35 protein-coding genes, 1 tRNA gene and 1 riboswitch are annotated in these 57,671 nt (G+C 68.9%); of the genes, 22 read left to right on the top strand and 14 right to left on the bottom strand.

Annotated elements, in window-relative coordinates; genetic code table 11:
* The first annotated feature begins 69 nt into the window (after positions 1-69).
* Positions 70-2,121 (top strand): LamG domain-containing protein, encoded by a 2,052-nt coding sequence (locus R5W23_RS18770; protein WP_320687608.1) that lies wholly within the window; start codon positions 70-72, stop codon positions 2,119-2,121.
* Between the two features lie 313 nt (positions 2,122-2,434).
* Here R5W23_RS18770 and R5W23_RS18765 read toward each other — a convergent pair whose 3' ends face one another.
* Complete coding sequence (locus tag R5W23_RS18765; protein ID WP_320687607.1) at positions 2,435-3,619, bottom strand: hypothetical protein; 1,185 nt, start codon at positions 3,617-3,619, stop codon at positions 2,435-2,437.
* Positions 3,620-3,788: 169 nt separating this feature from the next.
* Between R5W23_RS18765 and R5W23_RS18760 the strand changes: the two genes are divergently transcribed.
* The 4 genes from R5W23_RS18760 (at position 3,789) to R5W23_RS18745 (ending at position 10,194) form a co-directional block, all read left to right on the top strand.
* A complete protein-coding gene (locus tag R5W23_RS18760) occupies positions 3,789-4,415 on the top strand; it encodes an RNA polymerase sigma factor (RefSeq protein ID WP_261188149.1) in 627 nt (208 codons plus the stop codon).
* A 97-nt stretch (positions 4,416-4,512) separates the two neighbouring features.
* Positions 4,513-8,049, top strand: coding sequence for a WD40 repeat domain-containing serine/threonine protein kinase (locus tag R5W23_RS18755; protein ID WP_320687606.1), 3,537 nt, complete (start codon positions 4,513-4,515; stop codon positions 8,047-8,049).
* Positions 8,050-8,363: 314 nt separating this feature from the next.
* On the top strand, positions 8,364-8,756 hold the full coding sequence (locus R5W23_RS18750) for an RNA recognition motif domain-containing protein (RefSeq protein ID WP_261188151.1): 393 nt from the start codon (positions 8,364-8,366) through the stop codon (positions 8,754-8,756).
* A 391-nt stretch (positions 8,757-9,147) separates the two neighbouring features.
* Positions 9,148-10,194 (top strand): MBL fold metallo-hydrolase, encoded by a 1,047-nt coding sequence (locus tag R5W23_RS18745; protein ID WP_320687605.1) that lies wholly within the window; start codon positions 9,148-9,150, stop codon positions 10,192-10,194.
* Positions 10,195-10,558: 364 nt separating this feature from the next.
* Here R5W23_RS18745 and R5W23_RS18740 read toward each other — a convergent pair whose 3' ends face one another.
* Positions 10,559-11,026: a hypothetical protein gene (locus tag R5W23_RS18740; RefSeq protein ID WP_320687604.1), complete on the bottom strand. Its 468-nt coding sequence runs from the start codon at positions 11,024-11,026 to the stop codon at positions 10,559-10,561.
* A 139-nt stretch (positions 11,027-11,165) separates the two neighbouring features.
* On the opposite strand from R5W23_RS18740, the gene purE reads away from it, so the two are divergent.
* From purE to R5W23_RS18710, 6 genes are all read left to right on the top strand, one after another.
* Positions 11,166-11,711, top strand: a complete 546-nt coding sequence (gene purE / locus R5W23_RS18735) for a 5-(carboxyamino)imidazole ribonucleotide mutase (RefSeq protein WP_010052236.1) — start codon at positions 11,166-11,168, stop codon at positions 11,709-11,711.
* A gap of 25 nt (positions 11,712-11,736) precedes the next feature.
* A complete protein-coding gene (locus R5W23_RS18730) occupies positions 11,737-12,837 on the top strand; it encodes a 5-(carboxyamino)imidazole ribonucleotide synthase (protein ID WP_320687603.1) in 1,101 nt (366 codons plus the stop codon).
* A gap of 239 nt (positions 12,838-13,076) precedes the next feature.
* On the top strand, positions 13,077-13,535 hold the full coding sequence (locus tag R5W23_RS18725) for a hypothetical protein (RefSeq protein WP_320687602.1): 459 nt from the start codon (positions 13,077-13,079) through the stop codon (positions 13,533-13,535).
* Positions 13,536-13,664: 129 nt separating this feature from the next.
* Entirely contained in the window at positions 13,665-15,431 is a 1,767-nt protein-coding gene (locus R5W23_RS18720) for a redoxin family protein (RefSeq protein ID WP_320687601.1), read from the top strand.
* Positions 15,432-15,496: 65 nt separating this feature from the next.
* Positions 15,497-15,982, top strand: a complete 486-nt coding sequence (locus R5W23_RS18715) for a macro domain-containing protein (RefSeq protein WP_320687600.1) — start codon at positions 15,497-15,499, stop codon at positions 15,980-15,982.
* A gap of 131 nt (positions 15,983-16,113) precedes the next feature.
* Positions 16,114-16,497, top strand: a complete 384-nt coding sequence (locus R5W23_RS18710) for a hypothetical protein (protein WP_320687599.1) — start codon at positions 16,114-16,116, stop codon at positions 16,495-16,497.
* Positions 16,498-16,570: 73 nt separating this feature from the next.
* Here the strand turns inward: R5W23_RS18710 and R5W23_RS18705 are convergent, their stop codons facing one another.
* Both R5W23_RS18705 and R5W23_RS18700 read right to left on the bottom strand, forming a co-directional pair.
* On the bottom strand, positions 16,571-18,106 hold the full coding sequence (locus tag R5W23_RS18705) for a xylulokinase (RefSeq protein WP_320687598.1): 1,536 nt from the start codon (positions 18,104-18,106) through the stop codon (positions 16,571-16,573).
* A 153-nt stretch (positions 18,107-18,259) separates the two neighbouring features.
* The gene (locus R5W23_RS18700) at positions 18,260-18,604 is read right to left on the bottom strand and encodes a hypothetical protein (protein WP_320687597.1); all 345 of its coding nucleotides are present in this window, start codon (positions 18,602-18,604) and stop codon (positions 18,260-18,262) included.
* Positions 18,605-18,911: 307 nt separating this feature from the next.
* On the opposite strand from R5W23_RS18700, the gene R5W23_RS18695 reads away from it, so the two are divergent.
* Positions 18,912-19,700 (top strand): hypothetical protein, encoded by a 789-nt coding sequence (locus R5W23_RS18695; RefSeq protein ID WP_320687596.1) that lies wholly within the window; start codon positions 18,912-18,914, stop codon positions 19,698-19,700.
* A 383-nt stretch (positions 19,701-20,083) separates the two neighbouring features.
* Here the strand turns inward: R5W23_RS18695 and R5W23_RS18690 are convergent, their stop codons facing one another.
* Positions 20,084-28,969: a VIT domain-containing protein gene (locus R5W23_RS18690; protein ID WP_320687595.1), complete on the bottom strand. Its 8,886-nt coding sequence runs from the start codon at positions 28,967-28,969 to the stop codon at positions 20,084-20,086.
* Entirely contained in the window at positions 28,966-29,589 is a 624-nt protein-coding gene (locus R5W23_RS18685) for an RNA polymerase sigma factor (RefSeq protein ID WP_320687594.1), read from the bottom strand. Before R5W23_RS18685 ends, R5W23_RS18690 begins: the two co-directional genes overlap by 4 nt.
* Positions 29,590-29,766: 177 nt before the next feature.
* On the opposite strand from R5W23_RS18685, the gene R5W23_RS18680 reads away from it, so the two are divergent.
* The gene (locus R5W23_RS18680) at positions 29,767-30,561 is read left to right on the top strand and encodes a 2-keto-4-pentenoate hydratase (RefSeq protein WP_320687593.1); all 795 of its coding nucleotides are present in this window, start codon (positions 29,767-29,769) and stop codon (positions 30,559-30,561) included.
* Positions 30,562-30,909: 348 nt separating this feature from the next.
* On the opposite strand, the gene R5W23_RS18675 is transcribed toward R5W23_RS18680, so the two are convergent.
* Positions 30,910-32,529: an ABC transporter permease gene (locus tag R5W23_RS18675; protein WP_320687592.1), complete on the bottom strand. Its 1,620-nt coding sequence runs from the start codon at positions 32,527-32,529 to the stop codon at positions 30,910-30,912.
* A gap of 3 nt (positions 32,530-32,532) precedes the next feature.
* Entirely contained in the window at positions 32,533-33,666 is a 1,134-nt protein-coding gene (locus R5W23_RS18670; RefSeq protein ID WP_320687591.1) for an ABC transporter ATP-binding protein, read from the bottom strand.
* Positions 33,667-33,766: 100 nt separating this feature from the next.
* Here R5W23_RS18670 and R5W23_RS18665 point away from each other — a divergent pair, with 100 nt between their 5' ends.
* Both R5W23_RS18665 and ahcY read left to right on the top strand, forming a co-directional pair.
* The gene (locus tag R5W23_RS18665; protein ID WP_320687590.1) at positions 33,767-35,341 is read left to right on the top strand and encodes a deoxyribodipyrimidine photolyase; all 1,575 of its coding nucleotides are present in this window, start codon (positions 33,767-33,769) and stop codon (positions 35,339-35,341) included.
* Positions 35,342-35,499: 158 nt separating this feature from the next.
* Positions 35,500-35,589: riboswitch (S-adenosyl-L-homocysteine riboswitch) on the top strand.
* Positions 35,590-35,607: 18 nt separating this feature from the next.
* A complete protein-coding gene (gene ahcY, locus R5W23_RS18660) occupies positions 35,608-37,029 on the top strand; it encodes an adenosylhomocysteinase (protein WP_320687589.1) in 1,422 nt (473 codons plus the stop codon).
* Positions 37,030-37,365: 336 nt separating this feature from the next.
* On the opposite strand, the gene R5W23_RS18655 is transcribed toward ahcY, so the two are convergent.
* Positions 37,366-38,466 (bottom strand): hypothetical protein, encoded by a 1,101-nt coding sequence (locus tag R5W23_RS18655; RefSeq protein ID WP_320687588.1) that lies wholly within the window; start codon positions 38,464-38,466, stop codon positions 37,366-37,368.
* 10 nt (positions 38,467-38,476) lie between these two features.
* Positions 38,477-40,552: a protein kinase domain-containing protein gene (locus tag R5W23_RS18650; protein ID WP_320687587.1), complete on the bottom strand. Its 2,076-nt coding sequence runs from the start codon at positions 40,550-40,552 to the stop codon at positions 38,477-38,479.
* A 532-nt stretch (positions 40,553-41,084) separates the two neighbouring features.
* Here R5W23_RS18650 and R5W23_RS18645 point away from each other — a divergent pair.
* From R5W23_RS18645 to R5W23_RS18635, 3 genes are all read left to right on the top strand, one after another.
* Entirely contained in the window at positions 41,085-43,484 is a 2,400-nt protein-coding gene (locus tag R5W23_RS18645; RefSeq protein WP_320687586.1) for a PSD1 and planctomycete cytochrome C domain-containing protein, read from the top strand.
* Between the two features lie 34 nt (positions 43,485-43,518).
* Entirely contained in the window at positions 43,519-44,934 is a 1,416-nt protein-coding gene (locus R5W23_RS18640; protein ID WP_320687585.1) for a DUF1501 domain-containing protein, read from the top strand.
* Positions 44,935-45,026: 92 nt separating this feature from the next.
* Complete coding sequence (locus R5W23_RS18635; protein WP_320687584.1) at positions 45,027-45,785, top strand: MBL fold metallo-hydrolase; 759 nt, start codon at positions 45,027-45,029, stop codon at positions 45,783-45,785.
* Positions 45,786-45,999: 214 nt separating this feature from the next.
* Here R5W23_RS18635 and R5W23_RS18630 read toward each other — a convergent pair whose 3' ends face one another.
* The 3 genes from R5W23_RS18630 to R5W23_RS18620 all read right to left on the bottom strand — a co-directional run bounded on the left by R5W23_RS18630 (position 46,000) and on the right by R5W23_RS18620 (position 49,527).
* Positions 46,000-47,052, bottom strand: a complete 1,053-nt coding sequence (locus R5W23_RS18630; RefSeq protein ID WP_320687583.1) for a DUF1559 domain-containing protein — start codon at positions 47,050-47,052, stop codon at positions 46,000-46,002.
* Positions 47,053-47,138: 86 nt separating this feature from the next.
* A complete protein-coding gene (locus tag R5W23_RS18625; protein WP_320687582.1) occupies positions 47,139-48,413 on the bottom strand; it encodes a PQQ-dependent sugar dehydrogenase in 1,275 nt (424 codons plus the stop codon).
* A 517-nt stretch (positions 48,414-48,930) separates the two neighbouring features.
* Positions 48,931-49,527 (bottom strand): hypothetical protein, encoded by a 597-nt coding sequence (locus R5W23_RS18620; RefSeq protein WP_320687581.1) that lies wholly within the window; start codon positions 49,525-49,527, stop codon positions 48,931-48,933.
* A gap of 230 nt (positions 49,528-49,757) precedes the next feature.
* Between R5W23_RS18620 and R5W23_RS18615 the strand changes: the two genes are divergently transcribed.
* From R5W23_RS18615 to R5W23_RS18605, 3 genes are all read left to right on the top strand, one after another.
* Positions 49,758-50,504: a hypothetical protein gene (locus R5W23_RS18615; RefSeq protein ID WP_320687580.1), complete on the top strand. Its 747-nt coding sequence runs from the start codon at positions 49,758-49,760 to the stop codon at positions 50,502-50,504.
* Positions 50,505-50,616: 112 nt separating this feature from the next.
* Positions 50,617-51,597, top strand: a complete 981-nt coding sequence (locus R5W23_RS18610; RefSeq protein WP_320687579.1) for an alpha/beta hydrolase — start codon at positions 50,617-50,619, stop codon at positions 51,595-51,597.
* A gap of 1,509 nt (positions 51,598-53,106) precedes the next feature.
* Positions 53,107-56,820: a PVC-type heme-binding CxxCH protein gene (locus R5W23_RS18605; RefSeq protein ID WP_320687578.1), complete on the top strand. Its 3,714-nt coding sequence runs from the start codon at positions 53,107-53,109 to the stop codon at positions 56,818-56,820.
* 77 nt (positions 56,821-56,897) lie between these two features.
* Here the strand turns inward: R5W23_RS18605 and R5W23_RS18600 are convergent, their stop codons facing one another.
* On the bottom strand, positions 56,898-57,134 hold the full coding sequence (locus R5W23_RS18600) for a hypothetical protein (protein WP_010037339.1): 237 nt from the start codon (positions 57,132-57,134) through the stop codon (positions 56,898-56,900).
* Between the two features lie 229 nt (positions 57,135-57,363).
* On the opposite strand from R5W23_RS18600, the gene R5W23_RS18595 reads away from it, so the two are divergent.
* Positions 57,364-57,436: transfer RNA gene (locus R5W23_RS18595), tRNA-Met, on the top strand.
* Positions 57,437-57,671 lie beyond the last annotated feature (235 nt).

Raw genomic sequence — 57,671 nt, 5'->3', positions numbered from 1 at the left:
GGTGGCCCGTCGCCCGTGCCAAACGGTAAGATGTAACCTGTCCGCGCGCCACCGCACGAGGTCCCATCGATGTCGATCGAGTTCGCCTGCCCGACCTGTAGCGGTACGCTGCGCGTGGACGACGACTCCGCCGGCCGGTTGATCCGGTGCGGCGAGTGCTTGACCACGCTTCGGGTGCCCGACGCGGCAGCCGCGAACGCGGCGGCGGACGGGTTCCCGGAGCCCTCTGCGGCGGCCCCGAGTCCGGACGACCCGTTCGGGGGCACTCCGGCGCCGCTGGCGGCGGCTGTGCCGGTGTCCCGCCCCCGCCCCCGCGCCCGCGTTCGTACTGACAGCGACCGTGAACCGGATCGGGACCCCGACCGCCCGCGCCGTCGGCGCCGGCCGCCGCCCCCGCCCGGGCGCGGCCCGCTGTTCTGGTTGGCCCTCGTGGGCGGGTTGGGTGCGTTACTGGTTTGCCTGTGCTGCGGCGGGCTGTACGTGGCGGTCCCGGGGGCGAAGTGGCGCGACCACCGGTCCGAAAACGGCGGGTTCAAGGTGGAACTGCCGGCCGCGCCCCGCAAGGACATGGACCAGATCGCCGGGAACAACCCCGATCCGAACATGACCACGGAGGGCACCATCCTGTTCCGGGCGCTCGAGGAGTACGCGATCGTTTACGGCAACATCTCCCCGCAAGAGCGCCAACTGCTGAGCGACAAGGATCGCATCGACGCGGCGGTTCAGGCGATGAAGACCAGCGGCGAGGTGCGGTCGATCGTGAGCCAGAAAGACATCACGGTGAACGGGTTCCCGGGCCGCGAGGTGGAGTTCAGTGGCCAGGGCGGCGGGCACTACGGGGTGCGCGTCGTCGTCGCCGAGGGCCGGGTGTACGTGCTGGTGGCCGGGGGCAAGTTCACTCAACCGGGCAACGCCAACGTGCGCCGGTTCCTGGACTCGTTCGAGATCACCGACCCGGCGCTGAAAGCGGCGGGGCAGAAGCGGATCGACGCCGAGCAGGCGCGTGTGGCCGCCGCCGAGCGCGCGGCCCGGGCGCGTGAGCTGGAGGAGGCACGGGACGGGAGCTTGGCGGCGGTGCGCGAAACGTTCGCCGCGGCCGAGGGCGAGCGGCGCGAGGTGTTCCGCGCGATCGAGGCCGCCGCTCGTCGGCAGCGCGACATCGGCGCCGCTGGCGAACTGAGTACCGAAACCACCATCGACCTGGGAGAGGTGGCCCAGCGGGCTGCGACCGAGACCCTCAAGGCCGTGCGGACCGGGGCCGAAGGGGCCGCGGCGGCGGCCCTTGCGATCGGGGAGCGCGAGAGGCGGTTCGCGACGTTCGTGTCCGGCCCGGGGCGGTACACCGGGCGCCCGCCGGAACTGCCCGCCGAGCCGGCGCTGCGGCTCACGTTCGACGGCACCGCCGAGCAGCGCGTCACCGCGGCGCCGGACGGCAAGCGGTTCCCCGTGCCGGCCGGCGCCGTCTTCGCCGAAGGGCCGAGCGGCACCGCCCTCTACCTGCCGCCCGGCACCCGAGCGGATCTGATCGCGCTGCCACCGGTCGGGACGCTCACGCGCGGGTCGGCGCTCACCGTTTCGGCGTGGGTGAAGACCACGGCCCCGGACATTGAGGTGTTCCGGTTCGGGTGCCAGGGTAAAGTGCGCTGGGACACGCTCTCGGTGCGCGTTACCGGGACGCTGACGTATGTGCAAGAGATCGATAACCTGCCGGAGCGGTTCGCCAAACTCTCCGCGCCCTCGATCGCGGACGGCCGCTGGCACCACGTCGCGGTCACGCGCGAGGAGGTCGCGGCGCCCCGGCGCGGCGAGCAAACGACCTTCTACGTGGACGGCAAGCAGGTGGGCCGGTCCGTCGGGGCCGGCGGACCGGATCGGACGGCGGCGTTCTGTCCGCTGGCCCTGGGTATTCCACCGGTGAAACGCCCCGTCGTACCGGGTGGGATCGTCGGGCCGGGCGGCCCGCCTGTGCCGGGTAGCGTTATCGTTCTCGATGACGTGCTGAACTTCGCGGTCGATGAGGTGTGCGTGTTCGCGGAGGTGCTGAGCGAGTCCGCGGTCCGCAAACTCGCCGGGGTGCCCTCGCTTCCGGTGGCTCCGGCCCCGCGCCCCGCAGGCAAGTGATCTGTTCACAGTCCGGCGGTGGGTGCCTGTTTTGGCTGCTGTCTGTGCCACAAGAAACAGGCACACGCCGCCGGATCGCGTATTGGAACGTGTGGCGGAATGGACCCCGCATGGGATATCACTGCTGCCCGAGGCGGGGAGCACCAACACTCGATATGGGGCCAGAAGATTTTGACAGGATAGACAGGGCCTCAAACCAATCTGTCTTTATCCCGTCTATTTGATCCTGTCAAAACTTGTCTTCGTGAGCACGAGGCGCGCATGGGCTGAAACGGTGCCGCACGCATCCGCCCATTCCACCCGCTACCCGTTCTCAAGCCCCCCTTGCGGCGATCAGGCTCGCGAGGAACCCGACCGAGTCGCCGCGGGCCTTCGCCGCGTCCGCGAGCGCGCCGTAATCGCCGGCCCGGCGCGCCAGCTCGTTCACCCCGGGGCAGATCAGGTTGCGGTCGTCCTCCGCGAGCAGGAACCGTTTCGCGGCGTCGAGCGCGTCGCGTGAGCGGCCCGTTTTGAGGAGCAGGTTCACGTACACCTGCGCCGCGTAGGTCGCCCCCTCGGCCGCCTCGCGCGCGGCCTTGGCCGCGAACCGCGCCAGGCCCTCCTCCACCTGCTCGCCCGCGATCACGTTGAGGTACGCGAGGTAGTCGTCGTAGTTCTCCTCGAACGGCGCGTCGTTGTGCCCCTGAAGGTTCGGCGCGAGCTTGCGCCCGTAGGCGCACAGCCCGCGGGCGCAGTCGAGCGCCGGGCCGGGCGCGAGGTGCGTGCTCATCTGCACCACGCTCGACAGGTGCGACGTGTCGATGTGGTACGCGTCCTCGGCGAACAGGTCCGGGTGCAGTTCGACCAGCCGCGCCACCGGGAGCGGTTCGGCGAGCGCCACGCCCCGCGCCGTCAGGTCGCTGGTGAGGCGCTCGGTGAGCTGGGCGTGCAGCGCCGTCGCCAGCCGCGCGACGCAGTAGTCGCGCAGGTCCGCGTTCGCGCCCAGGTCGGACCCGCTCACCATCGTGATGGCCGAACAGATGCCGTGCCGGTCGAGCACGAGGTCGAACCCCTTCTTCGGCAGCACCCCGCCCTGCCACGCCACCTCGATGACCGGGTACACGTCGTCGTCCGGCCCGGGGGCGTAGGCGGCCAGCGCCGCGCGCACCGGCTCGGGCTCGTCGAGCATGCGGAAGAACGCCCACGCCTTCGAGAACTCCTTGCGCTCCAGGAGCAGCCCGCCCACGTGGCGCGCGGCGGCGCGGATGGCGTCCTCGTAGGGCGCGTGGGTGTGCGCCGGGAGGTCGCCCGCCGCGCCGGTCGGGAACGGGGACACGCCGAGCCCGATGCGCGCTTTCATCAGCAGCGCGTAGAACAGCCCCTGGAAGTCCTCGGCGGCGCGCAGCGCGGCGATCAGCTCGTCGGCCGCGGCGGCCGGGCCGTCGGCCGTGAGGGTCGCGGCGAGTTTGTCGAGGGCGGCGCCGCCGAGCGCGGGCGCGGGTTCTGCGGGGTCGTACATGGGAACGGTTCCGGCGCACCGGCGCGGGCGGGGTGGTGGGTGAGTCCAGTGTAGCGAGAACGCCGGACCGAAAGAAGCCGGCGCGGGCCGCGGCCCTTTCGGGTGCGCGGGCGAGTCGTTAGAATGATTCGGGCCTTTTCGCGTGTACTCATCGCCCGGGAGCGCTGGTATGAGCGCCGACTCCGCCGACACGACGCGCGTGACGCTGCTCCACCGGCTCCACCAGAACCCGGCGGACCAGCTCTCGTGGGGCGAGTTCTTCCGCACCTACAGCCCCGCCATCCGCGGGTGGCTGCTGCACTGGGGGCTCCAGGAGGCCGATGCCCAGGACGTGGCGCAGAACGTCCTGATGCGGCTCACGAAGAAGCTCCCGCAGTTCAAGTACGACCCGGCGAAGAGCTTCCGCGGGTGGCTCAAGACGCTGACGCACCACGCCTGGCACGACTTCGTCACGGAGGCCGGGTACCGGACCCGCGGGAGCGGCGACACCAGCGTCCTCGACCAGCTCCAGTCGGTCGAGGCGCGGGAGGACCTCGCCGCCCGGGTCGAAGCGACGTTCGACCGGGAGCTGCTGGAAATGGCACTGGTGCGCGCCCGCGAGCGGGTGGCCGAGAACACCTGGCTGGCGTTCAAGCTGTCGGCGCTCGACGGCGTGGCCCCGCAAACGGTGGCGGACCAGGTCGGCATCCGGGTGTCGCAGGTGTACCTCGCGAAGCACCGGGTGCAGAAGCTCGTTCAGGAAGAGATCCGGGCGCTCGAAGGGGCGGACGGCGAGGACGAGCCCCGCCGCTCGTGAGGCGCGACCGCTTCCGCGGCGCGAGACGCGACGCCACCGGTCGGGCTGAAACCGACGCCACCCCCCTGCCTTCGTACCCCCACCCGACACCTCTCCCATGCCCGACTGCCCTGACGACACCGAACTGGCCGGGTTCCTCAACGATTCGCTCGGGGCGGAGCGGGGCGCGTGCGTGTCGGGCCACGTGGACGGGTGCCCGGCGTGTCAGGCCCGGCTCGACCGGCTCACCGAGCAGACCAGCGGGGCCGTAGCCCGGTACCGCGAGCGGCCCGTGACGGAGCTGCCCGACGCGCGCTCGGGGGACGGCGCGCCGCCCGCGGAGGCGGACACGCAGATCGTCGGCGCCCGGCCGGCGGTCGCGGTGTTCGGCGGCCCGCCGCCGGTGCCCGGGTTCGAGGTGCTCGGGGAGATCGGCCGCGGCGGCATGGGCATCGTGTTCAAGGCCCGGCACCGCCGGCTCAACCGGCTGGTGGCCCTCAAGATGATCCTCTCGGGGACCTCCGACGGCCGCGCGACGCAGCGGTTCCTGTTCGAGGGCGAGGTGCTCGCCCGGGTCCGGCACCCGCAGGTGGTGACCGTGTTCGAGGTGGGCACCTACGAGGGGCCGAACCGCCTCCCGGTGCCGTACCTCGCGATGGAGCTGCTCGAGGGCGGGTCGCTCGGGAGCCGGCTCCGCTCGGTTCACGAGGGGGCGGCCGAGCGGTTCAGCCCGCGCGCCGCCGCCGAACTGCTCGACGGGCTCGCCCGGGCGGTCCACGCCGCGCACCTCCAGGGCGTCGTTCACCGCGACCTCAAGCCGGGCAACATTCTGTTCAGTGCGGGCGACGCCGGGGGGGCGAAAGCGGACAGCGCGTCCGGTTCGGCCACGCCTTCTACCCTTCACTCGTCCGGTCCTAAAGTCACCGATTTCGGGCTCGCGAAGTTCACCCGGGACTCCGGCGCGGACCTGACGCAGACCGGGCAGGTGCTCGGGACCCCGCAGTACATGGCGCCCGAGCAGGCGGCCGGCGCGCGCCAGGTCGGCCCCGCGGCGGACGTGTACGCCCTGGGCACGATCCTGTTCGAGTGCCTCGCCGGGCGCCCCCCGTTCGTCGGCACCGAGCCGATGAGCGTCATGCTCCGGGTGCTCAACGACCCGCCGCCGGACGTGCGCGCTCTGCGGCCGGACGTGCCCCGCGATCTGGCGGCGGTCGTGGCGACGTGCCTCGCGAAAGCGCCGGAGCGCCGGTACCCCTCGGCCGAGGCGCTCGCGGACGACCTGCGCCGGTTCCTCGACGGCCGCCCCACCCAGGCGCGGCCGGTCACGAACCTGGAGCGGCTGTGGCTTTTGGCCCGGCGCAACCCGGCGGTCGCGGGGCTGCTGGCGGCGCTGGCGGCCACGCTGACCGTCGGGTTCGTGGCGGTCGCGGTGCTGTGGGCGCGGGCCGAGGAGCGGGCGCGGACCGAGGCGGGGCTGCGGGAGTTCGCGCAAGCGGCCGGCGCGCGGGCACAGGAGGAGCAGCGGCTCGCCCAGGAGGCCCGCGCCCGCGCCGTGGCCGAGGTCGAGCAGCGGCAGCGGCACGAGGCCCAACTGGAGTTCGCCCGCGGGGCCGAGTGGTGCGAGGACGGGCGCGTGGCGGACGGGCTGGAACTGTTCGTGCGGGCCGTCGACCTCGCCGAAGCCACCGGCGACGCCGCCCTCGCCCGGGTCGCGCGGGTCAACCTCGCGGCGTGGGGGCGGGAGCGGCCGAAGCCGCCGCGCCGGTTCAGGCACACCGAGCAGCCGCGGCTGGTGGCGTTCCACCCCGATGGCAAGCACATGGTGTCCGCCGGGCGCGGCCGCGAGGTGTACCTCTGGGACCTGGGGACCGGCGCGCGGGTCCGGACGTACCGGCCGTCGTTCGACCCGGTCGGCCTGTTGCCCCAGAAGCCGGTCTACTGGACCGTGGGCGTCAGCCCGGACGGGCGGCTGGTCGCCGCGGGCGGCAGCGACGGTGCCGTGACCCTGTGGGAGGCGGACCCGGGCGGGCCGGCGGTGGCCGCTCCCCTCGCGCACTTCAAACTGCCCGACCCGAAGGTGCCGGACGTGAACCTGTGGACCCTGGCGTTCACCGGCCCCCGCACGCTCTGGACCAACGATGGCGCGAACGGGCTGCGGCGGTGGAACCTGACCGACCCGAAGCGGCCGACGAGCGAGCGGTTCATGCCGGGGGGCGGGGCGAGCGCTTCGACGCTCCAGATCCTGGTCGCGTCCCCGGACGGGCGCGCGCTGTACACCGGGGACCGGGCCGGGCGGGTGCGGGCGTGGGACGCCGCGACCGGGGCCGAGCGGCGGAGCTGGCACGTGCGGGGGTGGGTCACCGACGTGGCGGTGTCGCCCGACAACACCCGCTTGGCCGCGGTCGGCACCGGGGGCACCGTGTCGGTTCTCGATCTCACGGACGACCCGAAGGACGACCCGAGCGGGGAGAAGCGGGTGCTCGAGCTGAGCCTGGCGGGGGCGTACGGGAACGGGGTCGCGTTCGCCCCGGCGGGGCCGCAACTGGTGGCGTCCGACGGGGACGGCAACGTGCGGTGCTGGCACCGCGAGACGGGCCAGCCGATGGGGCTCGCGCGGCAGTTCCACGGCGAGGTCACGCGGATGCGGTTCCGGCCGGGCTCGACCGAGTTCGCGGTCCCGGCCGGCGACTCGGTCTACCTGTGCGCGGCCCCGGCCCCGGCCGGGGAGCTGGTGTGGGCCGGCCGCCGGGTGCGGACCCGGGGGCTGGACTTCGCGCCGGGGGGCGGGGCGCTGGCGGTGGCGGACGATTGGGGGTGCGGGGTGATCGACCTCCGCACCCGCGAGGCCCGGGCGCTGGCGTTCGACGGCGAGGCCCTCACGGTCCGGTTCGACCCGGACCCCGCACGGCCGCGGGTGTTCCGCGGGGGGCGGGCCGGGCTCGACCTCTTCGCCCTGCCCGGCGGCACGCGCGGCGCCGGCGGCACTTCGCCCGGGGGGCGGGCCTCGCGCCTCGACTTCCCGCGGGGCGGGGGCGGCGTGTACGCGCTGTCCCCCCTCGTGGTCGCCCGGTACGACCCCGCGACGCTGAAGCGCGCGGCGGTCGCGCGCCCGGCCGCCAAGATCCCGGCGGGCGTGGAACTGACCGCGCTGGCGGTGCGCCCGGACGGGGGCGAGGTGTTCGTTTCGTTCGGGGACAGCGCGGCCGTTCTGCGGGGGGACACGTTGGCGCCGCTCCGCGAGTGGGCCATCGGGGACGAGGTGCTGGACGCCCGGTACACGCCGGACGGGGCCAAGGTCCTGCTCGGCCGGCGGGCCGGGGCGGCGGAGCTGCGCGACGCCCGGAGCGGCGAGCGGGTGCTGCCGCTCATGCCCCACAAGGGCGCGATCACGGGCGTCGCCGTCGCGCCGGACGGGGCCACACTCGTCACCGCCAGCCGCGACGACACGGCCCGGTTCTGGGACGCCGCCACCGGGCTCCCGCTGGGGCCGCCGCTGGTCCACGCCGGCCCGGTGACGCACGTCGCGTATGCGCCCGACGGCCGCCGCATCGCCACCGGCACCGGCGACGGGCACATCACCCTGTGGGACGCGCCCCCGCCGCCGCTGGCTGCCCCGCTGGGCGAGCTGAAGGCGACGTTCGGCGGCGAAGAGTAATATTTTCGTCGGTGGGGTGAATTGGGCTTTTTATTTTCGGTGCGTAGCGTATTATTCTGTGACGGGTGGCGGGTGCCACCTACTCAGGAGCTACGAATCGCTTTGCTGCTATCTGCTTCGACACTTCTTGGTTCTTCGACTCTGAGCTACCCTCACAGCCTCCAAGACAGTCAAGCCGGCCTCGCAGAGTGTGTAGTGGAGCGGCCCCGCGCGTGAAGCCGTGCGGTGTGATCGTTCCCGGTCCGTTCCTGTCCTTTGCGCGGGGGTTCCGCGCGTGTCCTATGCGGGCAGCACGCCCAGAGTTTTGAAGACCTATGGCGAAGAAGTTGTACGTCGGTAACATCTCGTTCCAGACCACCAGCGACGACCTGGTCCAGGCGTTCTCCCAGTACGGCACCGTGCTGGGCGCCCAGATCGTCGCGGACCGCGAAACCGGCCGCAGCCGCGGGTTCGCGTTCGTTGAAATGCACGACGGCGCGGAAGAGGCGATTGCGGCCCTGAACGGGGCCCAGCTCTCCGGCCGCACCCTCACCGTGAACGAAGCCAAGCCCCGCGAAGAGCGTCCGCGTAGCGGCGGCGGTGGTGGTGGCTACGGCGGTGGCGGCGGCGGGTACGGCGGCGGCGGTGGTGGCTACGGCGGTGGCGGCGGTGGTCGCAGCGGTGGCGGTGGTGGCTACGGCGGCGGCGGCCGTCGCGGCGGCTACTAAGTCACGCGGGCCGCGAAAATATTCCGGAAGCCGTTCGATAAGTAGTATGTTCGCCCACCCCTTCCGACGCAAGTGAAGGGGAAAGAAGGAACACGTTTCCGATCAGCCGGGGCCGGCGGCTCACTGGCTACTCCATCTCCTCCGCGCTTCGCGGCCCGTGTAGTCCACGGTCGCGACGTGTGAGCGGAAACCGACTCGCGGGACCAACGGGAAAGATTCCCGTTCGCCCGGAGCGCCGGTACCGCGAGCGGTCGAGAGCGAGTAGTCGGCGAGGCGCCGGCCCCTGGCGCTTTCGCACGTCGCCGTCTAACGTCTGCTGCGCCCCCACCCTTGCGGGTCGATCGCGCCTCGGTTAGGCTTCACCTCCCCGCTCACTTCAGGAAGCCTCATTATGCTGAAGCGATTTGCCCTTCTCGCCGTCGTCGGCTGCGCGCTCGCGCTGGCCATGTACGCGGCCGCAGACAAACCGGCGGAAGGGGCCAAGCAACTGCCCGTGCCGGAGATGAAGTTCAACGATGTTAAGGAGATCGCGCCGGGCGTGTTTTTCCGCTACTCGTCCATCTCGGCCAACGACAAGAACATCCCGTTCGGCGGCAGCAACCACACCTGGGTCGTGTTCAAGGACTACGTGGTGGTGATCGACGCGAACTTTCCGAAGGAAGCCGCGGACGTGATCGCGGACATCAAGAAGACCACCAACAAGCCCATCAAGTACGTGCTGGACACGCACCACCACGGCGACCACGCCTACGGCAACGCGGTGTGGGCCAAGGAGGGGGCCAAGATCGTCGCGCACACGAACGCGGCCCGCCTGATGAAGACCAACGGCCCGAAGCAGTGGGAGGAGGCCGCTAAAGACCGCAAAGACGTCAAGGACAGCGAGCTGAAGCAGGTGGACATCTCGTTTGACGACAAGTACGAGCTGAAGGACGACACGCAGCACGTCGTGTTCATGCACTTCGGGCACATGCACACCGCCGGCGACGCGAGCGCCTACCTGCCCAAGCACAAGATCCTCTGCACCGGGGACGCGTGCGTGAACGGGGCGTTCAACTACATGGGGCACTCGAACTCGGCGAGCTGGATCAAGTGCCTGGAGGCGATGGACAAGCTCGACATCGACCTGATCTGTCCCGGGCACGGCAAGCCGGCCCGCAAGGACCTGATCGCGAAGGAAACGCGCTACTTCACCGAGCTGCGCGACGCGGTGAAGAAGGGCATCGACGCGAAGAAGTCCGTCGAGGACATCACGAAGGGGCTGGACTTCGCGTGGTACAAGGAGTGGACCGGGGTGGGCGTGGTCGAAACCGACATGAACAAGGACAGCGTGAAGCACGTGTACAACGAGCTGCAGGGCAAGATCGACCACGACCGGCTCGGGGCCACCTCCGCGCCGCTCAACTGGCGCCAGCCCCCGACCGGAATCGCATCGCGCTGACGGCGGCGGGCTGCTTCTCGTAACGAGTCGGTGCGGGGCAGCGTCGTTAACTCGCCGACTCGTTCTGAACTTTGTCACTTCCGACGGCAGGCGGAAGTTCCGTCTTTTAAGTTGGTGTGGCCGCGCGGCGGTTTGGCCGTTGAGTGTGGTCCGCTCACTCCGTGAGCGGTGGCTGCGGGCGTCGAATGGGCGTTGCGCACAATAACGGGGGCGGCAAGCCGCGGAGCGAATCGAATGCGCGGGGCGACCGCTCACGGAGTGAGCGGACCACACTCAACGGCCACAACTGCGCGGCGCGAACTTGAAGCTGCTGAATTCAGTTCCCAACTTGGAACCCTGGAACGGTTGGCCGCCCGGCCGCTTTTCAGCCGCCCATCGGGGCGAAGCCGCCGCCGTGGCGCTCGTTCAGCCCCGATTGGAGCGCCCGCAGCCGTTTCTTCGACTCCGCGGCGGCCCGGTTCGAGGTCGCGAACGCGTTGGCCATTTCCTTCGACCCCCGCAGCATTGCGGGGTCGCTGTCCACCATGTCGGCCCGCCGGAGCACTTCGGCCTCGCACCGGATCAGGTCCTGCACGGCCGCGACGAGCGCGTCGTCCACGCCTTCGGGGTTCAACCCGCGCAGCGCCTCGGTCTGGGTGCGCACCAGGCTCACGTACGCCGGTATGTCCTGGCTCGCGGGCTTCTGGGCCAGGATGTTGCTCACCTGGCCCCAGTAGGCGTGCGTCGGGGTGCGGCTCGTGGTCTCGGTCAGCGTGACCGGCTTGGTGAGGAAGCACCCGCACGCGAACACCACGACGCACACCGGAACCGCTCGAAGCGTGAACCCGCGCATGACCCGCCCCTGGCTTGTGTGAGAAGGCCGCCGCTATACCGCGCCGCCCCCCGGGCACAACCCCAAGCGCTTCCCGCGGGGCGCGTTCGCGATACAATCGCCGACTGAGCGCTCGCACCTTCCGACGGACCCGAACCCCATGACCGACGAGCACCCGACCCCGAACTCGCCGTCCTCCGCCAACCCGCCCCCGCGGGTGGGCATCATCATGGGGTCGCACTCGGACTGGAACACCATGCAGCACGCGGCCCGCGTGCTCACGGAGCTACAGATCCCGCACGAGGAGCGGGTGGTGTCCGCGCACCGCACCCCGGACCTGCTGTTCCGCTACGCCGAGCGGGCCGAGGAGCGGGGGCTGGAGGTGATCATCGCCGGGGCCGGGGGCGCGGCCCACCTGCCCGGGATGTGCGCCTCCAAGACCGTGCTCCCGGTGCTCGGCGTGCCGATCGAGTCCGCGGTCCTGCGGGGCGTCGATTCTTTGCTCTCGATCGTGCAGATGCCGTCCGGCGTGCCGGTCGGGACGCTGGCGATCGGCACCGCCGGCGCGGTCAACGCGGCGCTGCTCGCGGCCTCGATCCTGGCGGTTAACACCCCCGCGATTCGCGAGGCCCTGCGCACCTTCCGCAAGGTGCAAACGCAGAAGGTGCTCGACCACCCGAACCCGCGGCAGCCGGCCGCCTCCTGACGCGCGACTCAACACCCCCGGACCCATGAACCTTGGCATTCTCGGCGGCGGTCAACTGGGCCGCATGATCGCACTGGCCGGCTACCCACTCGGGGCGCGCGCGACCGTACTGGAGCCCGGCGCGAACTCGTCCGCGGGGCAGGTGTGCGCCCACCTCCCGGGCGAGTTCGACGACCTCCAGGCGCTGTACCGGCTCGCGCAGGCGTCCGACGTGGTGACGTTCGAGTTCGAGAACGTGCCGGTGGAGGCGGCGCGGTGGCTCGCGGAGCGCGTGCCGGTGTACCCGCCCCCCGGGGCGCTGGAGGTGTCGCAAGAGCGGCTCGCAGAGAAGCAGTTCTTCCGGCGGCTCGGCATCCCGACGCCGCCGTTCGCGGCGATCGAGACGGAGGCCGACTTCCGCGCCGCGGTCGCCGAGATCGGGCTGCCCGCGGTGCTGAAGACGCGCCGGTTCGGCTACGACGGCAAGGGCCAAGCGGTGATCCGCACGCCGCAGGACGCCGACGCCGCGTGGCAGAAGCTCGGCGGCCGGCCGCTGATCCTGGAAGGGTTCGTGCCGTTCGACCGCGAGCTGTCGCTGGTCGCGGTGCGCGGCCGCGACGGGCAGATCGTGACGTACCCGCTGATCGAGAACGTTCACCAGGACGGCATCCTGCACCGCTCGGTCGCGCCCGCACCTGATCTGGGGGAGGAGCTGAGCGAGCGCGCCGCGGAGTTCGCGGCGCGCGTGCTGACCGAACTGAATTACGTCGGGGTGCTGACGATCGAGTGGTTCCAGGAGGGCGCGCGGCTGCTCGCGAACGAGATGGCGCCGCGGGTCCACAACTCCGGCCACTGGACGATCGAGGGGGCGCTGACGAGCCAGTTCGAGAACCACGTCCGCGCGGTGTGCGGGCTGCCGCTGGGGCGCGCCGACGCGGTGGGCTGTTCGGTGATGTACAACTTCATCGGCTCGGTGCCGCCGACGGAGCAGGTGCTGGCGAACCCGGACGCGCACCTGCACCTGTACGGCAAGGGGCCGCGCCCGGGCCGGAAGGTCGGGCACGTCACGTTACGCGCGGCGAGTGCCGCCGAGCTGCACGAGAAGTTGCCCGAGTGGGACGCGCAGTTCGCCCGCGGCCCGCAGTGAGCGAAGGCTTGGAGCTACTGGTGGAACGGACGGGGCGTGACTTCGTTCCGACCCACACGGCCCTCGCGTTCACAAAGAAAGAGGTCTGACAGGATGAACAGGATTCACCGGATGAAGACTGTTTGGCTCGAAATCCTGTTCATCCTGTGAATCCTGTCAAAATCTTCTGGGCTTGCCCATCAAGTCTCGGTGGCGCCCGGTCGTGAGCTTGCAGTGCAGCACCGAGACTGGAGGGGCGTGTGACGATCCGTTCGCGGTTGTGGTTGCTCCTCCCGGCCGTGACATTGTGCGCCGTTGACATCGGGCTGACACTCGCGGGGCAGTCGAGCGGATACTGGTCGGGGCGGTACGAACTGGCACATGAGGCGAACCCGTTCGCGCGTCCGGCTCTGATGCGTGGCCCGGTGACCTTTGCCGCTTTCGGATTCGTATACGCGGCTGTGGTTGCGGCGGTGGTATGCGGGTGGCGTTCGGCGGGTGTGTGGGTGGCGGCGCTGGTGACCGTCGCGCATGCGGTCGGCGGGGCAGGGTGGTTAGTGCGCTTCGGGCCGTGCGGTTGGGGCGCGGCCGTGGCGTTCCTGCTGGCCGCGGCCGAGGGCTCGGCCCGGTGCTGGCGCCGCGCGACCCGGCAGGTCGAACACGGCGGAACGCCTGCGCTGATACCTGATGCGGAACGTTTTGCTGGTAGGAACAGGTAAACTGCTCTTCATTCATCCCGGCTCGGACAAGTTTCTGCTCGTTGATACACCCCGAGTGGCGAACAGGTTATTCTCTCTGGTGGAACTTACCCACCCGGACCGATCGGTACCAACACGAGGTGCCCTGTCGTGTTTCACCGCTTGCTGCTTGTACTGTCCGTTGCAACTGTTTTCTCGCTCACCGCGTCGGCCCAGGATGCCGCGAAGATCGGTGAACGGGTCGGGAAAATCGCGCTCACCGACATCCGCGCGCTGCCCCGGACGCTCGACGATTTTGGAGAGCGTAAGGCGCTCGTTCTCGTGTTCACGAACACCACCTGTCCGCTCGCCCAGCGGTACCTGCCGACCGTGAAGTCGCTTGAGAAAGCGTACCGCGACAAGGGCGTGCCGTTCGTTGCGGTTAACGCCGCCGAGGACGACACACTTCTGGCGACGGCGACGCACGCCGTGAAGTACGAGGTGGAGTTCCCGACCGTCAAGGATTTCGGCGGGAACGCGGCGCGGGCGCTCGGCGTGAAGCGGACTCCTGAAGCGGTCGTTCTGGATGCGGAGAACAAGGTTCGTTACCGCGGCCGGATCGACGACCAGTTCCGGCTCGGCGGATCGCGGAAGGAGCCGACCAAGCAAGAACTGAAAGACGCCATCGAAGCCGTTCTCGCGAACAAGCCGGTTGATGTCGCCGAAACCGAGGTCGATGGCTGCCCGATCGAGTTCGCGGCTCCCCGGAAGGCGAAAAGCGTGAACTTCGCCGAACACGTCGCGCCGATTCTGAAGAAGCACTGCTGGGAGTGCCACCGGCCGGGTGGCTCGGCCCCGTTCGCGCTCACCACCGCCAAACAAGCGGCGGCGCGGGCCAAATCGGTAGCCGAGGCGGTGGCCACCCAGCGGATGCCGCCGTGGTTCGCTGGCCACGAGTCGGTTCCGTTCGCGAACCGCCGCGCGCTCAGCGATGCCGAACGCGAAACCCTCGCCGACTGGGCACGGACCGGCGCGGAACCGGGCGATCCCGACAAGGCGCCCGCGCCGCCGGAACCGCTCACCGGCAAATGGCAGATCGGCACCCCCGACCTCGTGCTGGAGACGGGCGTCATCGAACTGCCCGCGAAGGGTGATATTCCGTACCAGTACGCCGTTCTCCCGCACATTTTCAGGGACGAAACGTGGGTGCAGGACGTTCAGATCCTGGCGGACAACCCGCAATCGCTGCACCATTGCAACATGGCCTTCGCCACGTTGACGGAAGGGTTCAAGGAAGAGAACTTCATCACCGGGCAGGTGCCGGGCGGCGAACCGATGACCCTCGACCCCGGCGTGGGGTGTCGGATTCCGAAGGGGGCGCTGCTCGTCCTCCAGATGCACTTCGTCAGCACCGGCAAGCCGGAGAAGTGCCGCGTATCGGTGGGGCTGCGATACCCCCGCGGGGTGGTGGACAAGCAGTTGCGGAACATGCAGCTCACCCGCCGCGACTTCGCCATCCCTCCGGGGGCGCCCGCGCACAAGGTTGTCGCCAGCCGCACCCTCGAAGCCGAGGCCGTCGGGGTCGGGCTGTTCGCGCACATGCACCTCCGCGGGAAGGACATGACCTTCACCGCGCACCCGCCGGCCGGGAAGAGCGAGCCGCTCCTGGTTATTCCGAATTACAACTTCTCGTGGCAGATCCCGTACCGGTGGGAACCGGGCCAGATGAAGCTGGCAACGGGGACGAAGTTGGAGTGCGTGGCGCACTTCGACAACTCGGCGTTCAACCCGTACAACCCGGACCCCCGCGCGACCGTCCGCAACGGCCCGCAAACGCACCACGAGATGATGATCGGCTTCTTCTTCTACACACATGCGACCGAGAAACTGAACCTGACCATCGACGCGAAAACCGGGCGGGTGAAGGAAATGAAGTGACCGTGTGGGCGTCTTCGACCGAAGCGGCACACGTGTACCATTCGGGCCGCAAGGGAGGGGCTGCGATGGACCTGCGCGTCGTCGAGGGGGATCTGCTCGATCAAGCCGTCGAGGTGATCGTTAACGCCTGGAACCGGAACGTGATCCCGTGGTGGCTGCTCATCCCGCAGGGGGTGTCGCGGGCCATCAAGCGGCGCGCCGGGCGTGGGCCGTTCCGCGAAGTGGCCCGCAAGGGCGCGATCCCGCTCGGCGGGGCGGTCGAGACCGGGGCCGGCGACCTGCCGTTCAAGGCCATCATTCACGTCGCCGGGATCAACCTGCTGTGGCGCGCGTCGGAGTGGTCCGTCCGGGAGTCGGTGCGCAACGCGCTGGCCCTGGCGAAGGACCGCGGGTACCGATCCGTCGCCCTTCCGCTCATCGGTGCCGGATCGGGCGGCGGCAAGTCCGATCGGGTGCAAGCGTGGATGCTGGACGAACTGCGGCGGACCGAATTCGATGGAACGGTTGTCGTCGTGCGGTACAAGCCGAGCGGCTCGAACGCGCCCGCGTGAGGTCGGTCCGACCGGTGGAATCGGGGGGCCGGCCTTGAGTACGTGCCGCGCGTAGTGGCTGAAGCCGCTCGCTTCCTGTATCTGTGGCACAGCCACGATCAGCCGGGCCACTGTCTCCGAAAGGGTCGCCTATGTCGGTTCGCTTCGCTTCTATCCTGTGCGCGATCTGCTTCCTTGCGTTCGCCGGATGCGGTCCGGCGAAACTCGATGAATCCCGGACGCTCTCACTTGAGGCCGGGGTAGCCAAGAGCCTCGAATTGCCGGTACAGAAGAAGCCCCAGAAGGTGACTGTGGAGTACACATCGTCCGCCAGCGAGGTGTCGGTTTACGTGTTCAAGACGAGCGACGCCGACGCACTGGATGAGCCTGAAAAGCACAAGGGTAAGGCCCTTGCGACGAAGACCGGCAAGAGCGAGACGTTCGCCGTGGACGTGCCCGCGAACGTCGAGGTGCAGGTCGTGTTCTGGTCGCTGAAGAAGACCGAGGTGACCGCGAAGCTCACGAACCGGAAGTGACCGCACCGTGCCGTCGGTTTGTTGAGCGGGCCAACGGCTCCACTCGGCAAACCGACGGCGTACTCCGGAGCGTTCAGTGCGGGCGCCGGCCTTCGAGCCAGCGCTCGAAGGTCTCCAACCCGCCGGCGTATGCCGCGGCCCACTCCGGCCGCGGGTGGACGCGGTCGCGGAACTTCACCATCGCGGCGACCGCGTCGGCCGCGGTGTACGGTTCGGCGATGCCCCGTTGCACCCGCAAATGGCTCTCCAATCCCGCGAGCGCGGCGACCGCGGCCCCGAGTGCCGGCCCTTCGTCGGAAACCAGTCGTTCGAGCGGTCGGTTCAGCACGCTCGCGAGCACCTCGCACATCAACTGGCTCTTCGCCATCCCACCAGACACCGTGATGCGCGTCACCACTTGGCCGGCCGACTCGTGTTCCTTCACCGCCCGGGCGAGGAGGAACGCCAGGGCCTCCACGCACGCCCGCACCTTCACCGCGCGGTTCTCAGGTACGCTTGGGGACCACTCGATTCGCGGCGCGTCCACGCCCACCGACGGTTCGGAGAGCAGGAACGGCAGGACGCTCGTGCCGTTGCACAGCGGCGGCACACTCGCCGCTTCTTCGACCTTGAACCAGTCCTTGCCCGCGACCTCGTCGAGGAACAGCGCCCCGTTGGAGTAGCACCGCATCCAGAGGTACGGCCCCCAGTTGAGTTTCATGGCGTCGAGCGTGCCCGATTGCGGGAGCCGGGCGGATGACGAGTTCACCACCGCAGAGTTGCCGAGAATAATTGCCACCTGCCCGGCTTCGACCGCGCCGCCGCCGATGAGCCCGGCGGCCTGGTCGTCGAGCGTCGGGAACACGAGGGGCCGCACGCCGGGCAGCAACCCCGCGTCCAGCGCGACCGACTCCGAGAGCGGCCCGACCGGTTCGTTCATGTCGATAATGTCGGGCAGGGTGTCCCACGCCAGTTCGCGCAGCTCGGGCTTCGCGAGGGCGTCGAGCATTTCACGCCGCCACTGGTTCGTGCGCAGGTCCATCATGCCGGTGGACGCCGCGGACGAAACGCTGGTCGCGTTGAAGCGGCCGGTGAGGTAGCCGGCCGCGAGCGGCCCGTGCGGCAGAATCAGGTCGGTTCGCTTCCAGTCCGCTTCGCTCAGCGCCGCTTCGTCCTTCACGAGGTGCGAGAGCGAGTACCGCACGGCCCACGGGCCGCCGGTCAGTTCCTTCGCGCGCTCCTGCCCCCCGAGCCGCGCGAGCCCTTCGGCGTGATACTTGCCGAGCGTCTGGTCGTTCCAGCAGATCGCCCGGCGAACCTGGTTGCCGATCCAATCGATTCGCCCGGCTGTGTGGTGCGTGGCGGAGATGCCGCACGCGGCGATGGCACCGTTGTCCCCGCTGCCGTCCAAAGCCTTCGTGAGCGCGCGAGTGGCGGCGCGGGCCTGCCCTTCGAGCTGCATCAGGTTCAATTCGGAGACGCCGCCTTCGGTCCAGAGGTCCGTGGTCAGGCGGACCGCCGCACAGGTCTGACCGCCCACAGTGAACGCGAGCGCCTTTACGCCGCCGGTGCTGAAGTCGTACCCGACGATGATCGCGCGCGGGCTGACGCAACGAAGCTGTTCGGCCATCTGGAGAGGCTCCCTCGTGACGGGGTTAAGAAGGGTTAACCAGAAGTGTAGCGACTTGGCTGTGTTCCCGGGAACCGGTGTTGCTGGGCGAAATGCTCGCGTGCCGGCCGTTGTGCCGAGCGCCTGGTCGGGCGGGCGGCGCGGGGAACGGGCTCACTTCTTCGCCGACTTGGCCGGCTTACGCAGGTCGTCGAGGTTCGCCTGGCAGTACGGGCAGCCGACGGTGGTGAGGTGGAAGGTGATGTAGTCGAGCATCTCCGGGTCGCCCGCGCCGAGCAGGTAGCCCCCCAGTTGCTCGCGCGAGACGCAACTGATCCGCTCGCGGCGCCAGATCGCGCCGACCGTGTGCTCGCCCCGGTCCTCGTGCTCGATCACTTCCTTGTAAAGGGCGCGCAGATCCGCCGACTCGCGCAGCGCCTTCTCGACCGCCGCCAGTTCGGCGTCGGGGAGCGCGTCGTGCATGTAGTCGCGCAGCATCTGGCGAGTGATCGCGGACATGCGTGGGTCTCGCAGTGCGGAGGCGCGTCTCAGTATACCGCCCGAACCGCCGCCGGGCGAATTTGAACTTGTGCTGGGGCGCGAAGTCGTGGCGGCGCGCTTGAATTCCCGACACCCTGAGCTATTTAATCGCTACAATCTCCCTATCTTGTATTTTCTCTTCCGCATTCTGTGCTAGAGTGGGCGGCTTCTGCCGTTTACACCGGTTCAATGGGTAGGTACAACTAAAACGGGTGCAGAAGACGCACCCAATTTGCCGATACTGACGATGAAGGTATCGGTTCCGTCCCTCCTGTTGAGACGCCCCATGAAACTCCGCCTATTGGTGGCGGTACTTGTGGTCGCCGGGTTTACGAACCTGTCGCCGCGCGCATCCGCTGAACTGCTCACGCTGAACTACCAGGGTCAGACGACCAACCCCGGTAACCCGACACTGGCGGTGAGCGTCAACGGCCAATCGTTCTCGCACACCCCGCCCGGCCCGTTCTACTGGAGCCAGAACCAGTCTCCACCGAACGCGAACTTCCCGCCGCCGATCGCCACGTTCTGTATCGAGCTGTCGGCCTCGCAGCTTCTGCCGCCGCTCGGCTCGAACGTGGTGTTCGATGTGGTGTCGCCGAACGCCTCGCCGACCATCGGCAACGACCCGCTGAAAATCGCGGCCATCGCCGAACTGTACGGCCGGTACTACGACTTCGCCTGGAACGACAAGAACACGTTCCACGGCTCCGTCGAGTCGGCGGCGTTCCAACTGGCCCTGTGGGAACTGGTTTACGACGGTGCTGGCGGTAAGAACTTGAGCGCCGGCGCCTTCCAGGCGGGTGGTCTGGGGTCCTACACGACGACCGCCCAGAACATGCTGAACAGCCTCAACGGGAGCAACGCGTTCGACAAGAACCTCGGCGGGTACGAACTGGTGGCGCTACTGGCCCCGGCCACATCCGAGCCGACGAAGCCCCAGGACCCCATACAAGACCAGATCATCCTGCGGCCCAAGCCCGTCCCGGCGCCGCCGGCGGCGCTGCTCGCGGGGATCGGGGTGCTGGCCCTTGTCGGCCGCGCCCGGTTCGCCCGACGATCTGTTACGACGGCCTAAGCCGTCGTTCGGGGTAACGGAACAGGGCGGCCCGCACGAACTCGTGCGGGCCGCCCTGTTCCGTTACCGCGGTTCACGCGACGGCTTGTGAAGGGAACGATGGAGCTGAGTGCCGGCGGAACTGGTATTCGGTTTGAGCGACTGGCGGGGTAGTCGCGGTTTCGTTTCGCCCCATGCCGGCCGCGTGTTCAAGAAGACAGCTTTTGACAGGATCAACAGGATGAAGACAGATCTGCCTTCATCCTGTTGATCCTGTCGATCCTGTCAAAAGCTGCTTGGTCTCTCGTCGAGCGTTGGTGACCCAGGCTTTCGCCGCGGGCCGGCCGCGCGACCCCGAGCGGAGTTCATTCCGCAACACCTTGACATCGGAATTCGGCACGCATTTACTTCTGCGATCGCGCGTCGAGCTTCTGCTGTAGCTCGCGGATCTGTTTATCGACCTCGTTGAACCGCTGCGGCCAGGTGCGGCTGCGGAGCTTCTTGAGTGTTCCCGTGGCGGCGGCGAACGCTTTGGCTTCCACCTGCGCCGCCCCCAACCTCAGCAGCCCGGTCGGCTCGAGCGCACGCAGTTCGGCGACCCGCTCCCAGTGCGCGACGGCGTCCGCCCAGCGCCCCTGCCGCTCACGCACCTCGGCCAGCAGCGCGTGCCCCTCGGACTCGTTCGGTAGAGCCTCCACGATCGACGTGTACGCCCGCTCGGCCTCGGCGGGGCGGTCCAGTTGCGCGTACCGGCGGCCGAGTTGCTCGTACAGCTTCACATCCCGGCGCGACACCTCGACCGCGTCGAGCAGCAGTTGCACGGCCTCGGTCTGGAGCCCGATCTTGTCGAGGCACGCGAGGAGCAACTCGTACGTGCTCGAGTCGGGCTGTAGCTCGGCCGCGAGGCGCAGGTGCGGGACCGCTCGCGCGTGGTCGTTCTTCTGGATGAACGCCCGGCCCACGGCCTTACGGATCACGGCGCTCTGGAGCGGCTCCCGGTCGAGCCACGCGAGGTAGCCGGCCAAGTCCGGCGCGCCGGCCAGCACCTCCACCACCGCGGCCAGTGCCCGCTCCCGCTGCTCGTGGCGCGGCCCCCACGTCATCACCGCTCCGCTCGCCATGTCTACGGCCTCGCGGGTCTTGCCTAGCGCGGCATATGCGCGGGCCGCCTCGGTGTAGTACCGCGACAACTCGGAGTCCCCGGTGCCGCGGCGGGCGGTGCCGCCCTGGCGCTTCGGGATCAGTTCCTGGTAGTAGGTGACCGCCTGCTCGAAGAGCCGGTTCTCCAGGCAATTGTACGCGACCGCCGCGAGCGCGCTCTCGGTCCACCGGTCCTTCTCGTGGAAGTGCGCGTCGGTGGCCTTGAGCAGCGCGTGCAGTTCGGCGTGGCGCCCGGTGCGGAAGTACGCGCGCATCAGCCGGGTGCGGTACCCGATCTGGTCGGGGTGGTCCGCGACCAGCGCGACCAGCACCGGCACCGACTCCGCGAACCGCTCCCGGCGGTGCAGGTAGTCCGCCAGCAGCGAGCGCCCGGACTCGCTTAACAGCTTTTGTTCGTAAGCCGCGAGCAGCACCGCGACGGCCTTCGCCTCATGCGGCAGGCCCCAGAAGAGGTACTCGGCGACGTACTCGGCCGCGGCGCCGGAGCCCTTTTGCTCCGCGAGCACCTCCTCCGCGATCCGTGCGAACTCGTCGCCCTTGTCGGTCCAGAAGTAGCTGTACCGTTTGTCGTACCCGGTACGGCTGCGGACCGCGCGCGAACGCAGGTCGCGCCGCAGTTCGGCCAGCACCAATTTGAGGAGGCGCGGTTCGAGATCGCCGAGCGGCTTCGCCTGCTCCCGCCACCGCGCGAGCGCGTCGGGGAACTGGCTCCAGGTGTCCTGGTCCGTGTACCGTGCCCATTCGGGCTCCTCGTCGGCGCGGTCCAGAACGAACCGGAGCGCCTCGCGCGGACCGATCACGTCGCCGAGCGTGCCGGCGATGCTCCCGAGCGCCGAATAGTGGTTCGTGACCTGCTCGCGGAACAGCTTCGGTAGCCGGGTGAACGCGCTCGTCCGCAGGTCGTCGCTCGCCTGATCGATCTGGAGGTTGTGCGCGGTGCGGTAGAGCTGCATCAGTCGCCCGATCGTGCCGGACCGGTGGTTCTGATCCGGTTCGGTCAGTTCCGCGAGCAGCTTGGTTTCCAGCGCCCGATACAGCGTCGCGCCTTCACCGAGCGAGACGGTCCCGCGGTTACTCAGGGCGGTCTGGTACAGGTCGAACAACTGGTTGGTGAGCCAGCGCTGCTGTTCCAAATGAACCGGGCGCTTCAGTCGGGCGCGGAGGACGCCTTCGGCCCGGTCGTAGTGCTTGGCATCGGCGTGCAGCCGCACCAGCGTCCCGATCGCGTCGTTCGCCGTGGTCGGCAGCAAACCGGCGTTGGCCCCCGCGAACTCGTCGAGCGCCGCGGAAAGAACGTCGGTTGCGCCCGACGTGCGTGCGTGCGCGCTGAGCACACCGGCGTACCGGGTCGCGATGTGGAACCGGTCGTAGGAACCCTTCGGGGCGTCGCGGTGGAGCGCTTCGAGCTGTCGCAGTTGTTCGGCCGCGAGGGCGGGCTGTGGGACCGCGCCGAGGTGCGCGAGGAAGTCGGCCATGAGCCGCGGCTCACCCGCCGCCCACTCGCGCTTGAACGCCCGCTGAAGCGCCGCGAGCGCCTTCTCGGTGTGCGGTCCGGGCTGGTTGTGCAGCTCCGCGGCCCGGCGCTCGACGCTCAGTTCCAGGAGGTCGAGGGCGCGCTGATCGACCGGCGTTTTGGCGCTTTTGCGCACCTCGCCGAGGCGTGCGATCAGTTCGTCGGCGACGGCCTCGTCGCGCACCTCGCTCAGCACGCCACTCATCCCCTGAAGGAACGGGTACACGCGCTCCGCGGTGTGCCCGACGACGGCGTCGGGGAGCTCCCGGAGCAGCCGGAAATCGCGCGACGCGCCGTAGAACTGCTGCAAATGTGAAAGATAGTTCTGCGACGTGGATGATTTTGTGAACAGGATCTTGAATATTTCCAGCACGTCGGGAGCCAGCGTCGCAGGGAGCGGGCCGCCCGAAACGCGCCACGGACCAAGGTGGGCGTTGAGCAGGCCGCTGAGCTGGTACTCGTCAGTCGTTTGGTAGACCGCGGTCCGCGCCCGGTCGGCGTCGGCGCGGCGGTTCTCGGCGGTGTACCACTCGATCAGGCTCCGGTGGGCGGAGGCGGGGAGTTCGTCGGCGCGCTCCACCGCTTCCAGTTGTCGGATCGCGTCCGCAACTTTCCCGCGTTCGGCGAGCAGGTAGCCGAGCGCGAGGCGCCAGCGGTTCTCGGACTCCGGGCCGGCGGTCCAGCGGACGAGTTCGGCTTCCAGTTCCTTCGTGCGGTCGAGGGCGATGAGCAGCCGGTACTTCTCACCGCGCCACCGCGGCGCGTCCGGGCCGTCCGCGGTCTGCCGGTCGACGTACTTCACGAGCCGCTCGACGAGCGCCGGGTCGGCACCCTTGCGGGCCGCGAGGTGTTCCAGCGTCACGACCGCACGCGCGTGCAGCACTTCGTCGAGCGTCGCCGCGAGGTTGTTGCCCTCGGTCGGGTCCGAGGTGCGTTTCGTCACGGGCCGGGCCACAATCGCCCAGCAGTCATCGGCCGCGGACTTGAGGTCGCGGTCGAGTTGCACGTCCAGCCACACGCGCTCGGCGGTGACCCAGTCCGCGAACGGCTTCGGCTGCTTGGCGGCTTCCTTGCGGAGCCGGTCCGCGAGGCCCGTTCGCGCGGCCTTCCGCGCCTCTTCCTGCTTCTTGAGTAGCTCCGTGTGGGGCAGTTGTTCGGGCTTCTCCACCGCCTTCATGAGCGCCCGGAAGCGGTGTTCCGTGAGCGCATCCGTGAGCCGGTGCAGCGCCGCGACCTTGGCTAACAGCATGCCCGCCGGTTCGTCGTCGTCGGACAATTTGTCGAGCAGGGAGAACAGTGCGTCTTCGGCGGCCTGCGTCCAGTCGCGTTCAAGGAGGGCGTCGAACAGTTGCTGGGCGTACCGGGAGCGGTACCCCTCCGAAGCGGTTTCGAGCTGGCGGCGCCGGAAGTCCAGCAGCCCGCCCCCTTCGAGGGCCGTCAGCGCCCGCGCGACCTGTTGCCCGATCTGGTGCTTGCGGTGCGGTTCCTTCTCGGCCTCCCACCGCTTGCGCAGCGCCGCGGCGACGGCTTGCCACGTGGCCCCGTCGGTGTCGGCGTGGGGCAAGAGGTAATCGAGCAGGAAAGAGACCCGCGCGAGCGAGAGGGCGTCGATGCTCTTGACGAGTTCCTCCGCGAACTGCTTACGCAGTGCCCGGCCCGTATCGGTGGAGCCGAACCGCGACGAGTTCAGGATGTTCGCGACGAGGGCGAGTTGGTCGTCGCGGCGAACGAAGAACGTGGCCGCTTCGGCGAGCGGGGCGTTCCACCGTTCGTCCGGCCGGTTTGTGGACAGTTCGTGGCCGCGCCCGAGTGCGAAGTTGACCGCCGCACCGAGCCGGGCCGCTACCGCGGGCGGCAACTCGCCCTCCTTCTGCGCCTCACGCATCCATTGCGCGGTCAGGGCTTCCGACCGTTCGGACCGGCTGCTCCACACCAGCGCCGACAGGTACCGGGCGTAAGGGCTCTCGCTTTCGGGGGACCGTTCGACCCAGGCGCCCAGGTACTCGGCGAGGTCGCGGTACCGCCCCTGCTGCCGGAGCAGGTCCGCGTACTGCTGGCGCAGCGTGTACTCGTACTGCGGGTGGTCCCACTTGACTTCCGGGGCCAGCACGCGATCGAGCCACGCATACGCGGCGGCGTAGTCGCCGCTGCCGGCCAGCATCTGAACGTACCGGTACTGCGCGGAGTGGTCGCGCGGGTAATCGGTCGCGATCTCCTTTGCGAGCACGCGCGCCTGATCGGCTTGGCGGGTCTCTTCGAGTAGCCCGAGGCGCCGGTTGCGCCAGCTCTTCACCGCCACCAGGTGCGCGGGTTGGCGCCCGTAGACCTTGAGAAGCCGATCGTTGAGCGCGAGCCGCTCGTCGGCCTGGAGCATCTGCACCGCGGTGCTGATGAGGTGTTCGGCCAGGGCGTAGTCGTTGGCCCGGGTGTCCGGGTCGTCGGTCGCGACGAGCGCCGCGGCCTCGGCGAGGAGCCGCTGGCGGAGTTCTTCGTGCCGGCGGGAGGCGAGCAGGAATGCGTCCTTGAGCCACCGCACGCCGACTTTTCCGGGTGCGAGCTTCTCCAACTCGTGCAGGTGGGGCGCTGCACGGTCCCACTGCTGCGTGGCCGCGAAGTGGAGCGTGAGTACGGCCCGGTCGTCGAAGGTCGCTTTCCCTTCCGCGGCCCGGTTTTTCGCATCGGTGACCGACGGCAGCGGCGCGCGGAGGAACTGGACCTTGGCCCGCCCTTCCAGTTCCCGGGCGAGCGTGCGGGCGAAGTCGGCGTCTGGAAACGCGGTCACCGTTTGCGTCGTCAGGGCGGTGCGGCGCTCGTCGGCGTTGAGCGTCTCGACCCGCCGCGCCCACCACTGCCCGCCGGCCTCGACGAAATCGCTGAAGCGGGTCTGGCCCGTCACTTCGTTCTTGTGCCGCGATTCGACGCTGAGCACCACCCGGCGCTCGGTGTCGATCAGCACGCGGGTTTCGTGATCCGGGTGTTCCGGGTCATTCAGAACCAGAAGCGCCCGGTCCTTCGCGATGGTCTCCACCGTGGGGACCATGTGCGCGTAAACGATGTGCAGCGCGGAGAGCGAGTGATCGGCCAGCCCGAGTGACGGGCGCTTCAGATCGTTCGGGTGCGCGGGGCGGACGCTGCCGAGCTGGAACCCGGTGACGTACACGCTGCGCTCCTTCGCGGTGCACCACTCGACCGTAACCGGACCGCCCTCCGGCGCGGTGCGGGCGAGCCATGCGCCGGGCGAGACGAGTTCCGTCGCGCTGCGCCGCCCGCTCAACTCGCCGCGGGAGTCGAACGTGTCGCTCTGGCGGGTGACGACGATCCCGCCCTTCAACTGGTTCAGCTTGTCGGCCCGGAGCAGGCTCCGGGACAGAGCGACGGCGGGCACCGGCCAGAGCGTTTTCGGCTCCTTCGGCGTGTGCGGAACGCTCGTGAGCGGCGGGAAGAGCGTGCCGACCCACGAAAGCGGCGTCGGCCGGACGCGGCGCTCGTCGCGAGAGTACGGGTTCGCATAGTACGGCTTGCCCCGGAAGCCCAGCGTGAGGTCCCTTTCGTAAACGGTACCACTCAACAGGTAATCCGTGGACAAATGGGCGGATTTATCCTCCAGTACATCAAGGGGATCGTCGAACTCGAACGCGGTGCCGTGCGACCGCTGGAGCCCGTCAATGGCCGGCGCGTTGAGACTCCACAACTGGGACTCACTTCGTGGCGACGAGGTTCGTAAATGTGTGGGCAGGTAACCGAGTGAGTTAGCTTCGGCGGCGGTCAGATCCCGGAAATCAGAACGTTCACGGTCATTGGTCCCCTCTCGAAAGAAACGCTCCCTGTCCGCTTTTCCGGATTCTGCGAGTCGACTTCCGTCGGCCGCGAGATCATAAACATCCACCCCGAGGCCGGCGTATGAGTTGACCGCTCCGCCGAACATGATTTGGCCGGTTGGTGTGTCGTAGACCTGCGCCCCCAGGCCCGCCACGTCGTACTGGGCGAAGGCGCGTAGGTCCGGCCGCGGGCGGCGGAACGCGTGCGCGTTTCGTCCCAGTGATTCGAGTTCCGACAGCACGCGGCGGCGCAACGCGGTGCGGTACTCGGCCGCGAGCCGCATTTGCTTCTGTCGCAGCTCGAACGCGGCGTTGTCGCGCCCCGCGGCGAAGAACTTCTCGCCGTCCCGCATCTGGAACCGGCGCTTCACCGCGAACCGCTCGCGGTCGGCGCCGGTTTCCAGCACCAGCAGCGACGTGTACGGCGTGATGATGTTGAACTCTTCGCTCAGCGCGATCACGTCCTGCTTCACGTTCTCCGTGCGCCCCTGCTCGAGCAGCGTGTCGAGGTGCATCCGCGCCCAGAGGCGCGGGACGAACGAGTTGCCCTGTTCGGCGTCCTTGAGCGCCACCTTCGACGTGTACCGCACCGGCTTCCCGCCGAGCGTGCCGGTCACGACGATTTCGCCGCTCTGGTCCTTGCCCTCGGGCAGGTAGCGGCCGAGCAGGATTTGTTGCGTCCCGGCGGGGACGTTAGGCAGCACCTCGGGGTAGACGCGAGCGGTTTGCAACCCGCGGAACTCGACCTTCAGATCGCGCAGCGACGGGGCCGCGATCTCCGTGAGCAGGTCGAGCGCGGTGGCCTGCGGGGGCCGGTCCGCGGACACACGCCGCACCGATCCGCCGCCCAGGCTGCCGATCGCCTTCAGCGCCGCGGGCTCGTAAGAGCTGCTGAGTGCGACCGCGTGGAAGGTGCCGGTTTTGCCCTCGTAGAGGCGCCGTAGCCGCTGGGCGAACGCGACCGGGTCCGCGTTGCCGGTCGTGGGGACCGCGTCGCCCAGGTAAACGACGTGCGTCCCGGGCTCGGTCATCTTGAGCGCCGACGCGAACGCTTGATCGAGGTCGGTCCACCCGAGCGCCGACCGCTTCTCCAAAAATTGCTGCACCGCGGCGACGTTCGCGGGTGCGGCCGGCACCGGCTTTTCGAACAGCCACTCGCAGCCCACGTCGCACGCGGCAACGTTGAAGGTGTCTTTCGGTGTCAGCGCGCCCAGCAGGGCATTTAAGACGGCAGTCTGGTTCGCGCGCTGGGACTTGTCCATCGACGCCGAGGTGTCCGCGACGACCAGCAACCGGATCGGCGCGCCTCCGGGAACGAGGGGCCGCTCCCAGTCGGCCGCGGCGCCCGGCGGCGTGAGCTGCACCATGAAGTACCCGTCGTCGCCGCGGCGGTGCGGCACCACGACCACGTCGGGGCGCCCCGGCTCGACTTCCACCACCGCCTCGAAGTCACGGGCCGGGGTGTACTCCTGGGCAGCGAATTCGACGCGGCCCGAGTGCTCGGTTGTGCGGACGCGGGCCGGGTGAGTTGGCGAACTCACGCCCTTGAGCGCGGCGGCGGAGTTAACCGTCACGTCGATTTTGAGTTCGCGCAGCGGGTGCTGCTTCAGCAACTCGCTCTGAAGGGCGTAGCTGTACCGGTAGCGGTTCCCCTGGAGCGGGAGTACCTGTGTGTAGGTGATCTTGATGCGCTTCTCGGAGCGGCCCGGGATGGGGTACACGCGCGCCTTGAAGATGTTGCCGCCGGCCCACTCCAACAGGCCCGGGTCGCGCTTCTCGCGGAGGATCTCTTCGTAGATCTCGCGCGCCCGCTGCTTCTCCACCACATCGGCCTCGACGAGCTTGTCCCCGATCCACATGCCGAACCCCGAGATCGAGGCGTCCTGCGGCAGCGGGAAGTGGAACACGCCCTCCAGCACGTCCGGGGTGGTGTTGACGAACGATTCCTCGATGGTCGTCCGGGCGATCTGGTCGCGAACGTCCACGGTGACGTGGTGGTATCCGACCGTGAGCGGCACGTTGCGGCCATCGACCTTGGCGATCAGCGAGCCGACGGATTCGGTCGTCGCGGTCCCCTTGAAGCCCTGCACCCAGCGCGGCTCGTGCTCGGTGCGAACGAGCTTCTCCTTTTCGATCCGGAAGAATTGCCGGGACTTCACAGTGACCGTTTGCTTGTCGGGGCCGGTCAGCTCCACCGGCGCCGCCTCGGTCGCGGTGACCTCCAGTTCGCCGTCGAGCAGGTGAACTCTGTCGGCCGTGACGAGTTCGACGAGCGAGTGCGGGCCGACGACCAGTTGCGCCGACTTCAGCAACTTCACCGCTGCGGCGTTGGCGCCGCGCGCGTCGGTGCGGACCCAGTCGCCGGGTTTGAGCACCAGGCCCGCCTGAACCGGCGACCAGCGCTCGGCCTGCACCGGCTTAACCGCGACGACGCCCTGGGCGTCGGACACCTTGCCGATGCGTCCGTCGTCGGTGAGCTTGTCCTCAAAAACGAACTTCTGTTCCCGGGGCGGCGGTTCGGGCGCGGGCTTCTGGGTTGCGATCCAGTACGCGGTGACCAGGCCGGCGACCAGCAGCGCCGCCGCCGCGGTGGCGATCCAGCGAAGGGAGAACATGGTTTTGGGCTTTGGTTGTGGGGGGATTGCGCGGGCGGCTGGTGCGGCCGCCTCGAACGCGGCGCACGAGAGCGCGCGCAGTCGGTCCAGGAACGCGTAGTCCACTTCGGGTGCGTCCTTTGCGGTCGCGCCGAGCAGTTCGGCGAGCGGGTCGTCGGTCGGCCGGGGTTCGGGTTCGTTCACGGTACGCCTCCGCGTTGCGGTTCGGCGTCGGTCGAGCTGTGGGAGAGGCGGAGGAAGGCGGTTCGGAACGCCTCCCGCGCGCGGGCCAGCTTCGAGCGCACGGCCGTTTCGGTCGTCTGGTTGCGGGCGGCGAGCTGTTCGACGGCCACCCCGTCGAGGTACTTGTCGGTCAGGAGCGTCCCGTACTCGTCTGGGAGTTCCGCGAGTACGAGCCGGACGAGGGCGATCGTTTCGCCGGTTTCGAGCAGATCCGGGGGCGGGTCTTCGGATCCGTCGAGCCAGCGGGCGAGGCGGTCGCGGTGCGGCGCGAGCCACCCGTCGGCGCTTTTGAACCGGTCCTGGCGCTTCAGCTTGCGGAAGTGCAACGCCACCTGAAGTCGGGCGATGCCGCACAACCAGTTCCAGAGCGGCCCGCACGCCGGGTCGTAGGTCCGGGCCGAGCGTGCGGCGGCGAGCATGGTCTCCTGGACCACGTCGGCGACATCGGCCGAGGAGGGGCCGACGAGCCGCGCGACGAAGCACCAGACGCGCTCCGCGAACGCGTCGTACAGCGCCCGCCAGGCGTCCGGCCGCCCGTCGCGGAGACCGCGGGCGACCTCGCGCGCGAGGTGTTCGTCCATAAAGCCGGGTGTCCGCGGGGCTTCCGGTTCGCGCGAGCCCGCCACCGCACTCGCGTTGGCTCGGGCCGACGCTATCCTATTTGCGCCGGGGGCCGGGAATGTGTCGCGGAATTTGTGGGACTGTGCCCCGGCGCTGTACCCCCCGTTACAGCGCGGCTTCCAACACCGGGTGGGATCATGGATCGCATCGAAGCGGCGGCCGAGTACCTGTTCGAGTTGCGCGAGCACCGGCGCCGGGTCCCGGCGCTGCCGCCGGAGATCGCCCCGCGCACGCTCGCCGAGGGGTACGCGGTTCAGGACGTACTCGTGCGGAAGCTGATGGACCGATTCGGCAGCCGGCCCATCGGGTACAAGATCGCATGTACCAGTCCGCTCGCGCAGCAGGCGCTGGCGGTGGACGCGCCGTTCTTTGGGGTGATGCTGACGCACTCGTCGCACCCGTCACCGGCCACCCGCCCCGGGGCGGAGTTCACCGTTCGTTGTGCGGAGGCCGAGTTCGGGTTCGAGATGGCCGCGGATGTGCCCGGCGGCGTGGCGTATACCGCCGAGAGCGTGAAGCCGTTCGTCGGCGCGGTGCTCCCTTCGCTGGAGATCGTCGATCACCGTTATCACGACTGGAAAACCGTGGACGCGGCGTCGCTGCTCGCGGACAACGCCATTCACGGGGCGTGGGTGTTCGGCGAGCCGGTCCGGGACGAGTGGCGCGACCTCGACCTCGCCGCGCACGCCACGGCGCTGATCGTGAACGGAACGACGGTGTTCCCAGGTTCGGGGGCGGCGGTGCTGGGGAACCCGTTGAACGTGGTGGCGTGGCTGGCGAACGAGTTGCCCAAGTTCGGCCGCAAACTGAGCCGCGGCGACCGCATCACCACCGGCCTCACGACGGCCGTTTACCTGGCCGAACCGGGTGACCACCTCGAAGCCGATTTCGGGACGCTCGGCCGCGTGGCGCTCACGCTGAGCGGGGACTGAAGAGGTGAGCGTGGTCCGCTCACTCCGTGAGCGGTCGCTTGGCGCATCAGACCCGCCCCGCGGGCTTGCCGGCCTCGTCGTTGTGCGCAACACGCATCCGATACCCGAAGCGCCCGCTCACGGAGTGAGCGGACCACACTCACAGGCCACCACAAAAGGGAGTGTGGCCCGCTCACTCCGTGAGCGGTCGCTCGGCGCATCAGACCCGCTTCGCGGGCTTGCCAGTCCCGTCGTTGTGCGCAACACGCATCCGATGCGCCGAGCGCCCGCTCACGGAGTGAGCGGGCCACACTCCAAGGCCACCGCAGAAGGGAAGGGCAGTGGGGACCGATCAGCCGCCCCGCACGCTCACTCCAGGTCCATGCGCCACCACGCGAGCGCCGTGAACGCGGCGCCGAACGCGCACAGCACCCCGCACGCGGTCAGCACGACGGTGATGTTCGGTTCCGGGACGGTGAGGAGCTGGTTGTAGGCGTCGAGCGCCCACGCGTGCGGGGTGACGAGGCTCGCGGTCTTCATCTGTTCGGGCATCAGCTCGCGCGGCATCAGCGAGCCGCTCACCCCGCCCAGAACCAGCACGAGTAACGTCCCGTACACGGCCACCTGCGTTTCGGTCCGCGCGACGCTCGCCACGAGCACCGCCAGACCGACCGCCGCGAACGACGTGCTCGCCACCAGTGGCAGCAGCAACTCGGGCCGGTGCCCCCACGTCATCCCGAAAATGACCCGCCCCGCGATCAGCAAAAACGCGCCCTGCAACAGCGACACGACGAGGCACGGGAGCAGTTTCCCGAGCAAGATCTCACCGCGCGTGAGCGGCGCCGCCCGCAGCCGCACCAGCGTCCCGTGCTTCCGCTCCGCGACGAACAGCCAGCCCACGCTCAGTACCAGGAAGAACGCGAACATCACCGTGTAGGACGGCACCAGGAACTGGTACCGCAGCGCGCCGCGGCTCAGCGGGCCGCTCCCGGCCGCGTCGCGGTACTCGTCGCGGTTCGCCGTGTTGCCCTCGCGGGCCTCGCTCTTGACCAGATCGGTCCAGCGCGAGGCCTCGAAGTTGTAATCGGAGAACAGGTCGCCCACGCCCGTCTTCACGGTCGGCCCGATCTCCTTGCGGACGGCCGGGGTGAGCACCTTACCGAACAGCACCTTCTTCCCGACCCGGCTGGCGATTTCAGGGTCTTTGAGCGCGCCGTCGACGACCGCGCGGAAGCCGGGCATCTGGCCCTTGATCACCTGGGCCGGCAGGCGCCCGAACTTGTCCGTCATGAGCTTCTGAAACTTCTCGTCCGCGATCAGCGCGTCGAGCACGTCGAGCACCACCGGGTCGAGCTCCTCAATCACCTTGGGCGGCACGGTGCTCGTGCTCAGCCGCTCGGCGACCAGCTCCATGAACTTCTGATCGCCGACCCGCTGGAACGCCTTCCCGATCATCCACGGGATCACCACGCGGAGCAGCGTGACCTGCGTGACCTGCTCGATGACGGACGCCGACACCGGCTGCGTCGGGTCGCGCAGGAGGGCGGCGCCGAGCTTGTCCATGCGCACCCCGTCGCGGCCGAACGGGTTCACCGCCCCGCCCTGGTTCAGGAACGAGCAGCGGTGCATCCGGGCGCTGAAGTCTTCCTCGAACACCAGCACCGCCGCCCGCCGGTTCTTCGCGATCAGGTTCTCGGCCGCGGCGCGGTCGGAGATGAGTTCGAGCCGGATGTCCTGGGTGGCGCTGAGGTCGTCGATCACCACCTCCGACCACGGCTTTTCGGGGAAGGGCACCTGCTCGGGGAGCCCGCGATCGAGGTTGACGATCGAGACGCGCAGCCGCTCGTCGGGCTTCTCGCCGAACCCCTCGCCGAGCGCCAGCCCCAGAACGAGGATGAGCAGCAGCGGGGTGGCGAACAGGATGACCGCGCTCCGCGCGTCGCGCAGGAGCAGCCGCAGGTCTTTGGCCGCAATCGTCAGAATGGGCATCGGCTAATCTCTCAGCCCGCGGCCGGTGAGGTGCAGGAAGACGCGCTCCAGGGTCGGTTCGGTGGTGGCTGCGCTGAGGAGCGCCGCCCCACGGGCTGCGCACTCGGACGCGACCCGCGCCAGCACCGGGCCGATTTCGTCCACCACGAGAACAAAGGTGGAACCATTCCCCACGGTGGGTAAGGGGGCGGAAGGCAACCCACCCCCCGGCCCCCTCCCTGAAGGGAGGGGGAGCAGAGACCCTTCAGAACCGCTTTGCGAATCGAGTTCGCTGAGCGAATCAAGCGAACTCCCCCTCCCTTCAGGGAGGGGGCCGGGGGGTGGGTTGCCTTCCGCTCCCTTCTTAGGGGAGGTGGGCGGGGCGCCTTCCCCCACCCGTTTCACACCCGGGATCGCGCCCAGCACCTGCGCGAAATCGGCTGCGGCACCCGCCACGGTCATATGGATCGTGGCGTCCAGGCGCTTGAGCAGGTTCGGGAGGGTGTCGCTGGCCCGCAGGCGCCCGGCGTCGATGATCGCGATGCGGTTACACAGCGCCTGCACTTCTTCCATGTAGTGGCTGGTGTAGATCACCGTGAGCCCGGCGGCGTTGAGCGCCTTCACCTGCTCGAAGATGTGGTTCCGGCTCTGCGGGTCCACGCCCGTGGTCGGCTCGTCGAGGATCAGAAGCTTCGGGTCGTGGACCACCGCGACCGCGAGGTTCAGCCGCCGCTTCATGCCGCCGGAGAAGGTGCCGGCGCGGTCGCCCGCGCGGTCGGTGAGGCCCACCGCCGCCAAAACTGTGTCCACCCGCGCCGTCAGGTGCCGGCCCGCCAGCCCGTACAGCTTTCCGAAGAAGCGCAGGTTCTCGCGCGCCGTGAGGTCCGGGTAAATCGCCAGGTCTTGTGTGCCGATCCCGACGAGGTGTCTAAGGTCGCGCGAATCGTGTGTAAACACGCTGCCGAACAGTTCCACCCGGCCCGAGTCGGAACGGGCCAGCCCGGCCGCGATCGAGAGCAGGGTGGTTTTCCCGGCCCCGTTCGGGCCGAGGAGCCCGAACACCTCGCCCTTGCGAACGGTCAGCGAAACGCCGTCGAGCGCGACCAGGTCACCGTACCGCTTGCGCAGGTTCGCGATTTCGAGCACCGGTTCGCCCATGATGCCTATCGTAGGGCGCCCCGGTTATGTGCGGCACTCGCTTCGCGGTTCCATCGGGCCGGGCCGGCAGAGTGACCGCGCCCCCGCCGCGAGACCGATCATGACCGACGACCGCATCCGCTTCGCGAACGCCGCCCGCCCGAACCCGAACGGCCGGTACGTGCTGTACTGGCCGCAGATGTTCCGCCGGTTGCACTCGAACCACGCCCTCGACCACGCCCTGAAACTGGCGGCCGAGCACAAGAAGCCGCTGGTGGTGTACGAGGGGCTGAAGCTGAACTACCCGTGGGCCAGCGCGCGGCATCACACGTTCATTCTCCAGGGGATGCGCGACAACGCCCGCGCGGCGCAGAAACTCGGGCTGGCGTACTGGCCGTTCGTGGAGACGCCCGGTGACCCCGGGCGGGGGCTGGTGGCGCGGCTGGCGAAGGACGCCGTGTGCGTCGTGACCGACGACTACCCGGCGTACATCGTGCCCGCGCACAACCGGGCGCTCGCCGACAAGATCGACGTGCCGCTGGTCCTGGTGGACGGCAACAGCGTGGTGCCGCTGTCGCGCCTGGGCGCCCCGGTCGCCGCTGCCGCGCACCTGCGCCCGCGGATTCACAAGTTCTTCGCCGAGGCGTGGCGGCACCGGGCGAAACACGTTCCTGAGGTACCGAAGGTCGCCCGGAGCGCACTCGCGCCGCCGTTCGAGCCGTGGGACGCCACCCAAGACATCGCCAAGTTCGTTGCCGGGCTGCCGATCGACCAGAGCGTCCCCGCGGTCGCCGGAGCGGCGGGCGGTGCGGTGGCCGGAACCGCCGCTCTTGAAGCCTTCGTGACCGACAAGCTCCCACGCTACTCCGAAGAGCGCAACGCGCCCGACGATCCGGCCCGCAGCGCGGCCAGCGCGCTCAGTGCGTATCTGCACTACGGGCACATTTCAATCGAGCAGGTGACGCAGGCCGTCCTCGGCGACTCGTGGAGCGAACAGGAGATCAACCCGAAGACCCGCAACAAAGACGATTTCTTCTGCCGCGACCCGAACGTCAACGACTTCCTCGACGAGGCGATCACCTGGCGCGATGTCGGGTACCACTGGCACTTCCGGAGAAATGCGGAGTGCGAAATTCGGAACGCGGAATTGAAGGACGTGAGTTGGGGTGGGGCTTCAAGTTCTGCCGTGCCACAGTTCAATTTCGAGACGATGGACTTCTCCCCCGGTGGCGAACTCACCCTGGACGTGGTTCTGCCGGAGTGGGCGCGTGCCAGCTTGAAGAAGCACGCCAGCGACCCGCGCGAACACATTTACTCGCTCGGCGAGTTCGAGGGCGCCCGGACGCACGACCCGCTCTGGAACGCGGCCCAGACCGAACTCGTGCGCACCGGGCGCATCCACAACTACCTGCGGATGCTCTGGGCCAAGAAGGTGCTCGAATGGAGCGCCACGCCCGCGGACGCGTACCGCACGCTGGAGCACCTGAACAACAAGTACGCGCTCGACGGCCGCGACCCGAACTCGTACACGGGCATCCACTGGTGCTTCGGGCTGTTCGACCGCCCGTGGCCGCCGGAGCGCCCGGTGTTCGGCTCGCTCCGGTACATGTCGAGCGAGAACACCGCCCGCAAGTTCGACCTCGACGGATATTACGATTATGTCGCCCGGATCTCGCAGCCTGCTCCGCGCCGGTAATGTTGTGCTCTATACTCGTTACGACAGACATCGGATGCGACGGCGTTCGGCCGACCCGAGAGCCGGGAAGCGGCTGCCGCCCCGAGGTGGACGACGGGCGTCGTTGTGTCGATAATTTATGAGCGGCTCCGGATCTGGGGCCGGTAAGCGAACACCACCTCCGCGAGGGGCGCTGCAACGGGACGCATTGGGCGTACTTGCCAGGCTCGCGGGGGTGAGTTACTAACGTGCAACGGCGCCCGTTCATTTGTCAGGAGACTTTGAACGTGTCCACCGTTGCGCAAAAGCCCGCGACCTTTACCGACTACCACGTCGCCGACATCGCGCTGGCCGGCTGGGGCCGCCGCGAGATCGCCATCGCCGAGACCGAGATGCCGGGCCTCATGGCGATCCGCGAGGAGTACGCCGCGAAGCAGCCGCTCAAGGGCGCGCGGATCACCGGCTCGCTCCACATGACCATCCAGACGGCGGTCCTGATCGAGACGCTGAAGGCGCTCGGGGCCGAGATCCGCTGGGCGTCGTGCAACATCTTCTCGACCCAGGACCACGCCGCCGCCGCCATCGCCGCCGCCGGCATCCCCGTCTTCGCCTACAAGGGCGAGACCCTCGCCGAGTACTGGGACTACACCCACCGGATCTTCGAGTGGGCCGACGGCGGCCTCACGAACATGATTTTGGACGACGGCGGGGACGCGACGCTGCTGCTGCACCTCGGCGCCCGCGCCGAGAAGGACATTTCCGTCCTCGATAAGCCCGGCAGCGAAGAAGAGCGCATCTTGTTCGCCGCGATCAAGAAGCGGGTCGCGGCGCAGCCGGGCTGGTACTCCGAGCGCCTGGCGGCGGTGAAGGGCGTGACGGAAGAGACCACGACCGGCGTCCACCGGTTGTACCAGATGCACAAGCGCGGGGAGCTGAAGTTCCCGGCCATCAACGTGAACGACTCGGTCACCAAGAGCAAGTTCGACAACCTGTACGGCTGCCGCGAGTCGCTGGTGGACGGCATCAAGCGCGCCACCGACGTGATGATCGCGGGCAAGATCGCCGTGGTGTGCGGGTACGGCGACGTGGGCAAGGGGTCGGCGCAGGCCCTGCGCGCCCTCTCCGCCCAGGTGTGGGTGACCGAGATCGACCCCATCTGCGCGCTCCAGGCCGCGATGGAAGGTTACCGCGTGGTGACGATGGAGTACGCCGCCGACAAGGCCGACATCTTCGTGACGACCACCGGCAACTTCCGGGTCATCACGCACGACCACATGAAGGCGATGAAGAACCAGGCCATCGTCTGCAACATCGGCCACTTCGACAACGAGATCGACGTGTCGTCGCTGGAAGACTACCGGTGGGAGGAGATCAAGCCGCAGGTCGATCACGTGATCTTCCCGGACGGCAAGCGGATCATCCTGCTGGCCAAGGGCCGGCTGGTGAACCTGGGCTGCGGCACCGGTCACCCGTCGTACGTGATGAGCTCGTCGTTCGCCAACCAGACCCTCGCGCAGATCGAGCTCTGGCAGCACAACGACAAGTACCCGGTCGGCGTGTACGTGCTGCCCAAGAAGCTGGACGAGCACGTCGCCCGGTTGCAGCTCAAGAAGCTGAACGTTCAGCTCACGGAGCTGACGGCGGAGCAGGCCGCCTACATCCACGTTCCGAAGGAAGGCCCCTACAAGTCCGACCACTACCGCTATTGATCGGAAGGCCCGGCACCGGGGTAACCCTGCGGCGCCGGGCTGTTGTCGCTTTCTAATCGCTCTGCGATCGCCGCTGGGGCGGGCACACGAAGTGCCCGCCCCAGCGGCGTTGAGAACGTGTGGCGGAGTGAATTCCGCTTGGGGGGCGCAACCGGCCCGAGGTGATGGCGCGTGGCACCAACGCTCGATCGAGGTGCCCGGAAGAGTTGGGGCAGGAAAATCGGCCTGTCTTCGTCCAGTAAATCCTGTTGATCCTGTCAAAATCTCCCTTCGCGAGTGCCAGACCCGCGCGGCCGAAACGAAGCCGCGAGCGCCCACTTGGTGGGCCGATCATTCTTACTCCCCGAGAACGGTCGCGCGTTCGTGATCGGCGTCGGTGAAGGTTCGCCCGCGCGGCGCGGCCCTGCGCGTTCGCGCGGACAACTTTCCGGCCACCAGTGCCGCACCGGCGCCGGCCACCAGAACCGCGCCCAGCTCCCATTCGTCGAACAGTTCGGGCGGCACCGCCCGGATGGCCGGCTCGAGGCCGTAGAGGAAATCGTCCACCCCTTTTCGTAGGTCGGCTGTATCGAACGGAAGGAACCGGGCGATGATGTCCGCCGCCGCCGCGGGTTCCCCGGCTCCGGTGGCCGCCGGGGCCGGGCTGGGGCTCGGTGTGGCCCGCGGTGCCCCTTCGGACGTGTTCGGCGCCGGCGGCGGCAGCGGTGCCAGATCGGGTGACGGCCCGGACGGCTCGTTAGCGTCGAGGACGACGATCGGCCACCAGTCGTAGTGCGCCCTCGGAGCGGTCGCGGGCGCCGCGTCGGTCACCGGTCCGGGCGGCGCCGTGGCGGTCGGGTGTGGCGCCTCCGTGCCGCGAGGTGTGCCGGCCGGTTGTGTCGATTGGGACGGCGGGCCGAAGGGCTGCTCCAGACCCTCCGGGTCGAACCCGAACAGGTGCCCTTCCAGCCAGAGCCGCTGAAGGGCGGCCCAGGTGTGCTCCCCCGGGGCCGCGCGCAGCGCTTCCCGGATCTCGACGACCAGATCGCCCGCCAGTGCCAGTTTCGCCCCGCTGAACGGCTCCCGCTCAGCGACCGGTGTGCCCACATTTACGGTGCCGAGCGACTCGGCGATCCGGGCGATGTCGTCCACGAGCTGGGCCGGGCCGCTGAACTTCACCCGCGTTTCGCTCCCGCCCGGCGGGGCCGCCGTCGCCGATTCCGCGAGGCGGATCAGTACGGCCCCCGTTGAGGTCGCGGTCGCCCCGTCGAGGTCCGTGAAGACCGCCGCCGGCGCGTCCGCGCCGGACGCGCGGCCGACGTCCGCGGCGGTCGCCGCGGGCACGACTCGGCCGCCCAGCGGCTCGAGTGCCGGGCAAAAACGGTCCGGCGGTTCGGACGAGGAGAACAGCGAGCCGAGCCAGTGGAACATCTTCGGTGCCTCTTCCTTGAGACCCACGGTTTCGGGCTCAGTGGCCGCTCCGGAGCCGGTTCAGCAGGGCCAGGGCCATGTCGTTGGCCGGGTCGGCCGCGTGCGCCCGTTCGGCGTGCGCCAGGGCCGCGGGCCGGTCGCCGGACGCCAGGGACACCCCCGCGAGGTGGTACTCCACGGCCGCCGGCGGGTACCCGTTGCGCCGGGCCAGTTCCAGGTCCGCAACGGCCTCCGGCAACCGCCCCGCGTTGCGGTGGAGCAGCCCGCGGTGCAGGGCCGCGGCGGCGAGCGCCGGTTCGAGTTCCAGCGCCCGGTTAAAATCCCGGACCGCGTTCTCGTTCGCATCTTCCTTACGAATGGCCGCGTAGGCGAGCCCGCGGTGATAGTGGCACAGCCCGCGGCGGTGCTGGGCCAGCGACAGACAGGCGGAGAACCCCGCGACCGCCTCCTCGGCCCGGCCCCGCCGCAGGGCGCAGGCGGCGAGGTGGAAGTGCGGCCAGAAGCCCTGCGGCTCGCGCTCGACGGCCCGGCGGAGCAACTCGGCCGCCCCTTCGAGGGCGCCGGCGCTCAGGCGCGCGCGGCCCACGGCGTACAGCTCCCACGCCGTCACGGTCGGGTCGGCCGGGTCGAACCGGTCCCAGCCCGGTTCGCCGCGGTAGTGGGCCCGAAGCCGCGCCAGTGCCGGGTCGGGACCCAAGAGCCCCTCGGCCTCGTCGAGGCGGCGCGCGGCCTCCGCCCGTCCGTTCTCATCTCGTGCCCGGATGTCGGCGGACAGAAGCGCCAGGTCGAGGAGGTCGGAGCGGAGCCGGCGCTCGGCTTCGGGGCTCAGTTCCGCCCCCGCGGGCGGGACGAGCGCCGGCCGGGCGAGCCACAGGGCGTCGCAGGCGTCGGTGAGCGTTTTGAGGTCCGGCCCGGCCAACGCGCCGGGGTCGTAGCCGAACCGGAGCCGGTCCACCAGCTCGTGCAGTTCGGCGGCTTGTCGCCCGCGCCGGCTCTCCCGCACCCCGCGGTCCAGATCGCGGACGAGCCGGGCGGTGCCGGGCAACGGTTCGATCCGGGCGCGCCCGAGCGTCAGCACCCGCTCGGCTTCGTCGTGCGCACCGCGGGCGAGCAGGTCGCGGCCCAGTTGTTCCGCCGCGGTCCCGTCGCGCCACCGCGCCCGGTACTCGAACGCTCCGAACAGGAGCAGGGCGACCGCGAAGACCGCCATCGCGCTCCGAGCCGTTCGGCCCACGGCCCCCCATCGAACGCGCGGGCGGCGGGGTGCGAGTACCGCCCGCCCGTCGGCCAGCCGGTCGAGTTCCTCGGCCAGGGCGCAGGCCGACGGGTACCGCTCCGCCGGATCTTTTGCCAGGGCCTTCATGCACACCGCGTCGAGGTCCCGCGCCACGTTCCGCCGCAAGCGCCCCGGCGGCGTCGGGGCGGCCTGGATCACCTGCCAGAGCGTCGCCCAGGTGTTCGCGCCGTCGGCCGGCGGGCGGCCGGTCAGGCACTCGTACAGGATGGCCCCGAGCCCGTACACGTCGGCGGCGGGGCCGCCGGCGGCGGGGCCGTTCACGACGACTTCCGGGGCCATGTAAGCCGGCGTGCCGAGCAGCACCCCGGTGCGGGTCCGGTTCGCGTTCCGGTCCAGCAGTTTGGCGATGCCGAAGTCGGTCAGCTTGGGGGCGTCGAGCGCCCCGGCGCTCAGCAGCACGTTGGCCGGCTTGAGGTCGCGGTGGATGACGCCGCGGTCGTGGGCGTGCTGAACCCCACGGGCGAGCGCCCGAACGAGATCGACGGCCGCCGGCACCGGCAGCGGGCCGGCACCGAGCCGGTCCGCCAGGCTGCCGCCCGGGACGAACTCCATCGCGAGGAACGGCCGCCCGCCGTGAACCCCGACCTCATAGATCTGGACCACGTTCGGGTGCGACAGCCGGGCGATCGCCTCGGCCTCGTCCCGGAACCGGTTCCGTGCGTCCGGACGAGCGAGCAACTCTTCACGAAGCAACTTGAGCGCGACGGGGCGTTTGAGATCGACCGCCACGGCCTCGTACACGACGCCCATTCCCCCGCCGCCCAACCAGCGCCGGACGGTGTACCCGGGGACCGCCGGCAGGTCGTATGGGCTCATGACGACGGACGAGTCGTCGGGCGCGTGGTCGGAACTTTGGGCGTGTTGGACGGTGGTTCGGGAGCGCCCTGGCGGAAAGTCCCGGGTGCCCGTGCCCGACGATGAATTGGGACCCACGGGTTCTCCTCGTTGGTTGGTGGGTCGGTTACCCACCGGCGGCTGTCCGTTGCCGATCCCCGTTGTGTAATTATTACACCAAACGCGGGGGCCGTCAGCAAGTGAGCTTCCGGTTAGGAAGGGGCGGGCGGACATCACCGCAAACAGTGCCAAGCAGAAGGACGAGAACGATCGGCTTTTCACCCCGCTTTTGGGGGCGCGTGCGGTGAGGCACACACACCTTTACCATTGCCTGCCGCTTGAGCATGAATGGCGTCACGGCCGTGCCGATCGTGGACTCACGGGCGCGCCGTGAAACTCGTGCTCCTTGCTGACGGTCCTGACCACATTAACTGGGCTCTGGATTCGCCTGCCCGCACGTGGTACGCTAATCACTCCGCCAACCGCGCCTCTCCGCCGAACCCACACACCGCTCATGCACACCGCTCCGATTTCTGCGGCCGCGCTACTGGTTTGGGGCGGGCTGCTGTTCGCGCCCGCCGTTGTGGCGGCCGCGCCGCCCGACGACGCCGCGCACTTCGAGAAGAAGGTGCGCCCGGTGCTGGTCGAGAAGTGCGTGTCGTGCCACGGCCCCGAAAAGCAGAAGGGCGGGCTGCGCGTGGACTCGCGCGCCGCACTGCTCCAGGGCGGCGACAGCGGGCCGTCGCTCGTGCCCGGGAAGCCGAACGAGAGCCTGCTGACGCGCGTGCTCGCGCACGACGGCGAGCTGAAGATGCCGCCGAAGAACAAGCTCCCCGCGCCCGAGATCGCGGCGCTCAAGGAGTGGGTGCAGGCCGGCGCGCCGTGGCCCGACTCCCCGTCCGCCCCCGCGGCGCCCGCGAAGGGCGGTGAGCGCGTCATCACCGCCGAAGAGAAGGCGTTCTGGGCGTTCCAACCGGTCGAACGGCCCGCCGCGCCACCGGTCCGGAACCCGAAGGCCGAGGTCCGGAACGACATCGACCGGTTCCTGCTCGCGCGGCTCGAGCGGGAGGGGCTGTCGTTCGCGCCGCCCGCCGACCGGCGCACGCTGCTGCGGCGCATCACGTTCGACCTGACCGGCCTCCCGCCCACCGCGTCCGAGATCGCCGCCTTCCTCGCCGACGGCGCCCCGGACGCTTACGAGAAGGTGGTGGACCGGCTCCTCGCGTCGCCAGCGTACGGGGAGAAGTGGGGCCGCCGGTGGCTCGACGTGGCCCGCTACGCCGACAGCAACGGGATGGACGAGAACCTCGCCTACGTGAACGCCTGGCGCTACCGCGATTACGTGATCCGGAGCGTCAACGCGGACAAGCCTTACGACCAGTTCGTGAAGGAGCAGATCGCCGGCGACCTGATGCCGGGCGGGTCTGAGGCCGAGCGCGCCGACCGCCTCACCGCCACCGGGTTCCTGGTCATCGGCCCCAAGATGCTCGCCGAAGACGACCCGATGAAGATGCGGATGGACATCCTCGACGAGCAGCTCGACACCCTCGGCCAAGCGTTCATGGGTCTCACGCTCGGCTGCGCCCGGTGCCACGACCACAAGTTCGACCCGATCACGGCCGCGGACTACTACGCGCTCGGGGGCATGTTCTACTCGACCAAGACGATGAAGAACCACACCGTCGTGGCCGCGTGGAACGAGCGGTCCCTGGCGTCGCCGGAAGCCACCGCGCTGCTGACTGAGCACGAGCGCGCGGTGGCCGCCGCCCGCGCCCAACTCGCGGGCGCGCAGAAGGGCGGGTTCACGGCGGTCGGCGGGTTCGCGGGGCCGGCGCTGGTGCGCCAGCTCCGCGCGAAGGTCGCGGCCGTGGAGAAGGCGAAGCCCGCGGTCCCGGAGGCGATGGCGGTGGAGGACGCGAAGGGCGAGAACCTCCGCGTCCACCTCCGCGGCAACCACACCACGCTCGGGGCCGAGGCCCCGAGGCGGTTCCCGCGCGTCCTCGGCGGGGACACGCCGCTCGACCTGGGGGCGGCCCGCAGCGGCCGGCTGGAGCTCGCCGAGTGGCTCGCGCGCCCGGAGCACCCGCTCACCGCCCGCGTGATGGTGAACCGCATCTGGGCCGGGCACTTCGGCGCCGGCCTCGTCCGCAGCACCGACAACTTCGGCCGGCTCGGCGACCGCCCCACGCACCCGGAACTGCTCGACTGGCTCGCCAGCGAGTTCACCGGCGCGAAGTGGTCGGTGAAGCACATGCACCGGCTCATCGTGACGTCGACCGCCTACCGGATGAGCACCCGGCCCGACCCGGCGGTGGCGGTGAAAGACCCGGACAACAAGCTGCTGTCGCACTTCAGCCGGCGGCGGCTGGACGCCGAAGAGGTGCGCGACGGGATGCTCGCCGCGGCGGGGCTCCTGGACCGCACCGCGGGCGGCTCGCTGCTGAAGGCGAACCCGCGGCAGTACATCAACAGCACCGCCCCCGGCGCCTACAACGGGTACGCGCAACCCCGCCGCTCGGTCTACTTACCGGTGATCCGCAGCGGCGTGTACGACGTGCTCCAGACACTCGACTTCCCGGACCCGTCGGTCCCGAGCGGCCAGCGCGTCGCGACCACCATCCCGACACAGGCGCTGTTCATGCTGAACGGCGCGCTCGCGGACCAGACCGCGGAGGCGCTGGCGAAGGCCGCGCTGGCGGTTTCGGGCGACGACGCGGCCCGGGTGTGCGAGGCGTACCAGCGCGTTTATGGTCGCGCCCCCACCACCGCGGAAGTGGAAAAAGTGCAGGCCTACCTCCAGAAGTCGCTCGACGCCGCCGACGCGAAGCTGGCGCCCGACGCGCGCACGCTCCGGGCGTGGCGCGGGCTGTGCCGCGTGCTGCTCGCGTCCAACGAGTTCGTATTCGTGGAATGACGACGAAGATCCCACCTTCCGCGAGGAACCGACCATGCGTCCGAACCTGACCGCGCTCGCCACCCGGCGCGAGATGCTCCGCTCCACCGCGCTGGGGTTCGGCTGGCTCGCCCTCGCCGACCTGCTCGCGACTGAAAGCCGCGCCGCGGAAACCGGTCGGTCCGGGCGCCCGGACCCGCTGGCGCTGAAGAAGCCGCACTTCGAGCCGAAGGCGAAGCGGGTCATCTTCCTGTTCATGCACGGCGGCCCGAGCCAGGTCGACACGTTCGATTACAAGCCCAAGCTGGCCGAGCACGACGGCAAGCCGCTCCCGTTCGCCAAGCCGCGGGTGGTGTCGGGGCCGACGGGCAACCTGCTGAAGTCGCCGTTCGCGTTCAAGCAGTACGGGCAGAGCGGCGCGTGGGTGTCCGAGCTGTTCCCGCACATCGGGAGCAAAGCCGACGAGCTGTGCTTCATCAAGTCCATGCACGGGTCGAACTCGCGGCACGGCGGGGCGCTGCTCGAACTGCACACCGGGTCCGACACGTTCGTGCGCCCGAGCATGGGGTCGTGGGTCACCTACGGGCTGGGCACGGAGAACCGCGACCTGCCGGGGTACCTCACCATCTGCCCCACGCTGTCGCACGGCGGCGTGAACAACTACTCGTCGGCGTTCCTGCCGGCCGCGTACCAGGCGACGCCGCTGGGCAGCGCGGGCGCGCCGATCAGCCAGGTGAGCGTGCCCTTCGTGAAGGGGACCACGCCCGCGGCCCAGCAGCGGCTGGAGCTCGACCTGCTCGCGGGCCTCGAGAGCGAGCGCGCGGGCGGGTCCGACGCCGCGACCGACGGCCGGCTCCAGTCGTTCGAGATGGCCTTCCGGATGCAGAACACCGCGCCGGCGGTGCAGGACCTGTCGAAGGAGTCGGCCGAAACGCTGAAGCTTTACGGCATCGACGACAAGGTGACGGAGAGCTTCGGCCGGCAGTGCCTGATGGCCCGCCGGTACTCGGAGGCCGGGGTGCGGTTCGTGCAGTGCAGCCACAGCTACAAGTGGGACCAGCACGAGAACCTGAAGAAGGACCACACGAGCAACGCCCGCGAGGTGGACAAGCCGATCGCGGGGCTGCTCACGGACCTGAAGGCGCGGGGGCTGTTGAAGGACACGCTGGTGATCTGGGCCGGCGAGTTCGGCCGCACCCCGGTGGCCCAGGGTAAGGACGGCCGGGACCACAACCCGCACGCGTTCACCATCTTCCTGGCCGGCGGCGGGGTGAAGGCCGGGTTCTCGCTCGGCGCGACCGACGAGTACGGCTACTACGCGACCGAGGACAAGGTCCACATCCACGATTTGCACGCGACGATCCTGCACCTGCTCGGGCTGAACCACGAGAAGCTCACGTACAAGCACGCCGGCCGCGACTTCCGGCTCACCGACGTTCACGGCAACGTGGTGAAAGAAATCATCGCGTAGCTTGTTGCGCGGTTCCGGGGCGCGCACTTCGGCCCGTCGGCCGTAGGATGTGCCGGGCGAACGCGCGCGACTTTCGGAACCGGGCGGGCTCCATGACGCGAATTCATCATCTGAACTGTGGCACGTTGCACGCGCCGCCGAACCCGGCCGCGTCCTGTCACTGCTTGCTACTGGAAGACGCGAACGGCCTTGCGCTCGTGGACACCGGGATTGGCCTGCACGACGTGCGCGATCCACTGGGACGCGTCGGGCAGGTGCTCATTGACGCCGCCGGGTTCCAGTTTCACGAGGACCAGACGGCGGCGCGGCGGATCGAATCGCTCGGGTTCCGCGCCGCCGACGTGAATCACATCGTTCTCACACACGCCGACCCGGACCACACCGGCGGTCTCGCCGATTTCCCGCACGCCCAGGTCCATATCTCGGTCGAAGAGCACGCGGCAGTTGCCAACGCCTACTGCCGTTACGTTCCGGCTCACTTCGCGCACGGTGTCGACTGGAAACTGCACTCGGCTCCCGGGATGAATTGGTTTGGGTTGGACGCACGGCCCGTCTCGCCCGGGTTCGCTTCAGAAGTGCTGCTAGTACCCCTGTTCGGACACACCGTTGGGCACTGCGGAGTTGCGGTACGACAGGGCACGCGGTGGGTGCTACACGTCGGGGATGCGTACTACCTTCGCGTCGAACTAGAACGCGACGATCACCCGGTGTCGGCGCTGACCGCTCAGCGGGCAGACGACAACGTCCGGCGGATCGAAAGTTTAGCTCACCTGCGGCGTCTCGCCCGCGACCACTCCGCCGAGATCGATCTGTTCGGCTACCACGACTTCACCGAGTTTCCGTCGGCCTAGCGGACCGAACCGGTCGTTTCGAGTGCTGCGAAAGCGCGTGATGCTGCCGAGCCTGCCTGCCCTGGGACCGCGGACGTCCCGTCCGCCGGTTAGCACGTGTGGTCGCGTGACGAACGTCCGGTGAGCGACTCCATCCCCGAAGCAGCGGACGGGACGTCCGCGGTCCCAGGGCAGGCAGGCGCCGAGTACGGCCCTGAGCCATCGTGAGTTGGTGTCATTCCCCGACCACCTCGCCGCCGGAACGGGTCGCCAGTGCTTGCCACGTTTCCGGCGCGACGGCGTCACGCGCGAACCGAATGCCGCCGTCGCAGAAGAGCACGTTCACCCCGCCGCCGTGACCGCTCCGGGCCGCCATGCGGCCTTTCTGTTGGGTCGCGTTCAGGCAGTCGAACCCGGCGGGGTTCGGCGGGGCCGCGTGGTTGTACAATGTGTTGCCGTAGTTGCCCAAGATCCACTTCGCGCCGCGCTCGGTGTTCCACGTGCCCCCCGACGGTTGACACGTGGCCGCGGTCGTGTCGCCCGAGCCGGGGAGTTCCAGCATCACCTTTCGCGGATCGTTTGCGCCCGGTGCGCCGTCGCCCAGGAAACGCTCCGAGAACGCCGCGGTGCTCGACGTGCCGTCGGCGATGTCTTCCAGACGCACCGCGGAGCCCAGGAAGAACACCCCGTCTGCGCCGGTGAGCGAACCGGAGTTCGCCCCGCTGCCCGCGCACGCCGCGTAAGTGGTTCCGCCGTAGGCCGATCCCGGAACGCGCCCCACAACCGGCTCCGAGGGGCACACGAAGACGCGCACGAGGGTGGTGGCGGCTGGGTAGTTGCGCCCCCCGTCGTACACCGTGGACGGCGGGACGGTGAACGTGGTCGGCGGGCTGGCGAAATCGATGAGGTCGCGCAGGTTGTCCTGCTCCAGGTGCGGAAGCAGGTAGGCGTGTGGCGAGAACACCCGCGGGGTGGGCACGCCGCGCCCGGCCGGGAGGCGCCCGGCGGTGCCGTGGTAGTTGTGGAGCGCGAGCCCGATTTGCTTGAGGTTGTTTTGACAGCTCATGCGGGCCGCCGCCTCGCGCACCTTTTGCACGGCGGGCAGCAGCAGGCCGATCAGGATCGCGATGATGGCGATCACCACCAGCAACTCGATCAGCGTAAACGCGGAACGTTCGCTCCCCTGGAGCGCGGGCCTCTGGCCCGCTCGGCTTTGCAACTCGACCAGCGTAAACGCGGAGCGTTTGTCCCCCTGGAGCGCGGGCCTCCGGCCCGCGCGGCTTCGCACGTGGTGCCGCGTTGCGATCAATTCCTGACCGGCATTACGCGCGAAGCGGAGCGGGCCAGAGGCCCGCGCTCCAGAACAGCAGCGCGTCACTTCTTCTCCGGGGCGACGCGCCAGATCTTGTTGGTCACGTCGTCGGTGACAAGCAGCGCGCCGTCCGGCGCCACGCACACGCACACCGGGCGGCCGTACACCTCGTCGTCGTTGGCGATGAACCCGGTCAAGAAGTCTTCCAACTCGCCCGCGGGCTTGCCGTCCTTGAACGGCACGAACCCCACCTTGTACCCCGCGAACTTCGACCGGTTCCACGACCCGCGCTGGCCCACGAACGCGCCGCCGCGGTACTTGTCGGGGAACGCGGCACCGGTGTAGAAGCACAGCCCCAGGGAGGCCGTGTGCGAGCCGACCGCCACATCCGGTGCCACCGCTTTCGCGACGAGGTCCGGGCGCTCGCCCTTGCGCCGCGGGTCTTCGGTCTTGCCGTAGTAGCTGTACGGCCAGCCGTAGAACCCGCCGTCCTTCACGGACGTGATGTAATCCGGGACCAGTTCGTCACCCAATTCGTCGCGCTCGTTGACAGCGGTCCACAGGGCCTTCGTCCGCGGCTCCCATGCCATGCCCACCGGGTTCCGCAGACCGGCCGCGAAGACGCGCAGCCCGGTGCCGTCGGGGTTCACTTCGAGGATGTTGGCGCGGAGCGCCTCCTCCTTCATCCCCTTCTCGCCCACGTTCGACGCCGACCCCACCGACACGTACAGCTTCGAGCCGTCCGCGTTCGCGAGCAGGTTCCGCGTCCAGTGGTTGTTGTACCCGCCGAGCGGCAGGTGCAGGATCGGCGTCCCCTTCGCCTCGATCTTGGTTTCGCCCGGCTTGTACGGGAACTTCACCACCCCGTCCGTGTTCGCGACGAACAGCGTCTCGCCGATCAGTGCCATGCCGAGCGGCTGGTTGAGTTCGGTGAGAAACGTCTCGCGTTTCTCGGGCTTACCGTCCTTGTCGGCGTCGCGGAGCAGCGTGACGCGGTTGGCCGAAGTGCCCGTGACCGTCTTCGACTTCTTCATCCCCTCCTTTTCTTCGGGCTTGGGGTTCGGTTTCGGCAGCGTCCGCGCCTCCGCGACCAGGAGGTCTCCGTTCGGCAGGGCGTACAGCCACCGCGGGCTGTCGAACCCGTCGGCGTAGAGGGTCACGGTGAACCCCGGCGGGGCGGTCGGCGTTTTCCCGGCCGGCCAGTCGATCACCTTCGGGTGCTTCGTGACCGACTTCGTCTCGAACGGCGGCGGCAGTTGGGGCGGAGTCGGGTCGGCGGCGCGGGCGGTCGCGGCCGTGAGTGCGGCTACGGCGATCAGTGTTGAGAGTGTGCGCATCAGTTGGGGCTGTCGGTTAAAGGCGCGGGGCACGGGCGGTCTCGCACCCGGGCACTCGTGTGCGCAGTGCGGCCGGTTCCCCGCGTCCGGAAAGCGGCGGAAGAGGTGAAGGGCAACCCGCGTGCCGGGGCGCGGCCGATTCCAGGTCACTGGACTTGATGGGACCGACGGTGAGCTGATGACTGATACAGAACCCATCCGCGGCGTCGCTATTCTTGCGAGCCGTGACCACGGTTCACGTGGACGAGCGCGGGTAGCTTTTTGCGGCCCGCACGCTTTTAAAGGCAATTTCTGACAGGATCGACAGGATGAACAGGATAAAGACCGACCGATTTTAAATCCGGTTCATCCTGTCGATCCTGTCAGAAACGGCCTTCGCATCCCCTCGCGCGTTCGTGCCCCGCTCCCGGGCCGTCGCGGCTCGTCAAGAACAGCGACACGACCACCGGGCACGTTCGGTTCGGGCGTCAGCAGGTGAGTGCGACCGCTCGGCGCTTGGCACGCGGCGGGGCGCGGTTTACTGTTCGGTTTCGGACCCGAGGATTTCGGCCACAACGTCCAGGCGCCGGAGGAACACATCGATCCCGCCACACGCTCGGATGGCGTCGGCGATGGCCCGCGCCTTCGACACCCCGCCGCACAGTTGAGCCGTCTTGTTCACCTGCCCGATCGCGCTGAACAGGACGGCCTCATCGGTCTGGTCGGCGGGCTTCGGCCCGGCCGTCGTGCGGGCCGCGGTCGGCACGGGCTTCGCGCCGAGTACGTCGCGGCGGGTGGTCCGGATCGCTTCGCGGATGGCGGCGTCGCTCTTCGTCACCCCCCGCGCCTTGACCTTGGCAAGGAGGTCGTCGCTCGAGAGCGTCGGGTCCGCGGTCAGCAGCTCGCGGGTGATCGAGTACGGGGACTTGGACGCGGCCGGCGTGCTCTTGCCCTTGCTCTTGGCTCGTCTGCGCAACTCGCTCCGGGTGTTGTTCACCGCGTGGCGGATGTCCGCATCCGACTTGGTCACGCCCAGAGCCTTCACCCGGGCGAGGATGTCGTCGGTCGAGAGGTCCATGTTCCCGGTCAACAGTTCGCGGGCAACAGTGTAGATCGATGGCGCTTGCGTGGACACGGCGGCTGCTCCGTTGTGTGCCGGTCCGTGGCGTTATAGAGGCGAGATGGAATATTGTGTACCGCTCCCGCGACCGCGCCAACCGGCACCGTGCGGTCGGGCGAACTTTTCCGGTCGGGTGGTTCGGGTCGCGCGGGTGGTACGCGGGCCGCGTGCCGGTGATGGCGGTGCGGGGCCAGAGCGGGTAGCATGGTGACGCCCCCCGCACCCACCAACCGAGAGCCCTCATCATGAAACCCGTTGTGCTTTTCCTCTCGCTCGCCGCGGTCGCCGGTGCAACGGCCGCCGACCCGGTCGCGGTTCCCGACAAGCCGCTCGCGGTGAAGAAGGAGCTGTTGTTCTCCGACGACTTCGAGGCCGCCGCGCCGGCCAAGCAGTGGCACAAAGTCGTCCCGACGTTCGCGTTCGAGCAGGGAGCGCTCAAGGGCACCCAGACCCGGGATAAGGACGTGCCCGCCGCCGACGGCAAGGGCGTCGTCAAGGCGCACGCCGCGGTCCACGGGTTGGAGGTGCCGACCAGAGACAGCGTTGTGGAGGTGCGGATCAAGTTCGACGGCGCAACAATGATTGACGTCGAGTTCGACGACCGCAAGTACACCGGGTCGCATTACGGGCACATTTGCCGCGCGCAGGTGCGGCTCACCGGCGTCACGCTGATCGACGAGCGCGACGGCGGCATGAAGAGCGACATCTACGAGATGAAGAAGGACCCCGCCAAGAAGGCCGAGGTCGCGAAGCTGCTCGCCGGGCGGAGCGCCACGTTTCCGGCGAAACTCGAACGCGGCCGGTGGTACACGCTGGTGGTGGAAACGGTCGGCGACGAGATGCGCGCGACGATCGACGGGAAGCCGGCCGGGTACCTGAAGTCGTCCGGCATCGGCCACGCCACCAAGTCGAAGATCGAGTTGGGCGTTGCGGGCAAAGACGGGTACTTCGACGACATCAAAGTGTGGCGCGCGGAAGCCGCCAAGCGGTGACGGAACAAGTCAAAAGGCAAAAAGGCAGGGCCTTTTGCCTTTTGACTTGTGCGGCCCCGCTGTGGTACGGTCGGGGCCGGTCGCCCGCCCTCCCACCCCGTCGGAGTTCCCGATGCTGCCGCGCCGGCTCCTCTGCCCGCTGCTCGCGCTCGCCTCGGCCAGTCTGCTCGCCCTCGCGAGCGGGCAGGCCCAGGACGCGAAGGACGAGAAGAAGAAGGACACGAAGAAGCAAGAGAAGAAGCTCCCCGCCCCCGCGATCCCGCCCACCGCGGCGGGGGTGAAGTACGGCCCGGACGAGCGCAACGTGCTCGACTTCTGGCAGGCCAAGTCCGACGCCCCTACGCCGCTGGTGCTCTGCATCCACGGCGGCGGCTGGGTCAACGGCGACAAGAGCAGCTACTACGGCAGCGTGAAGGGGTACCTCGATAAGGGGATCTCGGTGGCCACCATCAACTACCGGCTGATGGCCCAGGCGAACGCGCAAAAGGTCACCCCGCCGGTGAAGGCCCCGCTCGAGGACGCGGCCCGCGCCCTCCAGTTCGTGCGGTCGAAGGCGGGCGACTGGAACATCGACAAGAAGAAGATCGGCGCGACCGGCGGCTCCGCGGGCGCGTGCTCGTCGCTGTGGCTCGCGTTCCATGACGACATGGCGGACCCCAAGAGCGCCGACCCCGTGGCGCGCGAGTCCACCCGCCTCTACTGCGCCGCGGTGAACGGCGCCCAGGTGTCGCTGGACCCGAAGGTGGTGCGCGAGTGGATTCCGAACTACACCTACGGCGCCCACGCCTTCGGGATGAAAAACCTGGACGAGGTGGAGAAGAACCGTGACCAGCTCGCGGGGTGGATCAAGGAGTATTCGCCCATCGAGCACGTGACGAAGGACGATCCGCCCATCGGGCTGTACTACGCCGGCCCGAAGGAGCCGAAACCGGGCGAGAAGGACGCGGACCCGACCCACTCCCCGACCCTGGGCATCAAGCTGGCCGAGAAGCTCAAGGCCACCGGCGTTGATGTCGTGTACCACTCAGCCGCCGAACCGAACGCGAAGCTCCCCACCTCGCAGGCGTACCTGATCGACCGGCTCAAGAAGTGACGCCGGTTCGCTTCCGGCTCTCGGTCCCCCGCCTGTGCGAACGGGCGGAGGCGTTTGCGGTCAGCACATCGGCGCTCGCCTTATCACAGCTCCAGCGATTTTTACGTTCACGCTGCATGGTCCAAGTGGTCCGGCGCTCCGGGGCCGTGACACCGCATCTGGCGCGAGCGCCCGCACCCCGTCCGTGCCATCAGTCCTGTAGGGGGCGAACCCGCGACCCCGATTGACCGGACCACGCGCGTCCCGGCGAGTGCCCGTTCACGTGCGGAGACGGTGCGCACAACAGAGCGCCAACCGCCGTCTCGTCCCGGCACCGCGGACTAGCGACTTCGCGGTGAGTTGTGGCCGAAACCGGTTCGGGTGACTTGCTGGCTTCCGCTGGAACAGCGGTCACTCGCACCCGCGGTTGATGGGGCATCGACTGGACAAGTGCTACCGTCCGACTGGTCATTCGCTGGGTGCTTGCTACCGACGAATCGCCTGCTTGGAAACCCTCTGGCGGCGGGCTCGGGCCGCTCGGAGTTGACATGCGGCGTTCAGGGAGGGGTGTGTAACATGATTTTGCGAAATAACTTGCGGCGAATGCTCTGTTGTGATGGCCGTTCCGCAAAGGCCGCTACGCTCGGTACGAATGCCGCGCGACACGGGTTCGCGAACGACAAACCCGCCGGTGCGTTGCTCTCCACCGGATGGGCGATGCGTTCCAAAATCACATGGCTGTGTCCGGTGAGGCGCCGGGTTCTGCATACTTTTGCTCAGCCCGCCACGCTGCTGTCAACGCGCCCCATGAACTGGCTGTGTGTAGCAGCGACAGTAGTCGTTCAGCGTGCCGGGGAACTCGTACCTCGGCGAGTACCGCGGCAGTCGTTCTGTCTGGAGAGCCCAGCCGTCCGACGGCACGCCTGATGAGCCGCGCGATCAACCGCTCGGCTTGCACCTGTGGGGCGCGAAAAGTTGGCGGATTCTGGACGCGCTTGGCCCGGGGCGCGGAAGCGATCTCACTCTTCGGCTTACGGCCTTTCGTCGGGAACCAGAGCAAATGGCCGCACGACGGGCACGGGGCATCCAGCGACGGATTCGAAGGCTCAATCTTGCAGCGCTGGCCGCACACGACGCAGCGGTTCGAATTGCCTTCCGGTGTACGGGACGAAATCGACACCGCTTGTTTCCCGTGACCTGAAGGAGATTCGGCTTTTGATGGCGATGACGACTAAGACAGTACGTCAACGGGATCTCGCTCGGAATCTGCTGTGGCCGAACTCCTGTTGGCAGAAAGGAAACGCCCGATGTGCGGACAGCAACTGTGTCATCGTCGCGGCCGTCATTTGGTGGGTTTGTGCGCTCCCACCACCTGCGTAAGGCGTTTGCGCTGTGCAACCGCACTCTCCGGCCGGCCTCGTCTGTCGTTCACCCGAAATGCCTCTTTCTTCACGGCCCCTCTGCGCGGTATCCTCTTTCTATCCTACCTGCCTTCTCGCGCTCAGCTCTCCCGCGGAGACCGTCTCCACTATGCGCACCTTCCTGCCTACCTCGTTGCTGCTACTCGTAATCGCGAACCTGCTACCGCCCCCGCCGACCGTCCACGCCGCCCCGCCGGTCCCGGCCGCGCCGCCAGAGTTCGCACCGAACCAAACACCGGCCAAACCGGAACCGTTCCCGATTACGCTCGTCGATCAGGGCCGGTTCGACCCGCGACTTCAGGGCCTTTCGCTGCCCGACGGGTTTAAGGCCGAGATCGTCATCGACGCGCCCGACACCATTAACCCGGTCGGCATGACGTTCGACCCGGCGGGCAACCTTTACGTGATGGAGTGGCGCCCCGACGCGGTCACCGGCGACCGGTGGTTCGAGGTGAAAGAAACGTTCCGCTACCGGGACGGGACGACCCGGCAGGTCGCCACGATGAAGAAGTTCACCACCGACCTCATCAAGCAGTTCAAGTACGACCCGGCCACCGGGCGGTTCGGCAAGCCGCAGCCGATCATCTCGGAAGAGCTGCCGTCGAGCATTCTGTACCACGAGGGCTACCTGTACGTCACCGGGCGGGGCACCGTGCGGCGGTGGACGCAGTCGAAGCCGAACGGTCCGTGGGACGTGCGCGAGACGATCGCGCAGGGGTTTTGCGGGTTCCACCACCACCAGGTGTCCGGCCTCACCATCGGTAACGACGGCCTGTTGTACCTGACCAGCGGCGACGACGACAACTTCGTGGAGGGGGCCGACGGGAGCCGGGCTACGGTTCTCCGCACCGGGGCGGTGTTCCGCTGCCGCCCGGACGGCTCCAAGATGGAGACGTTCTCGATCGGGTACCGCAACCCGTACCGCGACATCGCCTACGACGACAAGTTCAACCTGTTCCACACCGACAACGACCAGGAGGACGGGAGCAAGTTCCAGGGGTGCCGCATCGTCCACGTCGCGGAGGGCACCGACTTCGGCTGGCGGCTCCAGCCGGGCGCGCGGTGCTGCCGCACGGACTTCGTGCGCGGGGCGGTCGCGGGCGAGCGGCCCGGGAAGGTGGCCCCGATGATCAAGACCGGGCGCGGCTCGCCCGCCGGGCTCCTGATCTACAACGACACGCGCCTGCCCGAACAGTACCGCGGGCTGATGTTCTACCCGGACGTGTACCGGCAACTGGTTCGCGCCTACAAGGCGGCCCCGGACGGCAGCACGTTCAAGATCACGAACGAGTTCGAGTTCATGAAGCCGGCCAAGTCGGGCGGCGCGGCGGACGGGCTGTTCCGCCCGTGCCAGATGGTCACCGGGCCGGACGGCGCGATCTACGTGTGCGACTGGCGGACCAACTCTGGCGGCGCCGGGAAGCTGTCCGGCGACGGCGTCAACGGCCGCATCTACCGCATCACCTGGGCCGGCACGAAGGATTCGCCCGCGCTGCCGCGGCGCGGGATGGACAGTTGGGCCAAGATCCAGAAGCAGACCGACGCCGAACTGCTCAAGACGCTGGGCGCGTCGGACCTGACGGACCGGGTCGAGGCCCGCAAGGAACTCGTGCGCCGCGGCCCCAAGGCCCGTGACCTGGTGCTCAGCAAGTTCGTCTCCGGCTCGCTGGATGGCGATGCCCGGTTGGTCGCCCTGGGGGTGCTTCAGGCCCACTGGGCGCCGGAGGTGGAAGACCTGTTCCGGCTGCTCGTCAAGGACGATTCCGCCGACGTGCGCCGGCTCGCTGTCGAAGCGCTGGCGTACCACGCGCGCCCGAAGGACCAGCGGGTCCATGAGACACTCGCGCGGGCGCTCGGCGACCACTCGCCGGCGGTGCGCCGGGCGGCGGCGCTCGGGCTAGGGCGGCTCGGCGCCGACGGCGCCGGGGACGTGCTCGTGAGCGCGCTGCGCCAGGACGCCGAGGCGGATGCGTACCTGAAGGACGCCTACGTCCGCGGGATCGAGCGGCTCGGCAAGCCCGGCATCGACGCGCTGCTGGTGCTGGCCCAGACGAGCGACAAGGGGGCGGACCTCGCGGCAGACGTGTTCCTCGGGCTGCGCGCCCGGGCCGCGGCCGACGCGCTGCCGGAACTGCTCCTGAACCCGCACCTGGATGTGGCCCAGCGCGAGGCGCTGGTGCTGTCGTACACGAACTACCAGACCGACCCGCCGATCTCGCTGGCCCCGCTCGCGGACTACCTCGCGCGGCGACCGAACGAACCCGCGAGCGTCGTGCTGGCTGCGGTCGAGGTGTTCGGCGCGAGCGGTGAGGCCCTGTCCCCTCGGGCCGTACAACTGGTGCTGAACCTGCTCGGCCGCCCGGACGAAATGACCCGCCTGTCGGCGATCGTGGCCGTCGAGACGGCCCGGATTCAGCCCGCGGCGCCGAAGCTGATCGAGTTCCTCGGCGACACGACCCGGACACAGTTGGAGCGGGGGGCGGCGGTTCGCGCGCTCCGCGTGCTCGGTGACCGGCGGGCGGTCGAGCCGGTGAAGGCGCTCCTGAAGGGGCAGCACCCGGCCCTGCTGAAGGCCGAGGCGCTGCGCACGCTGGCGGCGTTCGACGCCGCGGCCGCGCGCAAGGAGGCCGAGCCACTGCTCGATCAGGCGGACCCGACGCTCCTGACCGAGGCGGTCGCGGTGCTGTCGGCGACGCGGGCCGGGACGAAACTGATCGCCGAGCGGTACGCCGCGAAGAAGCTGCCCCGCGAGTTCTTCCCGCAGGTTAACGACGCGCTCGGCAAGTTCCCCGACGAGACGGTGCCGGCGGTGGTCGGCTTCGATCACCTGTTCTTCCCGCGGATGGGCCGGGCGGTCGCGGACCCGGCACTCGCGAAGCTCCGCACAGACGTGCTGCGCGGCGGGCTGCTGCTGTCGCTCGAACCCGGTCAGGTGGACAAGATCCGTGCCCTGGTGAGCGCCAAGGGCGACCCGAAGAAGGGCAAAGAACTGTACCTGAACACGAAGGTGCTGGCGTGCGCGACGTGCCACCGGCTCGAGGGGGTGGGCGGGGCGGTCGGCCCGGACCTGACCCGCGTGTGGGACACCCACAGCGTCGAGAAGATCCTCGAAGCGATCGTGGACCCGAGTAAGGAAATCAAGGAGGGCTTCCAGACGTACCGGCTCACGACGGCCGACAGCAAGGTGTACACGGGGCTGAAGATCAAGGACGACGCGAAAGAGGTGATCCTCCGCGACGCCACCGGGCGCGACATTCGCGTGGCCAAGGACGAGGTCGAATCGCTGACGGCGAGCAAGCTGTCGCTGATGCCGGACAACGTGGCGTCGCAACTCACCTACGACCAGTTCATCGACCTGCTGGCGTTTTTGAAGAGCAAGGGGCAGCAGGAGTCGCTGCGCGGGCTGGTGGTGGACGCCGCGGTCGTACCGGTGGCGACCACGGACATGACCTCCACGAAGCCCGAGCCGGTTACGACCGGTGCGTGGGCGGATGTGACCGCCGGGCCGAACGGCCAGTTCGACCTGAAGGGCACGTTCGCCGGGCCGAACGCCCCCGCGGTCCTGGTCCGCGCTTATGTCTTCGCCCCCGCGAAGCAAAAGGCGGCCGTGACCGTCGAGAGCGAGAACCCGTGGCGGGCGTGGGTGAACGGCTCAACCGCCCAACCCGCGGCGACCACGGAGGTCGAACTCGTGAAGGGCTGGAACGCGGTTCTGGTGAAGGTGGCCAACGGAGGCAAGCCCGCGGTACTGAGCATCCGCGTGGCCGGCGACGGGTTGCGCACCGCGTCCAAGCCCGACGCGCCCACAACCGGCGGTCGGTAACCGGCCTCCAGCGCTCTCGCTCCGGGTTCCAAGTCGGCGACGCGGTCGCGTCTCGGAACTCGGAGCCCGGAACCGGGTCAGTAGATGCCGCCGTGGATGCGCTCGGGCGTCAGGTGGCTGGGCTGGTCGTTGAACCAGAACCGGCGCCACTCGTTTTGGATCTGGCGCAGGTCTTCCGATTGGTACAGCAGTTGCTGCATCCGCACGTTCGGGTCGCTGGAGTACTGGTTCAGTAGGCACCCGCTGTTCGCCGTCAGCGCGACGGCGGCGATCAGGGCCAGCAACAATTTGCGGAATGCGAGTTTGCGGACCATCCCCGTGCCTCCGTGCGCCGGTGTTCCGTGCCCGCCGGCGGTGTCGCGCGTCCCCCACGCCGACGGCCTTCCGGTGAGTCGTACCCCATTTATCGACACGCCCGGCACAATCCTTGAATTCAATTCTGCTTTTGTGACCCGCGTGCCAAGTTCGGGGTGGCAGTGAACCTCGAACCGCTCAACACTGTCTTGCCAGAGGGCCGCTGGTGAGTAAAGTGAATAAACCCCCGGCGGGGTAGCTCAGAGGTTAGAGCACTCGCTTCATAAGCGAGGAGTCGTGGGTTCAATTCCCACCCCCGCTACTCGACTTAAGTACTATCGGTCCAAACCTTTAGAGTTTACCTCCGGACGGTTCCGGAGCGCGGTCCGAAAGCCTGCAACTGCGGTAGTCTACCGCACAAGGGTTTTCGCATGTCGCGTTCCCGAGCCGTTCCTTCGTATCGACTCCACAAAAACACCGGCCAAGTTGTCGTCACGATTCGTACACCTGACGGGTGGCGTGACGTGTATTTGGGCGTCCACAACTCGCCCGAAAGC

It is taken from the genome of Gemmata algarum (assembly GCF_034097035.1).
GTDB classification, from domain to species: Bacteria; Planctomycetota; Planctomycetia; order Gemmatales; family Gemmataceae; genus Gemmata; species Gemmata algarum.
This window is presented reverse-complemented; position numbering and strand designations above follow the sequence as displayed.

Excerpts from the sequence above, each read along its gene's own strand:
- R5W23_RS18745 (WP_320687605.1), top strand. The coding sequence starts at position 9,148 with ATGCTGAAGCGATTTGCCCTTCTCGCCGTCGTCGGCTGCGCGCTCGCG.
- R5W23_RS18665 (WP_320687590.1), top strand. The coding sequence starts at position 33,767 with ATGACCGACGACCGCATCCGCTTCGCGAACGCCGCCCGCCCGAACCCG.
- R5W23_RS18760 (WP_261188149.1), top strand. The coding sequence starts at position 3,789 with ATGAGCGCCGACTCCGCCGACACGACGCGCGTGACGCTGCTCCACCGG.
- R5W23_RS18765 (WP_320687607.1), bottom strand. The coding sequence starts at position 3,619 with ATGTACGACCCCGCAGAACCCGCGCCCGCGCTCGGCGGCGCCGCCCTC.
- R5W23_RS18715 (WP_320687600.1), top strand. The coding sequence starts at position 15,497 with ATGGACCTGCGCGTCGTCGAGGGGGATCTGCTCGATCAAGCCGTCGAG.
- R5W23_RS18635 (WP_320687584.1), top strand. The coding sequence starts at position 45,027 with ATGACGCGAATTCATCATCTGAACTGTGGCACGTTGCACGCGCCGCCG.
- R5W23_RS18600 (WP_010037339.1), bottom strand. The coding sequence starts at position 57,134 with ATGGTCCGCAAACTCGCATTCCGCAAATTGTTGCTGGCCCTGATCGCC.
- R5W23_RS18750 (WP_261188151.1), top strand. The coding sequence starts at position 8,364 with ATGGCGAAGAAGTTGTACGTCGGTAACATCTCGTTCCAGACCACCAGC.
- R5W23_RS18695 (WP_320687596.1), top strand. The coding sequence starts at position 18,912 with ATGAAACTCCGCCTATTGGTGGCGGTACTTGTGGTCGCCGGGTTTACG.
- R5W23_RS18625 (WP_320687582.1), bottom strand. The coding sequence starts at position 48,413 with ATGCGCACACTCTCAACACTGATCGCCGTAGCCGCACTCACGGCCGCG.
- R5W23_RS18705 (WP_320687598.1), bottom strand. The coding sequence starts at position 18,106 with ATGGCCGAACAGCTTCGTTGCGTCAGCCCGCGCGCGATCATCGTCGGG.
- R5W23_RS18730 (WP_320687603.1), top strand. The coding sequence starts at position 11,737 with ATGAACCTTGGCATTCTCGGCGGCGGTCAACTGGGCCGCATGATCGCA.
- R5W23_RS18640 (WP_320687585.1), top strand. The coding sequence starts at position 43,519 with ATGCGTCCGAACCTGACCGCGCTCGCCACCCGGCGCGAGATGCTCCGC.
- R5W23_RS18650 (WP_320687587.1), bottom strand. The coding sequence starts at position 40,552 with ATGAGCCCATACGACCTGCCGGCGGTCCCCGGGTACACCGTCCGGCGC.
- R5W23_RS18615 (WP_320687580.1), top strand. The coding sequence starts at position 49,758 with ATGAAACCCGTTGTGCTTTTCCTCTCGCTCGCCGCGGTCGCCGGTGCA.
- R5W23_RS18685 (WP_320687594.1), bottom strand. The coding sequence starts at position 29,589 with ATGGACGAACACCTCGCGCGCGAGGTCGCCCGCGGTCTCCGCGACGGG.
- purE (WP_010052236.1), top strand. The coding sequence starts at position 11,166 with ATGACCGACGAGCACCCGACCCCGAACTCGCCGTCCTCCGCCAACCCG.
- R5W23_RS18680 (WP_320687593.1), top strand. The coding sequence starts at position 29,767 with ATGGATCGCATCGAAGCGGCGGCCGAGTACCTGTTCGAGTTGCGCGAG.
- R5W23_RS18675 (WP_320687592.1), bottom strand. The coding sequence starts at position 32,529 with ATGCCCATTCTGACGATTGCGGCCAAAGACCTGCGGCTGCTCCTGCGC.
- R5W23_RS18670 (WP_320687591.1), bottom strand. The coding sequence starts at position 33,666 with ATGGGCGAACCGGTGCTCGAAATCGCGAACCTGCGCAAGCGGTACGGT.
- R5W23_RS18740 (WP_320687604.1), bottom strand. The coding sequence starts at position 11,026 with ATGCGCGGGTTCACGCTTCGAGCGGTTCCGGTGTGCGTCGTGGTGTTC.
- R5W23_RS18755 (WP_320687606.1), top strand. The coding sequence starts at position 4,513 with ATGCCCGACTGCCCTGACGACACCGAACTGGCCGGGTTCCTCAACGAT.
- R5W23_RS18605 (WP_320687578.1), top strand. The coding sequence starts at position 53,107 with ATGCGCACCTTCCTGCCTACCTCGTTGCTGCTACTCGTAATCGCGAAC.
- R5W23_RS18770 (WP_320687608.1), top strand. The coding sequence starts at position 70 with ATGTCGATCGAGTTCGCCTGCCCGACCTGTAGCGGTACGCTGCGCGTG.
- R5W23_RS18700 (WP_320687597.1), bottom strand. The coding sequence starts at position 18,604 with ATGTCCGCGATCACTCGCCAGATGCTGCGCGACTACATGCACGACGCG.
- R5W23_RS18610 (WP_320687579.1), top strand. The coding sequence starts at position 50,617 with ATGCTGCCGCGCCGGCTCCTCTGCCCGCTGCTCGCGCTCGCCTCGGCC.
- R5W23_RS18710 (WP_320687599.1), top strand. The coding sequence starts at position 16,114 with ATGTCGGTTCGCTTCGCTTCTATCCTGTGCGCGATCTGCTTCCTTGCG.
- R5W23_RS18645 (WP_320687586.1), top strand. The coding sequence starts at position 41,085 with ATGCACACCGCTCCGATTTCTGCGGCCGCGCTACTGGTTTGGGGCGGG.